General features: G+C 51.5%; 51 protein-coding genes (1 of these 51 running past the window's edge). 20 read left to right on the top strand and 31 right to left on the bottom strand.

The genetic code is table 11. The features are described from left to right. The 3 genes from IPI86_RS07580 to abc-f form a co-directional block, all read right to left on the bottom strand. Positions 1–36 carry the start of a GNAT family N-acetyltransferase gene (locus tag IPI86_RS07580; RefSeq protein WP_345297392.1) on the bottom strand. The gene continues 408 nt to the left of window position 1, outside the view, so only the first 36 of its 444 coding nucleotides appear in the window; its start codon is at positions 34–36; the stop codon falls past the left edge of the window. Between the two features lie 16 nt (positions 37–52). Beyond that, entirely contained in the window at positions 53–829 is a 777-nt protein-coding gene (locus IPI86_RS07575) for an aminoglycoside adenylyltransferase domain-containing protein (RefSeq protein WP_345297391.1), read from the bottom strand. Positions 830–958: 129 nt separating this feature from the next. Then, the gene (gene abc-f / locus IPI86_RS07570) at positions 959–2,584 is read right to left on the bottom strand and encodes a ribosomal protection-like ABC-F family protein (RefSeq protein ID WP_345297390.1); all 1,626 of its coding nucleotides are present in this window, start codon (positions 2,582–2,584) and stop codon (positions 959–961) included. 204 nt (positions 2,585–2,788) lie between these two features. Here abc-f and IPI86_RS07565 point away from each other — a divergent pair, with 204 nt between their 5' ends. The 9 genes from IPI86_RS07565 (at position 2,789) to IPI86_RS07525 (ending at position 10,146) form a co-directional block, all read left to right on the top strand. Then, positions 2,789–3,634 carry a PIG-L family deacetylase gene (locus IPI86_RS07565; protein ID WP_345297389.1) on the top strand — a complete coding sequence of 282 codons (846 nt, stop codon included), beginning with the start codon at positions 2,789–2,791 and terminating at the stop codon, positions 3,632–3,634. 78 nt (positions 3,635–3,712) lie between these two features. Then, a complete protein-coding gene (locus IPI86_RS07560; RefSeq protein ID WP_345297388.1) occupies positions 3,713–4,123 on the top strand; it encodes a hypothetical protein in 411 nt (136 codons plus the stop codon). 128 nt (positions 4,124–4,251) lie between these two features. Continuing rightward, a complete protein-coding gene (locus IPI86_RS07555; protein WP_345297387.1) occupies positions 4,252–4,998 on the top strand; it encodes a Yip1 family protein in 747 nt (248 codons plus the stop codon). Between the two features lie 15 nt (positions 4,999–5,013). Further along, positions 5,014–5,724 carry an ABC transporter ATP-binding protein gene (locus IPI86_RS07550; RefSeq protein ID WP_345297386.1) on the top strand — a complete coding sequence of 237 codons (711 nt, stop codon included), beginning with the start codon at positions 5,014–5,016 and terminating at the stop codon, positions 5,722–5,724. 52 nt (positions 5,725–5,776) lie between these two features. Beyond that, entirely contained in the window at positions 5,777–7,495 is a 1,719-nt protein-coding gene (locus tag IPI86_RS07545; protein ID WP_345297385.1) for an IPT/TIG domain-containing protein, read from the top strand. A gap of 15 nt (positions 7,496–7,510) precedes the next feature. Further along, entirely contained in the window at positions 7,511–8,842 is a 1,332-nt protein-coding gene (locus tag IPI86_RS07540; protein ID WP_345297384.1) for an FtsX-like permease family protein, read from the top strand. A gap of 170 nt (positions 8,843–9,012) precedes the next feature. After that, complete coding sequence (locus IPI86_RS07535) at positions 9,013–9,354, top strand: PilZ domain-containing protein (RefSeq protein WP_345297383.1); 342 nt, start codon at positions 9,013–9,015, stop codon at positions 9,352–9,354. 118 nt (positions 9,355–9,472) lie between these two features. Next, entirely contained in the window at positions 9,473–9,838 is a 366-nt protein-coding gene (locus IPI86_RS07530; RefSeq protein ID WP_345297382.1) for a VOC family protein, read from the top strand. Between the two features lie 11 nt (positions 9,839–9,849). Further along, positions 9,850–10,146 (top strand): hypothetical protein, encoded by a 297-nt coding sequence (locus IPI86_RS07525; RefSeq protein ID WP_345297381.1) that lies wholly within the window; start codon positions 9,850–9,852, stop codon positions 10,144–10,146. A gap of 88 nt (positions 10,147–10,234) precedes the next feature. Here the strand turns inward: IPI86_RS07525 and IPI86_RS07520 are convergent, their stop codons facing one another. Genes IPI86_RS07520 through IPI86_RS07510 form a run of 3 tightly spaced genes read right to left on the bottom strand, consistent with a single transcriptional unit; the run spans position 10,235 to position 13,539 of the window. After that, complete coding sequence (locus tag IPI86_RS07520; RefSeq protein WP_345297380.1) at positions 10,235–11,545, bottom strand: mannosyltransferase family protein; 1,311 nt, start codon at positions 11,543–11,545, stop codon at positions 10,235–10,237. Positions 11,546–11,550: 5 nt separating this feature from the next. Continuing rightward, positions 11,551–12,630 carry a carbohydrate ABC transporter permease gene (locus IPI86_RS07515; protein WP_345297379.1) on the bottom strand — a complete coding sequence of 360 codons (1,080 nt, stop codon included), beginning with the start codon at positions 12,628–12,630 and terminating at the stop codon, positions 11,551–11,553. 3 nt (positions 12,631–12,633) lie between these two features. Further along, positions 12,634–13,539, bottom strand: a complete 906-nt coding sequence (locus IPI86_RS07510; protein WP_345297378.1) for a sugar ABC transporter permease — start codon at positions 13,537–13,539, stop codon at positions 12,634–12,636. A gap of 72 nt (positions 13,540–13,611) precedes the next feature. Here IPI86_RS07510 and IPI86_RS07505 point away from each other — a divergent pair, with 72 nt between their 5' ends. Beyond that, on the top strand, positions 13,612–14,790 hold the full coding sequence (locus IPI86_RS07505; protein ID WP_345297377.1) for an MFS transporter: 1,179 nt from the start codon (positions 13,612–13,614) through the stop codon (positions 14,788–14,790). Positions 14,791–14,858: 68 nt separating this feature from the next. On the opposite strand, the gene IPI86_RS07500 is transcribed toward IPI86_RS07505, so the two are convergent. From IPI86_RS07500 to IPI86_RS07385, 24 genes are all read right to left on the bottom strand, one after another. Continuing rightward, positions 14,859–16,220, bottom strand: coding sequence for a GH1 family beta-glucosidase (locus IPI86_RS07500; protein ID WP_345297376.1), 1,362 nt, complete (start codon positions 16,218–16,220; stop codon positions 14,859–14,861). 15 nt (positions 16,221–16,235) lie between these two features. Then, positions 16,236–17,096 (bottom strand): hypothetical protein, encoded by an 861-nt coding sequence (locus IPI86_RS07495; protein WP_345297375.1) that lies wholly within the window; start codon positions 17,094–17,096, stop codon positions 16,236–16,238. Between the two features lie 2 nt (positions 17,097–17,098). Next, the gene (locus tag IPI86_RS07490; protein ID WP_345297374.1) at positions 17,099–19,573 is read right to left on the bottom strand and encodes a glycosyl transferase; all 2,475 of its coding nucleotides are present in this window, start codon (positions 19,571–19,573) and stop codon (positions 17,099–17,101) included. Between the two features lie 51 nt (positions 19,574–19,624). Continuing rightward, positions 19,625–22,267: a glycoside hydrolase family 3 C-terminal domain-containing protein gene (locus IPI86_RS07485; RefSeq protein WP_345297373.1), complete on the bottom strand. Its 2,643-nt coding sequence runs from the start codon at positions 22,265–22,267 to the stop codon at positions 19,625–19,627. A gap of 41 nt (positions 22,268–22,308) precedes the next feature. After that, on the bottom strand, positions 22,309–23,130 hold the full coding sequence (locus IPI86_RS07480; RefSeq protein WP_345297372.1) for a ChbG/HpnK family deacetylase: 822 nt from the start codon (positions 23,128–23,130) through the stop codon (positions 22,309–22,311). Between the two features lie 2 nt (positions 23,131–23,132). Then, positions 23,133–24,365 carry a cellulase family glycosylhydrolase gene (locus tag IPI86_RS07475; protein WP_345297371.1) on the bottom strand — a complete coding sequence of 411 codons (1,233 nt, stop codon included), beginning with the start codon at positions 24,363–24,365 and terminating at the stop codon, positions 23,133–23,135. Between the two features lie 84 nt (positions 24,366–24,449). Further along, a complete protein-coding gene (locus tag IPI86_RS07470) occupies positions 24,450–25,304 on the bottom strand; it encodes a glycoside hydrolase family 18 protein (protein ID WP_345297370.1) in 855 nt (284 codons plus the stop codon). A gap of 80 nt (positions 25,305–25,384) precedes the next feature. Then, positions 25,385–26,350 (bottom strand): BadF/BadG/BcrA/BcrD ATPase family protein, encoded by a 966-nt coding sequence (locus tag IPI86_RS07465; RefSeq protein WP_345297369.1) that lies wholly within the window; start codon positions 26,348–26,350, stop codon positions 25,385–25,387. Between the two features lie 60 nt (positions 26,351–26,410). Next, positions 26,411–27,709 carry a 6-phospho-beta-glucosidase gene (locus IPI86_RS07460; RefSeq protein WP_345297368.1) on the bottom strand — a complete coding sequence of 433 codons (1,299 nt, stop codon included), beginning with the start codon at positions 27,707–27,709 and terminating at the stop codon, positions 26,411–26,413. Positions 27,710–27,851: 142 nt separating this feature from the next. Then, positions 27,852–28,898, bottom strand: coding sequence for a carbohydrate ABC transporter permease (locus IPI86_RS07455; RefSeq protein ID WP_345297367.1), 1,047 nt, complete (start codon positions 28,896–28,898; stop codon positions 27,852–27,854). A gap of 12 nt (positions 28,899–28,910) precedes the next feature. Further along, complete coding sequence (locus tag IPI86_RS07450; RefSeq protein WP_345297366.1) at positions 28,911–29,936, bottom strand: sugar ABC transporter permease; 1,026 nt, start codon at positions 29,934–29,936, stop codon at positions 28,911–28,913. Positions 29,937–30,020: 84 nt separating this feature from the next. Beyond that, positions 30,021–31,412 (bottom strand): extracellular solute-binding protein, encoded by a 1,392-nt coding sequence (locus tag IPI86_RS07445; protein WP_345297365.1) that lies wholly within the window; start codon positions 31,410–31,412, stop codon positions 30,021–30,023. A gap of 53 nt (positions 31,413–31,465) precedes the next feature. After that, entirely contained in the window at positions 31,466–32,530 is a 1,065-nt protein-coding gene (locus IPI86_RS07440; protein WP_345297364.1) for a LacI family DNA-binding transcriptional regulator, read from the bottom strand. Between the two features lie 228 nt (positions 32,531–32,758). Further along, positions 32,759–33,976 (bottom strand): hypothetical protein, encoded by a 1,218-nt coding sequence (locus IPI86_RS07435; RefSeq protein WP_345297363.1) that lies wholly within the window; start codon positions 33,974–33,976, stop codon positions 32,759–32,761. 9 nt (positions 33,977–33,985) lie between these two features. Next, on the bottom strand, positions 33,986–35,326 hold the full coding sequence (locus IPI86_RS07430) for a hypothetical protein (protein ID WP_345297362.1): 1,341 nt from the start codon (positions 35,324–35,326) through the stop codon (positions 33,986–33,988). Positions 35,327–35,362: 36 nt separating this feature from the next. After that, positions 35,363–35,908 (bottom strand): hypothetical protein, encoded by a 546-nt coding sequence (locus IPI86_RS07425; RefSeq protein ID WP_345297361.1) that lies wholly within the window; start codon positions 35,906–35,908, stop codon positions 35,363–35,365. A gap of 116 nt (positions 35,909–36,024) precedes the next feature. Next, complete coding sequence (locus tag IPI86_RS07420; protein WP_345297360.1) at positions 36,025–37,116, bottom strand: M20 family metallopeptidase; 1,092 nt, start codon at positions 37,114–37,116, stop codon at positions 36,025–36,027. Next, positions 37,113–37,949 carry an undecaprenyl-diphosphatase UppP gene (uppP, locus tag IPI86_RS07415; protein WP_345297359.1) on the bottom strand — a complete coding sequence of 279 codons (837 nt, stop codon included), beginning with the start codon at positions 37,947–37,949 and terminating at the stop codon, positions 37,113–37,115. The genes IPI86_RS07420 and uppP overlap by 4 nt, the downstream gene beginning before the upstream one ends. A gap of 106 nt (positions 37,950–38,055) precedes the next feature. Then, positions 38,056–38,268 carry a hypothetical protein gene (locus IPI86_RS07410; protein WP_345297358.1) on the bottom strand — a complete coding sequence of 71 codons (213 nt, stop codon included), beginning with the start codon at positions 38,266–38,268 and terminating at the stop codon, positions 38,056–38,058. 628 nt (positions 38,269–38,896) lie between these two features. Beyond that, positions 38,897–40,123 carry an adenylate/guanylate cyclase domain-containing protein gene (locus tag IPI86_RS07405; protein ID WP_345297357.1) on the bottom strand — a complete coding sequence of 409 codons (1,227 nt, stop codon included), beginning with the start codon at positions 40,121–40,123 and terminating at the stop codon, positions 38,897–38,899. A gap of 57 nt (positions 40,124–40,180) precedes the next feature. Continuing rightward, positions 40,181–41,302 carry a tRNA guanosine(34) transglycosylase Tgt gene (tgt, locus tag IPI86_RS07400; RefSeq protein WP_345297356.1) on the bottom strand — a complete coding sequence of 374 codons (1,122 nt, stop codon included), beginning with the start codon at positions 41,300–41,302 and terminating at the stop codon, positions 40,181–40,183. A gap of 44 nt (positions 41,303–41,346) precedes the next feature. Next, positions 41,347–42,648 carry a class I SAM-dependent rRNA methyltransferase gene (locus IPI86_RS07395; RefSeq protein WP_345297355.1) on the bottom strand — a complete coding sequence of 434 codons (1,302 nt, stop codon included), beginning with the start codon at positions 42,646–42,648 and terminating at the stop codon, positions 41,347–41,349. Beyond that, the gene (locus IPI86_RS07390; RefSeq protein WP_345297354.1) at positions 42,641–43,045 is read right to left on the bottom strand and encodes a DUF2721 domain-containing protein; all 405 of its coding nucleotides are present in this window, start codon (positions 43,043–43,045) and stop codon (positions 42,641–42,643) included. The genes IPI86_RS07395 and IPI86_RS07390 overlap by 8 nt, the downstream gene beginning before the upstream one ends. 48 nt (positions 43,046–43,093) lie before the next feature. Further along, a complete protein-coding gene (locus IPI86_RS07385) occupies positions 43,094–44,749 on the bottom strand; it encodes an HD domain-containing phosphohydrolase (protein WP_345297353.1) in 1,656 nt (551 codons plus the stop codon). Between the two features lie 146 nt (positions 44,750–44,895). On the opposite strand from IPI86_RS07385, the gene IPI86_RS07380 reads away from it, so the two are divergent. The 10 genes from IPI86_RS07380 (at position 44,896) to metG (ending at position 55,321) form a co-directional block, all read left to right on the top strand. Continuing rightward, complete coding sequence (locus tag IPI86_RS07380) at positions 44,896–45,123, top strand: transposase (RefSeq protein WP_345297352.1); 228 nt, start codon at positions 44,896–44,898, stop codon at positions 45,121–45,123. A gap of 217 nt (positions 45,124–45,340) precedes the next feature. Next, the gene (locus IPI86_RS07375; protein ID WP_345297351.1) at positions 45,341–45,763 is read left to right on the top strand and encodes a nitroreductase/quinone reductase family protein; all 423 of its coding nucleotides are present in this window, start codon (positions 45,341–45,343) and stop codon (positions 45,761–45,763) included. A gap of 142 nt (positions 45,764–45,905) precedes the next feature. Then, on the top strand, positions 45,906–47,597 hold the full coding sequence (locus IPI86_RS07370) for a SulP family inorganic anion transporter (protein ID WP_345297350.1): 1,692 nt from the start codon (positions 45,906–45,908) through the stop codon (positions 47,595–47,597). A gap of 55 nt (positions 47,598–47,652) precedes the next feature. After that, positions 47,653–49,332 (top strand): SulP family inorganic anion transporter, encoded by a 1,680-nt coding sequence (locus IPI86_RS07365; RefSeq protein ID WP_345297349.1) that lies wholly within the window; start codon positions 47,653–47,655, stop codon positions 49,330–49,332. Between the two features lie 94 nt (positions 49,333–49,426). Then, positions 49,427–50,302: a TatD family hydrolase gene (locus tag IPI86_RS07360; protein ID WP_345297348.1), complete on the top strand. Its 876-nt coding sequence runs from the start codon at positions 49,427–49,429 to the stop codon at positions 50,300–50,302. A gap of 1 nt (position 50,303) precedes the next feature. Next, a complete protein-coding gene (locus IPI86_RS07355) occupies positions 50,304–51,269 on the top strand; it encodes a polyprenyl synthetase family protein (protein ID WP_345297347.1) in 966 nt (321 codons plus the stop codon). Between the two features lie 38 nt (positions 51,270–51,307). Further along, a complete protein-coding gene (locus tag IPI86_RS07350) occupies positions 51,308–51,883 on the top strand; it encodes a DUF177 domain-containing protein (protein ID WP_345297346.1) in 576 nt (191 codons plus the stop codon). Between the two features lie 194 nt (positions 51,884–52,077). After that, on the top strand, positions 52,078–52,755 hold the full coding sequence (locus IPI86_RS07345) for a glycosyltransferase family 87 protein (RefSeq protein ID WP_345297345.1): 678 nt from the start codon (positions 52,078–52,080) through the stop codon (positions 52,753–52,755). Next, positions 52,716–53,282 (top strand): hypothetical protein, encoded by a 567-nt coding sequence (locus tag IPI86_RS07340; protein ID WP_345297344.1) that lies wholly within the window; start codon positions 52,716–52,718, stop codon positions 53,280–53,282. The genes IPI86_RS07345 and IPI86_RS07340 overlap by 40 nt, the downstream gene beginning before the upstream one ends. Positions 53,283–53,524: 242 nt before the next feature. Beyond that, positions 53,525–55,321, top strand: a complete 1,797-nt coding sequence (metG, locus tag IPI86_RS07335) for a methionine--tRNA ligase (RefSeq protein WP_345297343.1) — start codon at positions 53,525–53,527, stop codon at positions 55,319–55,321. A 211-nt stretch (positions 55,322–55,532) separates the two neighbouring features. Here the strand turns inward: metG and IPI86_RS07330 are convergent, their stop codons facing one another. Then, positions 55,533–57,371, bottom strand: coding sequence for a LysM domain-containing protein (locus IPI86_RS07330; protein WP_345297342.1), 1,839 nt, complete (start codon positions 57,369–57,371; stop codon positions 55,533–55,535). Between the last annotated feature and the right edge of the window lie 300 nt (positions 57,372–57,671).

The following is a 57,671-nucleotide window of genomic DNA, read 5'->3' as shown; positions in this document are numbered from 1 at the left end:
CCAATCTTTCTCTTCATAACTTCGATACGTGATCATTTTCTCCTCGCGATTTTTATGAAGCCAATTCTTTTGTGATTTTGATCAATTCCATTGCATCATCAAATAACTCAAAATGCCCCGCATCGATTCTTTGATCGAGCGCATCCTGAATCACCTGAATCCACTTACCGCCGAGTTTTTCCTGTGCCCATTTTGCCGCGATGGGTTTTGATACGATCGTCCCATATTCGAGTGCGTGCAGTGCGCGGCACATGGTGAGGATGGCGTAGGAATGATAGTGACTGTCGTGATCACGCAGCCAGGACGGATCTTCCAGCATCGGAAACCACCATTCATTGAGAATGCCTGTCACAGCTTTTCGAATTTCATCTGGCAGAACAGGATCGATCAAGGTTTTTGGATCTGGCCCTTCCAGCGCTTTCCCGTATTCGCGGATGATGTGCCGCTGGATGATCCAGTCGCTGCCATGCGGGGCAACGTAGAATCTGGCTTCGTTGATGGTTGGGTAGGCTTCTCCGTTTGCTTCGTAACGCCGCAGGGGGATTTGCGGAATGTACGAACCTTCAAGTTTGGATGCCCAATCCATTTCGCTTTTCCAGAGTTCGTTGTGCATGGTTTCCAGTTTTGAAATCGTTGCTGCGGGAAGCGCCACGCGGGTGACGAAGAGAAAGTCAATGTCGCTGGCATCGGGGTGGAAGTCACCGCTGGAGAGCGAGCCGTATAAATACATGCCGACGAATTGATCAGTCAGAATGGTTTTTGCTTTTTCAAGCAGAGCAGACAGGATTTGATTGACGCCATCATATGGCGTGAAATTTTGTGTTGACATGATTTTCCTTTATTTGATCAGACCCTAAAGGTTTTTCCGAAAAACTGGATTCAAGATTTGCAAGAGACTCTTGCTTGAGTTTCACTTTTGTTGGCGAAGAAAACCTTTAGGGTCTCAGTAAGATAATTATTATTTCAATATCTTCCCATCCTTCGCCACCCAAACATCGGAGGCAAAGCGTTCGATGAAACTGCGGTCATGGACGACGGCGAGGATGGTTCCCTTGAAATTTTCGAGGGCTTCCTCGAAGCGTTCGCGCGAGGGAATATCGAGATGGTTGATGGGTTCATCGAGGATGAGGAATGTACACCCTTGTGCCACGAGAGTGGCAAGTTGCAAGCGTGCGCGTTCGCCATAGGAAAGTTCCTCCGAGGCGCGCAGGGCGGCATCGCCTTTGAAAAGGAAGTAATGCAGGAAGTTGCGCGCATCCGTTTCATTGAAAGCGGATACGGATTGAATGGTTTGCAACGCGCTGAATTTCGGGTTGAGCAATTCCTGCTCCTGTGCCATGTAGCCGAGCTTTGTCGCGCCGCCCAAACGGAAGGAACCCGCCAGCGGGGGAATCCTGCCGACGATGGTGCGGATGAAGGAAGTTTTTCCTGCGCCGTTCGGTCCCGTCAACACAATGCGCTGACCTGCACGGATGAACAGGTTGATGTTTTCAAGTAGTGGATTTTCTGGCGTGTAGCCAATAGATAACGATTCGGTTTCCAATACAAATTTTGATTGGTGATCGGGCTCGCCGAAATCCAATTTCAAGGCCCAGTTGCCGCGCGGCTTTTCGATTTTTTCGTCGGTGAGGATATGTTCGATGCGGGCTTCGATGTGTTTTGCGCGGCCTGCCACATTTTTGGTGGCGCGGTTGCCAAAGAAGCCTTTTGCGAATTTATCTCCGCTATCAGCTTTGCCGCCTTTTTTCATAATGGTCAAACTGCGGACGTGGCCTGCGGCGCGGCGCAGTTGGGCAAGTTCATCCTGCTGGTCTTGATACTCCTGCAACTGCTTGTCCTGCTCCATCAATTTCTGATGCAAATAATCTGAGTAGTTGCCCGCATAGGCGCGGATGCCGTGCGTGATCGGATTCAACTCAAGGATGGATGTGACCGTGTTGTCGAGAAAGACACGGTCATGTGAGACGATCAACACTGCGCCTTGAAATTGATTCAACCATTCTTCAAGCCATTCGAGCATTTCGATGTCGAGGTGATTGGTGGGTTCATCGAGCAGCAATAAATGCGGATCTTCGAGCAACACGCGCGCAAGCATGAGGCGGGTCTTTTGTCCGCCGCTGAGGTGGGCGATGGGTGTATCGGCGGGGAGGTGGTCAAGGCCGAGCGGGGCGAGAATGGTTTCGGGTTGAATCTGAAATGTGGAAAGTTTTTTCAGGACTTCGTCATATTGACTTTGGAGTGCGGCATCATTTGGGGTTTGCGATAATGCCAGGGCGAGCGACTCTATTTCAGCGGCGGGATCTGTTTGGGTTTCTGGGTCAAGCCCGAGCGCGGCGTGAAGCGTCTGCCTGGGGTCGAGGTCCATTCCCTGGGCGAGATATCCAATTCGTAGATTTGGGCGCGTCGAAGAGACATCCCCGGAATCGGGATGCTCGAACTTTGCGAGGATGCGCATGAGGGTGGTCTTGCCTGAGCCGTTCGGGCCGATAAGGCCGATGCGTTCGCCTGCGCTGATATTGAAATTGATGTTTTGTAAAACCGGCTGAATGCCAAAATTTTTAGAGAGGTTATGGATACTAAGCATAATGTTCGTTCCTGTAGTTGTTAAAAAGAAAACCGAGGGCATGCCTCGGCTGATGAATCAATACAGCGGGTTGGTGCCCTGAAAAAAATGGTTGTCTACAGAATATCCGTCATTCGCTGGGTGCTCCTTTAATACGGCGACATTTTATCATAATAAGGTAAACTTTGGCGTTCGGTAAACGTCTATGCACGAGAGGAAAATGAAATGACAAAAACTTTACTTGCGGTTCTGGCTCACCCTGATGATGAGTCTTTTGGTTTGGGTGGCACGCTGGCTTTGTATGCAAGCCGCGGCTATGATGTGTATTATGTATGTGCCACGCGCGGCGAAGCAGGCACAGTGGATGCGGAACATTTGATGGGTTTCAAGGATACTGCCGAGATGCGCACAAATGAATTGATGCGCGCGGGCAAAGAACTCGGATTGAAGGAAATTTTCTTTCTTGGCTATCGTGATTCGGGCATGCCGGGCATGGAAGATAACAAGCATCCTGACGCGCAGATCAATGCGCCGATTGATGAAGTAGCTGGGCGCGTAGTGAAGTACATCCGTGATCTCAAGCCAGAGGTTGTTTTGACTTTCGACCCGATCGGTGGATATAAACATCCTGACCACATTCATATTCACAAGGCGACGGTGCTTGCCTTCGAAAAAGCGGGTGACGCATCTTTCCACCCCGAGGCTGGATCAGCTTTCAAGCCGCAGGCCTTGTACTTTCAGGTTTTTCCAAAAGGCTTGTTGCGGGCGGCAGTGCGTTTGATGCCGCTGTTCGGAAAAGACCCGACCAAGTTTGGCCGCAATGGCGATATCAATATCAAGGAACTGGCTGAGGTGACCTTTCCCATCCATGTCCGCTTGAATGTGGCTTCTGCGGCAGAGGCCAAGCGAAAGGCTAGCGAATGTCACGCCTCGCAGGGTGGGATGCAGATGCGGCGCGGATTGATGGGCTTCGTGACGCGCCTGTTCGGCGAAAATGAAGATTACATGCAGGCGTACCCGCCTGTGACTGAGGGTATCAGGCGCAAAACGGATTTGTTTGAAGGGATTTAGTATCGTTACATTTTCAAAAATGTAGGTTGTTTGAGCTGGGCGATGGGTTTATACTCATCGTAACAACAGGAGGTTGTTATGAAGCACCTACGTTTGTTCTTTGTGTCTTTGGCTGTTGTGGCTCTTTTAGCGGGCACGCTGACCACCCCGTCATATGCATACCCGGATAGTACAACTACGATTGTGAAGGTCCCAGTCAAGCCTAATCGATCACTGCCTAATGCGGATACGTATGATTGCACCAAGGCAACTTTATACAACAAGAACGGCAGTTACACAGCGACGTTTACCAATCCGCCTCTCAGCAATGGCTGCACTTTTATTTTCAATAATGTGCCTGTCAATCAGTGGTATACCGTTGAGTTTCTTGTGAAATACAAACTGGGTTCCCCTCCTTATATTGTTATTAGAACCACACAATCGGTTTATATTGCAAAACCTACGCTTACCACCATCACAACAGCTACATTGCTTTATCGGCCGAAATGATCTTGTAAACGTCTGAAAAATAAAACGGTTGGGAACATTTCCCAGCCGTTTTTCGTTAATGGGCAGGGAATCTCTTTTTTGAAAGCATGATAGAATTTTCTCAACTCCTCAACTATTGAAAAAAAACTATGACTGAATCAAATCCCTCTGTTCCAGCGCGCCGATTGAATTTTGCGCGAATACTCGAAGTTTTGCGACATCCCAAACTCGCCTTTGCAGAGATTGCAGGTGAGACTGTTTCTTCGTGGTTGACCCCGATGCTGGCATTGAGCATCTCGTCTTCACTGGCCGTCATTGTTGGCGGATTTGTGAAAGCGCGCGCAGCGGCGATGGGGGAGATCCAACTGCCTCCGGATTGGCAATATTGGACGCCCGATATGCAAAATAATTTCATGCAGGCACAACAGGCCACACAGGGAGCAACATTTGTTTACATCATTCCGCTGCTTTCAGCTTTGGCTGGGTTATGGTTGGGTTGGCTGATCTTAAGCGGACTTTTGCATCTCGGTTCCACTTTGCTGGGCGGACGCGGCACGATGGGCAGTGCCTTGAATGTGGTTGGCTGGGCCAGCCTGCCTTTTATGCTGCGTGATGTGCTGCGGGTTGTCTTCATTCTCATTGCGGGGCATGCCATTGTCAGCCCGGGGTTATCGGGTTTTGCGGGTGGGGCCATCTTTTTAGGGAAGATGCTTTCACGAGTGGATATTTTTTTCATTTGGAATGCCATCCTGTTGGTCATTGGTTTTGGCGCTGCGGATGGACTTCCGCGCAACAAGGCGGTGATTGGGGTGGGGATCATTTTGCTCGTCATTCTACTTGTACTCGCAGGGTCAGGGGCGTTGGTTTCGAGCTTTAGCAGTGGAACGGCCTTCTAAACCAGGCGGGTGTGAATGACTTCCCCTTTGATCCACATCACTGACCTGAAAAAGCACTACCAAATGGGTGGGACAACCGTCCGCGCATTGGATGGGGTCAGCTTGGATATTGAGCCGCATACCTTTACGGTCGTGATGGGGCCGTCGGGATCAGGTAAGAGTAGCCTGCTCTATTTGCTTGGCGGGCTGGACCGTTCCACATCCGGTGAGATCTCGATCAGTGATGAGCGGTTGGATCAGATGGACGAAAACGCGCTTGCGCTTTTCCGCCGCCGCACCATGGGGTTTATCTTTCAATCCTATAACTTGATCACAAGCATGAACGCCCTGGAGAATGTGGCCTTTCCCATGCAATTCACCGGCATACCGGTTTCTGAGCGCAGCACCCGCGCCCGCCAATTATTGGAACAGGTTGGCCTGGCAGACCGAAGCCATCATCGCCCTGCCGAGCTTTCAGGCGGACAGCAGCAGCGCGTCGCTGTGGCGCGTGCGTTGGTCAATAATCCTAGTTTGATTTTGGCCGATGAGCCTACAGGAAACCTCGATACGGCCAGCGGCATTACGGTGATGCAGTTGCTTTCGGACTTGCATCGTTCCGGGCGGACCGTGCTCGTTGTGACGCACGATCCGCGTATGACGCGTTTTGCCACACACAAGATATTCCTGCTGGATGGACATGTAGTCAGTGAAGATGAGTATCAATCTGCCGCATTGGAAGTGCCGTAAATCCATTGTGGGCTGACCTCATGACGTGCAGTTTCAAGCAACGGGAGACTAAATGAAGTTTCAAAATAAATATTTTGTTTCAATCCTTCTCACGATAACCCTATTGGCGGGTTGGACAACACCCGCCTATGCCGACCCCGTGATCAGTTCGGTGGATCCCAATCTCGTTTTTAACGACATCGCCACGACCATTACGGTCACAGGCTCGGGCTTTGAATCTGGCGCTGTCGTTTCTTTGAAAAACTATGGCACACTTACCACTTCCTATGACGGTCCCAACCAATTAAGAGCCGTTGTGCGCCCCGGCGTTGCCGCGGGTTCATATACAGTGGTGGTCACAAATCCTGATTCGACTGCGTTTGAATACCCCAACGGGCTGACCGTTGCCGATTCATCTCCGCTTCCCACCCCGACCTCGATGCCGTTTGACCGTCCGCAGATGGTGATCGGTTCCTATGAGATCAATGTCGAGCGTGTGCGTTCGGGCGATGATTTCAAACTCAACATTGACTTTGGCAATGCCGGCACTGTGGCTGCCTACAATGTGCAGGCAGTTTTTACATCGACGGACCTTATCCCAACTAAAACGGGCGGTGCGATCTTTTTGGGGACCATTCGCGCCGGTGATCATAATGATGCAACCCAGCCATTTATTGCGCTCGATACTATTTATGGGAAATCGGTCGTCACCACCGATGTCACGCTGACCTATTACGACAGCGCAGGCACGGAATACATCGACAAATTTACGCTCAGTATCCCCGTGGGAGGCTCAACCGTGCCCTATCCCACTGCCACTCCAACAGGGGTGAACAATGCCCAATTGGTTATCACCAGCTATGCGTCGACGGTGGAACCGCTTCAACCGGGTGAACAATTCCAGCTTGGGTTGACGGTCCAGAATATGGGAAATACGAGTGCCAAGCGTGTCACCATGATCGTGGGCGGTGGTTCCTCAGGTGATAGCAGCGGCACGCCCCAGCCTGGTGGCGTTTCCGGGAGCGGCGGCGAATTCACCAATTTTGCGCCGGTCAACTCATCCAATATTCAATCGCTTGGCGATATTCCCGCTGGCGGTCAATTGCAGGTCTTCCAAAGCCTGATCGTCAATGTATCCACCAATCCGGGCGCATACCCGATGAAGATCTCGTTTTCTTATGTCAACAACAAAGGGGAAGTGGTCAACGATGATCAGGTCATTACACTGTTGGTCTACAGTCTCCCGAATGTGGACGTGAGTTTCTACCGCCCGCCCGACCCGTTCTTTGCGGGTGAGCCGGGTGCGCTGCCGATCCAGATCGTCAGCCTCGGAAAACGCACCACTGTTTTGGGAAATATGAAGATCGAAACGACAGGAGGAACGGTCGATCCTGCCACGACTTTGGTTGGGTCGCTGGACCCAGGCGGTTACTTCACCTTTGACTCGACCCTGTTCCCGGATGCCCCCGGCCCGATGGATTTAACCGTCACCATCGAATACACCGACGATTTCAACCAGCCGCGCACGCTCACTCGCAAATTGCAGGTGACGGTGGAGGAAGCCTTTGTTGACCCTTCCCTCGATCCTTCTCTTGACCCCTCGCTTGGCGGCGGTGGCGGTGAATTTGCACCTGTTATGGAAGAGGAAACTTTCCTGCAAAAAATATGGCGTGCCATTCTTGGCCTGCTCGGTTTGGATTCATCGATGTCGCAGAACAGCAGCCCATCCGAAGCGCCGATATTTGAAGGAGAGCAAGTCCCCATGCCAGCCGGTGGCGGCAAAGGTGGCTAGGAGCATTGCTTCCACATGAAATTCCTTGATTTGATTCGCCTGATCTTCGGAAACCTCGGACGTCGCAAGGCGCGTGTAGCCCTGACCGCCATCGGTGTGGTCATTGGCACAGCGGCGGTGGTCATCCTTGTTTCGCTTGCGGTCGGTCTTCAAAAAAGCGCCACCGATCAACTTTACGGCATCGGTGACCTGACCTTGATCGATGTGATGCCTGCTTATGGCATGTTCTATGGCGGCGGTGGGGGATATGGCATGGCCCCTGCGGTATCCTCCGATCAGCTGCAGGAACCAGCCCTGATCACAAATCCTGTCCTCGAACAGTTCAGGGCCATCCCCGGAGTTCAGTCGGTTATCCCGCGTGATTATTTGAATGCGGCTGCTGTCATCTCCTATCGAAAATTGGAAGGCGGTGTGGGCATCATCGGCATCGATACAGACGACCTCGCGAATATCGGCCTGGAAGCCAGTGAAGGGACGACTGTGCTTTCACGAGGTTCGGTGATTATTGGTGTCATGACCCCCAATAATTTTTACGATCCGCGTCTGCGCCCCGGGCAGGAACCGCCCCCACCGCCCGACTTGTATAACGAGCAAATTCAATTGGTCGTGATGAAATGGGATCAGCAGGGGAATGTAACCCAGAAAAACATCAGTCTGCGTGTAGCAGGAGTCTTGAGCGAAACAGGCGGCGAGGCAGATTATTCCATCTACATGCCGCTGGAATTGGTGCGTAGCTTGAACGAGTGGTCAAATGGGATTCGCATTAACTACAACAAGACCGGCTACAACCAGGTCATCGTCAAAGTTGAAGATCCCAATCTGGCTTTGGATATCGCTGACCAGATCACTGAAATGGGCTTTCAAGCCATCACCCCGCAGGCGTATCTCGAAAGCATCAACGGTTATTTTCTCGTTTTGCAGATCATCTTCGGCGGTGTGGGAACCATTGCCTTGCTGGTCGCAGCTATCGGCATCGCCAACACGATGGCCATGTCCATTTTGGAGCGTACGCGTGAGATCGGCCTGATGAAAGCAGTTGGCGCAACCAACCGCGATGTGCTGTCCATTTTCCTTGGGGAAGCAGCAGGCATCGGCTTCATCGGAGGCGCGGGCGGCGTCATCATCGGCTGGCTGGCGGCACAAGGCATCAACGTGCTGGCCATCATCTATCTGGCGGGGCAGGCTAGCGAGCAGGGCGGTCCGCCTCCCAGCGTAGCTGTCTACACCCCTGTTTGGCTGCCTGTCTTCGCGTTGATATTTGCCACCATTATCGGAATGCTTTCTGGACTGTACCCCGCCTTGCGCGCTGCCACAATGATTCCCGTACAGGCCCTGAAATACGAATAAAATTCGCCGCTCGCATCAAATTCTGACGTTTTACCTGCTTCTGATTCCGAGAAAAATTCGATCCTGCGGGGATTTCAGCCGAAAAATTTTAATATAGAACGTATATTTTTGAGAATTATCCGTGATGGTAGGATTAAGCGATAATAACGATCTTGTGAAGGAGAATTCTCATGCCTGAACGTCGAACCACCCCCCGAAAAAAGTTTGATTATTATCTGCGCGTTGTGGATGATGATACGCAGGGGATCATTGGTCACATGGTGGAGGTAAGCCCCTACGGTTTACAGTTGGAAACAACGGCCCCATATCCTGTTGAAAAAGATTATTACCTGCGCGTAGAGCTTACCCCCGAACTGGCAGACCGCCCATTCATTATTTTTATCGCCCGCTCAAAATGGTGTCGAATAGACGAGATCGAACCCAATCTGTACCATGTGGGCTTTGCGATGGTCGAGATCATGCCTGATGACCGTGAAATCTTTCTCCGTATCCTTGCCCGATTCGGACGATAACCTTCAAGGTATATATAGGGGGCATGTGTGAAAAATTCCCATATCTGGCGCTTGACGTTTTAGAACGTGTGTTCTAAAATATTCATACTGTTGTCCACTTTATTAAAAGGAGAATGCTATGTCCAAGCGAAATGTTGTTCATGTTGAGATCCCTGCGGCGAACGTTGGAAGCGCGGCAAAGTTCTATCAGGACTTGTTCGGCTGGAAGCTTCAACACGTTCCCGATATGAATTACACCATGTGGGAGGCAGCCGATGGTTCCGGCGGCGGTTTCCCCGAGGTATCGGCTGAAAACCCTGTCGGGCAGGTGCTGGTCTACATTGACAGCGACGACATTGATGCAGACTTGAAGAAGGTCGAACAACTCGGCGGCAAAGTGCTTGAGCCTAAACATGAGATCCCGAACATGGGCTGGTTTGGCATTTTCAAGGACCCGACTGGGAACGTGCTTGCGCTTTACACAAGCATGAATCCTGAAAACTAGCGGGTTGGGCCATGGCTACCAGCGAGTTTAGGTTTACCACGAAGCCCGAACCTTTAAAAAAAGGTGTCCGCCTCAACCGGGCGAAATACGAGGTTGTGCGCATGGCCGTTCTTGAAAATCTGCGTACACATGGTGCGCTGACCTTCACGCAATTGGGTAATCTTGTGGAAGAGCAATTGCACGATAATTCTGACAATTCAGTGATGTGGTATTTCACCATCGTGAAACTGGATATGGAAGCCTGTGGCGAAATTCACCGTGTGCCGAACTCAAAACCCCAGTTGATCGCTCTGCACGAAAATGCCTGATCTATAAATTACAAATATTTATTAAACGGTCCGCAGGTTTCGAGAAGAAGTCTGCGGACCGTTTTGATTCACAAATGAGGAGGGAGGATCAACCTGACCACATATTGAACATGTACATTGCGCACATGATGCTCATGATCAACATGCTGGCGATCGTCCATACACGGTCAAAGATGGGATTTTTGCCGAGCCTGCTGAGAAAAAGAAAAACAGGCGGTGCTGCCAAAACGTAGCGATACATTCCCTGGGCGGGTCCACTGGTGAATGAGAGGAAGACCACGAGGAAACCGAAAATGGCGAGGTCAGGATGTTTCTTGAAACCTGCGATACAGGCGGTGAAGCCAATCACAATGCCGAGCCATTCCACAAAATAATAAGCTGCAGCTTGCGGATTATTTTCGAACATGGCGCGGAAACCGTCAGACCAGGTGATGAATGTGACGCCAAATGAGAGCAATCCACGCCCAAAGAATTCAGCTTCCACGAGGCTGAACGCCAACCCATAATAGGAAATGCGCCAAAGGAAAAATGCCAATATGGGAGAGGCTGCGACCAACCCATTGGCGACAATGCGCCAGGGAATGCCGCGATAATAGATTTGACTCCATTCCATGTCGAGCTCCAGCCACTCGGCTTCCCTGACCCACGAAATAATGAGCGGGATGGCGATCACCACCCCAGCCGCGCGGGTGAAGGTAGCCATGACCGCGACCACCGCCGCCCAGCCGCGATGTCCGCGGCGGAGCAGTAGCAGGCTGCTGAAAGCCAGCCCGACGAACAGGCCCTCCGTATATATTTCAGCCAGAAAAAACCCGCTTGGAAAAATGAGCAGGTAAAAGGCCGCGCGGACGCCGCTGGCTTCATCCATTTCAACACTTGCAAATTCATACAGGGCGATCATCGCGGCCAAAGTACCAAGCAGGGAGACGATCACTCCTGCCAGGCTGGCCGTGGCGATGGCATTTAATCCGAACAATGAAAGCGGGATTGCAAACAGGCGCATCATCATCGGGTAGAACGGAAAGAATGCATAGCTGAGGGAAATGCCCGGAATTTCCGTGGATTGTGCTGGAATGACAAAAGGCCAGAAACCCGTGCTGGGGGTGTCATCCCCAACTTGTCCGCGGATGCGTGCCGGGCCGGGAGCTTCATATCCGCCTACGGCGATCGCGAGATAGTATTCAGAATCCCATGAAACGTGGCGGTTGAGAAAAGGTTCATTGAGATAGATCTTTCCGTCCTGACTGCCCGGCGTGGTTTCAGTGGCTGTCCATTCAAGCGCGCGGTCTGGCGGCTGGATCGTGTAACGCGCCGGTAAAAAGACATGATACGCCAACATGATCAATGCCCATCCAAGCCAGATACCAAAGATTGTACGGTGATTGGGGTTACGAAACATGGTATTTATTTTTCCATTCCGGTTACTACGATGTCACGCATAAAATAGCGCTGCGAGATAAGCAACACGATGACCGGCACGATCATTAAAATAAGCGCGCCAGCCTGAAGTTGATTTTGAATCGGTGTGAGGCTCTGGAAGCTTTGCACCCCAAATGAGATCGGAGCCAAATCGCGGCTGATGCTGAGATAAAGCGCCGCCTGACGCGTTTCGTTCCACATGTAGAAGAAATGCAGAAGTGACACTGTGATCACCGTAGGCCAAGATTGCGGCAGGATCACCTGAAGTAAAACCCGCAGCGGACCAGCGCCATCGAGCATGGCCGCTTCATCCAGATCCTTGGGGATGCTTTTGAAGTTCTGGCGCAGGAGGAAAATGTAAACGGCATTCCCGAAAAAGAAAGGAACCAAGATCGGAAGCCAGGTGCCTTCCCAGTGCAGGATGCGTACGAAAAAGAAATAAGTGGGAATGAGAGTCACTTTTTCAGGGATCAAAATGGTCGCGATCAGGATGTAGAAAAGAATGTCACCGCCTGGCAGGGGGAAACGCGAAAACCCATACGCCACGATAATGGAGGAAATCAGGACACCGATCTCTCCAATGATGGTCATGATCAGGGTGTTTTTTAGCATTTGAGAAATGGGTAACGCACTAAACAAGTTGGTGAAATTATCAAGGGTGATATAAAAATGGTAGACCCCTTTTAGTTGACGCCAGCTTCCCTCCCATGGAATAAGCCCGCCATCAGGGTTTTGCGGGTCGATGAATTGACTTGACATCCGTCCCGGCTCCACCAACACAAGCTGGCGAATCTCCCCATTAGGGAATGGAACATTGTAGATCGCATAACTTCTACCTTGATATTCATAGCGTGTGTGCCGGGCAGGGTAGGCGGGTGAATTGCGATCAGACAGCTGTGGTCCTTCCATGAGAGATGTGGCGACCATGAAAAGCATGGGGAATAGATACACAAACAGGATCAGGAAAATAAACAAATTAAACAGTCCGCTGCCCAGTGTTTCCCATAGTTTTAGCGAAAGATAATTGTGCGGCACAAGCCAATTGCGTTTTGTTTTCGTTGTCATAAATTATGCATCCCGATCCGGGTAATATACCCAGCGGCGCGCGCTCGTAAACAGGGCGTACACCACGATCATAACGATAATGAAGAAGAACCAGGCCAGGCTCGCTGCATAACCCAGGTCATATCTTTCAAAGAGAATAAAAGTGACATAGCCGTCATAGGGTGAGAAACTCCCGCTGAATACATTTCCGCGGTCGAGCAGGATCACACCGCCAAATATGGCGATCATGTTAATGACGATGGCAAAGAAGATGGCCGGGGAAATAAGCGGCAGTGTGATGTAGAAAAAACGCACCAGCGGACCTGCTCCATCCACCCGCGCAGCTTCCTGAATTTCAGGCGGCAATCCCTGCAGTGCGCCAAGCATGATCAGCATGCCCGGGCCGACAGACCAGAGCGAGCTAATGCTAAATAGCAATGCAATTGCCCCGTCGGAATACAAGTTATTGAATCCGTTCAGGCCAAGCGGTCCGAGGATCAATTTGTTCAGCCAGCCTGTGGCAGGGTCGACAAAACCGATCCACATAAAGAAAATGGCCACGCCAGGGATGATACTCGGCAGAAAGAACAACGTCCGCATCATGTTACCCGCTTTCAAGCGCGGATTGCTGAGCAAAGACGCGAGAAAAATGGAGGCGGCCAATTGCAGGGGGATCGTGGAGATTCCCAGCGCGATGGTCTCGAACAATACATATCCCACCGCATCGTCGTGAAACAGGCGGATGTAATTCTCAAGGCCTGTGAATCTCGTTTGCTCGGGGGTGAGCAATTGAAAATTTGTGAATGAGATTCCCAACGATGCCAGGATGGGCAGCAATTTAAACAACAACAAGCCGATGATCCAGGGCGAGATCAGCAATATGCCTAACCGCCTGTTAAATCTTAATTGTGATGTTTTTCTATTAGTCATAATTTCCTTTTGCATGGTCTGCCAATAAATGGCGCTGCGGGCTTTGGGTGTTATACTCTGCCCGATTAAATTATGAAGCTCGAACTCAAAAGCCGTTTCAACGATCTGCTCTTTGCACGTTTGTATTATTTCACTTTCATGGGAGGCTGGGGCTTCGTTCTCCCGTTCATCAATCTCTTTTATGTCAGCATCGGTTTCAACGGAAAACAGATCGGCTTTATTTCATCCACCAGCGCCATTGTTGGCATGCTGGTTTCGCCGCTGTGGGTGAGTGAGGTCAAAAAGCGCCCGCAGGCCCGCAATATTTTGCAGGCGGCGTTGATCCTCGGGGGCATCGGGTATTACGCAATTGGCCTGCAGAACTTGTTCCCATTAATTATCATCATTGTATTTTTGCATGCGCTTGCAGCTTCGGGCATTGCGCCGCTTTCGGATTCGATGGCAGTGACCGTCTCTCAGGAATCAGACAGCGGATACGGCAGCGTACGTGTTTGGGGCTCGCTGGGATGGATCGTCACGGTTCTTTCTTCGGGATGGCTGACAGCCCGCTTCGGCTTTATCGCCGCTTTTATCGGGGTGGCCGTCATGTGGCTGATTGCCGCGAGCCTGATCTTTTTTATTCAGCCGCGCTTTTTCAGCTCACGGCAAATATCCACTCAACCGAAACCAAACCTGCGTGTCGCGCTTCAATACATCTGGCAGGATAAAGTCCTGCGTGGATTTGCATTTGCGCTCATCGTCATTGGTTTCTTCAACAACGGCGTTTTGCAATTTGAAAATGTTTTTCTCTCCGAACTCGGCGCCACCAAACAGATCATCTCCGTGGCTGGGATCTTGAGCGCAGTGGTTGAAATTCCATTCATGATCTATTCGGACAAGATCGTGCAGCGGGTGGGCGCACATCGTCTGCTGTTGGTGGCACTGAGTATGACGATTTTCATGCGCCTCTCGGTGTTGACCCTGCCATCCATCATCACGATCATGGTGGTGCGTTTTATCGGCGGGGTGGCGTTCAGCTTTTACACCATTTCGTTCATCAAACTCATCAGCAGCCGCACCCAGCCCACAGAGACTGGTACCGTGCTGGCGATCTTCAGTGTAACCCTTGCCGGGTTGGTGAATATCGTCGCTTCGCCCGTCTCTGGCGCGATCTTTGATGTCATCGGTGCCCGTTGGCTGTATGCCCTGTCTTCGGTGGGATACGTGATCGGCATCGCCTGCCTGTGGCTGACACGACCAACGGATTCATAAATAACCGCGTAGTCGAAGGACCGTTTTCGAGAATTCCGCTTCGACTACGCTCAGTGTAAAGAACGTGTTTAGAATCCGTTCTTACGAATGACGGTCTTATACCATTTCGCACTGTCCTTCAGGATGCGCTCCTGTGTTTCGTAATTAACCCAGACGATGCCAAAACGCTGGGAATACCCGAACGACCACTCAAAATTATCCATCAATGACCAGACGAAGTAACCAGCCAGCGGCACGCCTGCCTGAATGGCGCGCTGCGCTGCGGCGAAGTGCGTGCGCAGGTAGTTGGTGCGATGTACATCTGCGACATTTCCATTCTCATCTGGCGGCGTGGAATAGCTGGCACCGTTCTCGGTGATATAGATCTTCAGCGGGTTGTAATTGAAATAAACACGTCCCAAAACGCCGGTCAGCCCATCGGGGTAGTTTTCCCAATCCATTTCCGTCCAATGCTCGGGAGTCTTCGGGTGTGGGAAGAAGATCTGCGGGTCGTTGTTCGGGTCTTCGACGCGGTGTAAATTGCGGCCGTAATAATTGAGACCAATGAAATCCGTCGGAACGGCGATGGTATCCATATCGCCTGATTGCACGAAGTCTAAACCGTTTGGAGCGCCGCCCAATTTCGTGAAGTGCTTGACCATATCTGATGGATAGCCGCGCCCGTAGACCGGGTCTGCGAACCAGCGGAACCATTTGCCATCATCGAGGCGGGCCGAGTCCATATCCATTTTACTGTTGGAGGCAGGGACCTTCCAGCCGATATTCAGGGTGATACCCACTTCGGCATCCTTGCTGTTATTGCGGATGACAGGCACTGCCATGCCATGCGAAAGTAGCAGGTGATGGGCGGCACGCAGTGAAGCAGGGAGGTCTTTGACACCCGGTGCATGCACGCCTGTCTCATACCCCAGCCAGGCGACCACGGCGGGTTCGTTGTGGGTGATCCAGCTATGGACACGGTCACCGAGCGCGCGCGAAATAACATCGGCATATTCAACGAATGCCTCGGTTGTGGAACGCGCCGTCCAGCCGCCCTTGTCTTCCAGAGCCTGCGGCAGGTCCCAGTGTTCAAGCGTCACAAAAGGATCGATGCCAGCACTGAGCAAACCATCGACCAGCTTGCTGTAGAAATCGAGTCCTTTTTGGTTTACCTTGCCGCGCCCAGTGGGCAAGACACGTGGCCATGAGATCGAAAAGCGATAGGCTTGCAGGCCGAGTTTTTTCATCAGGCCGATATCTTTTTTCCACAGGCGGTAATGGTCGTTTGCCATATCGCCGTTGTCATTATTTCGAATCTTGCCCGGGGTGTGTGTGAAACGATCCCAGGTGGATTCACCCTTGCCGTGTTTATTCCATGCGCCTTCGATCTGATAAGATGCCGTTGCCGCACCCCAGATGAAATTGTCAGGAAAGATGATCTTGTTTGCCATTGCATGCTCCATTCATTATTTTGTAGAAGATAATTGTGCGCTGATCGTTCGTGCGCCTTCCAACGTTGCGGGGTAATCACCTGTCAGCACCTGCCATGTTTCAGCGTGTGTGACAGAGTCGCCCTGCTTCAAAGTCCGTAACGGACCAAGCGTTTCCAATTCGATACATACATCTTTTACATAGGCTTCCACGTTACAACCCAGATCGGGGTGGACCTCATCTGCATTGACCTCGAAATGCTTGATGAACAATGCGTCACCGAAAGCGCAGGCGATCCATCCGTGGGAATTGTTGCCGCCGACCTTGCATGCCTCGGCGCTGGCTTTTCCGTGAAGCAGAATTAACTCATCGTTAAGTTCGAGGCGTTCGTCGTCGATCCGCGTATAAGGCCAGAGCACGATATTGCGATTTGGTAGTAATCCATCCACATTTGATTGCGGCAGGATTGCCATGCCGCCCAATCGCAATTGGGTGATCGCCCAGGGCGCAAGCCGAATTTCATTTTCGCCATGCCATGTGACTCGATGAAAAAGATGGACGCGATTGTCATCCAATTGAATCGAGATTTCTTTTTCGATCCCGGATGCATCCGCCGCACTTCGTAGAATCACCTTGCTGCCATTTTGTTCGACCTGCATACCATCTTCGGGGCAGACGTAAAAAGGATTCTCCGGCGCAACCCACAAGCGATGCCCGCCGCGTAAATAAAATTCACCATGCGGTGTGGGCCAGTGAACCTCGGGTGTTTCAACCAGAAGGTTTCCACTCGCTCCCTTTGCATACAGCCCAATGATCCGCGGACCCGTCGTCGTTAAATAATCGAGCCGCAAAAAATCATTTTCGATGGATGCGAATGGAAGCGCGGACTCAGCCATAACTATCCCATTACGACTTTGACGTTAACTTCCTTTTCGCCATCCTGCGTGCGGATCACACTACCCGACACCTGCCTGCCGTTCACTGTGACAGATGCCACGCCTTTGCAGACGTGCATGGGATTCTCCACGGTGATGTTATAGGTCACGCCGCGATATTTTCGAATCGCGGAGAACCCATCCCAACTGGCGGGGATGACGGGTGAAATTTCCAGCCCATCCAATGTGGGGCGAATTCCGAGGATGGATTGTGTGATGGCGGCATAATTCCATGCGGCGGTGCCGGTGAGCCATGAATTCTTGGCTTCGCCGTGAGTCGCGGCATCTTTGCCTGCGATCATCTGGGCATAAACGTACGGCTCGCATTTATGTAATTCGCTGATCTCTTCGCGGGCCGATGGATTGATGCGTTTGTAGTAATCGAAGGCGTTGTCGCCGCGCCCAACGATGGCTTCGGCGATCATGATCCACGGGTTGGTGTGACAGAAAATCCCCGCGTTTTCCTTGTACCCAGGCGGGTAGGACGAGATCTCGCCGAGGTGCAGATAATATTCGCTGAAGGCGGGCTGTTGTAAAACAATGCCGTGCGGTGTGGCGAGATGCTCCGCCACTGCATCGAGCGCCTTGACCGCGTTACCGCTATCCACACCAAGACCTGCCATAATGCAGATGCCCTGCGGTTCGATGAATATCTTGCCTTCGCTATTTTCCTTTGAACCAAGTGCATGACCAAAATCGTCATACGCGCGGCGGAACCAATCGCCATCCCAGCCAGCGGCCCAGACGGTCTTTTCCATTTCTGTGGCAGCCTCACTGTAAAAAGTTGAAGGTTGAAGGTTGAAGGTTGTTGAACCTTGAATCTTCAACTTGTAACCTTCAAACAATCCCATCATCTCCTTGCAAGCCAGCACAAACAACCCCGCAATGAATACACTCTCGGCCACTGTGCCATCTTTATTGGTTGTTGTCTGGAAGGATTGCCCCGGGGTGTCGGAGAAACAATTCAGGTTCAGGCAGTCATTCCAATCGGCGCGCCCGATCAATGGAAGTTTGTTTGGCCCCAGACGATCCAGCGTGTATTGAACGGAGCGCTGCAAATGCTCATACAGTGGAGATTCGCTCCCCGTTTCATTTTCATATTGCACAAGTTCATCCAGGATCGACCAATCGCCGCTTTCTTTGATATAAGCCGAAACGCCCAGCACCAGCCACAACGGGTCATCGTTGAAGCCAGAGCCCACGTCGTTGTTGCCGCGTTTGGTGAGCGGTTGATATTGATGAAATGCGCCGCCGTTCTTGAGTTGTGTTGCCGATAGATCCAAAATGCGTTCACGCGCGCGTTCGGGGATCATATGCACAAAACCGAGCAGATCCTGATTCGAATCGCGGAAGCCCATGCCGCGCCCGATTCCACTTTCGAAATAGGAAGCCGAGCGGCTCATGTTGAACGTCACCATGCATTGATAGGCGTTCCAAATGTTGACCATGCGGTTGGTATGTTCGTCGGGCGTGGTGACTTGCAGTTTGCCCAACAGCATTGTCCAATGATCGCGCAGGTCGTTGAAGGCTTTGTCTGCGTTTTCCTGTTTGAGATATTTTTCAAGCGCCGCCTTCGCCCGTTTCTTGTTGATGATTTGCGAGCCGGGCGGATCGAACTTGTCATCTTTCGGATTTTCCTGATAGCCGAGGACGAAGATGACCTGTTTGGATTCACCAGCCTTCAACTGGACTTTGACATGATGCGAGCCGATGGGCTGCCAGCCATGCGCTTCGGTATTGACCGATGTGCCTGATTCAACAACCTCGGGCTCATTCCAGCTGCGATATTTTCCGAGAAAATCCTCGCGAACGGTGTCGTAGCCTGCCAGTTTTTCAGAACAGGCAAAGTAGGCGAAGTGATCGCGGCGTTCGCGATATTCGGTCTTGTGATAGATGACCTCGTCAACGATCTCCATTTGACCGATCGAGTAATTGCGCTGGAAATTGGTTGCATCGTCGTTTGCGTCCCAAAGGCAAAACTCAATGGCTGAGAACAGGCTCAAGTCCACGGAGGATGCGCTTTCGTTGGTCAGAGTCGTTTGCCAGATCTCGAGCGATTCCCCAAGCGGAACAAAATAACGGGTCGAGGATTTGATCCCATTAAATTTGGAGGTGATTACGGTATAGCCCTGTCCGTGGCGGCATTCGTATGCATCGAGCTTGGTGCGTGTGGGCATCCAGGACGGCGACCAATATTTGCCCGTGCCGTTATCACGGAGATAGAGGTAACGTCCGCCCATATCGAGCGGGGAGTTGTTGTAGCGATACCGTGTGAGGCGGCGCAGGCGCGCATCTTTGTAAAATGAATAGCCGCCTGCGGTGTTGGAGATGAGCCCAAAATAGGCCTCACTGCCGAGGTAGTTGATCCAGGGCAGGGGAGTATCGGGTTGGGTGATTACATATTCACGTGCTGAGTCGTCAAAGTGACCGAATTTCATATATGCTTCCATTCTGTAGGGGCGCGGTGGTGCTGTGGTCCATACAATAAATTATTTTATTTTTGCCAATTCTTCTTCTATTTTTTTTACCAGTTCCTGCGGTACATAGGTCGGGTGATTGTGTGCAACCTGTTCGAGGGTCAACTCGCCAGCCATTCTCATATCGGCCATAAGCAGGAAGCCGCCGATGTGTTTTGAGATCACGGCGCGGCCATCGGGGTCATCGAGGATGGTGTTGATGAGAAGGCCTGCATGCAAACGGGCGGCGCGTTTCACCGGTTCGATGGTGACCATCTGACTCGCTCGTATGTCGCGGCTGGATGCGCCGACGAGAATTTCAAACTCGCCTGCCTCCACCGACCATGCATTCAGAGTCGTTTCAAAATACCAGAATGCCTCACGATCGAGGGTGAAGGTAATGGTCTTGGTTTGTTGCGGCGCAAGCTCAACTTTCTCGAAAGCCTTCAGTTCCTTTTCAGGCCGCGCAAACGTGGATTTAACATCACGCACGTACAGTTGAACGACTTCCTTGCCCGTTACTTTGCCTGTATTGGTCACATCCACTTTCACTTCCATGGTTTCGTTCGGTGTGATGGATTTTTTATTGATCTGCAGGTTGCTGTACTCAAAGGTTGTATAAGAAAGTCCGTGGCCGAATGGGAAGAGCGGCTCCACTTTCTTTTTGTCGTAATAGCGGTAGCCAACGAATATCCCCTCACCATAGCGGACTTTGCCATTTTCACCGGGATAGTTGATGTAAGCGGGGTTATCTTCCAATCGCACAGGGAAGGTGGTGGGTAATTTTCCGCTTGGGTTCGCATCACCAAAGAGCACATCGGCGAGGGCATTGCCCTGTTCCTGGCTGTTGTACCAAAGTTGAAGAATGGCAGGGACGTCATCTGCCCAGGGCATTTCAACAGGCGAGCCGACGTTCAACACGACGATCGTGTTGGGGTTGGCGGCCACAACCTGGCGGATCAACTCATCCTGCTGGCCCGGCAATTTCATATCCACACGGTCGAAGCCTTCTGATTCCCAATCGCCGTTCAAGCCAGCAACGATCACGGCCACATCAGAACGTTTGGCGAGTTCCACAGCTTCGGCGATCATATCGGCGGAATGCGGCGGCTGGTGACCCAAAGCAACTGCACGCCAGCGCGGATCGCCCTTCCAGTAATATTCCACTTTGATGTTGTAAGCTTTGCCGCCTTCCAATTCGATCTCGGCGGTCTTTTGTTTGCCCATATCGGAATCTGACCCATGATCAACGACCAATTTTTCATCCAGATAAAGGCGGCACCAGCCTACTGCAGAAAGGGCTAAGGTATGTAATCCGCTTTCCTGCGGGGTGAATAGACCTTCCATTCGAAGCGAGAAGTTGTCCTGCGGAACATTTGGGACGCTGTTATCGAACCAGCCATGTTGAACACGGGTGCTGGTTTCAACATACAAGGGTTCACCGTCAAATTCAGTACCAGCAAACAGGCTCAGGCGGAGTCCGCTTTCGCCATTGGGAGTAGATAAAGTTTCAGGGGCAGGAGCAGGCAGATTTTTGTAGATAAAGGCTCCAGTGGCGGCTTCCACCAAAACATCTTTGCCTTCCGGGGCGTTGACTCCATCGAATGGCGAGACGGTGTAATGCGGGGTGACGCTGGAACTGCCGCCGCCTAAAATTTGCGCTGTGCGGGCATATGGGCCGATCATCGCAATCGTCTTTACATTGGCGAGCGGCAGAATGCCGTTATTTTTGAGCAGCACAATTGCTTCCTGCGCGGCTTCGCGGATGATGGCGCGGTGCTCTGGTTTGTCCTCACCTTTTTCAGGCTGTAGAACTGGATTTTCAAACAGACCGGCTTTTTCCAACACCCCAAGCAGACGACGAACTTTATCGTTCAATCTTTCCTCGGTCAGGGTTCCGCTTTCGAGAGATTTTTTCACCACTTCAGCAGACATCCAGCGCGCAGGCCCGGGCATCTCGAGGTCGAGTCCGCCTGCGGGAACACCGTCGTCATACGTGCCGAACCAATCGGACATGACAATGCCGTCGTAGTTCCATTCACCTTTGAGAATTTCAAGCAGCGAATGATCGTACTCACAGGCATACACTCCGTTGACGCGGTTGTAGGATGACATCACCGCCCACGGATTGGAGTTACGGATCGCGATGCGGAACGGCTCGAGATAAATTTCGCGCAGGGTGCGCTCATCCACTTCGGAACTGATCGAGAAGCGTTCATATTCCTGATCGTTGGCGATGAAGTGTTTGATGCACGCACCCACGCCGTTATCTTGAATGCCCTTGATATACGCGGAAGCGATCATACCGCTGAGAAATGGATCCTCGGAATAACATTCAAAGTTGCGGCCTGCGATGGGCGTGCGGTGAATGTTGACCGTGGGTGCAAGCAGGATATGCGCGCCTTTGGCTTTCAACTCATCCGCCAATACATTGCCGACCTTTTCGATCAGCCTGGGATTCCAGGTTGCGCCGAGGGCAATGCCGACAGGGGTGGCAACCGATGGCGTTGACATGCTGCCTTTCGCGCCGCGCGCGCCGTTCGGGCCATCGGTCATTTTGAATTGCGGAATTCCAAGTCGCGAAACAGAGACGCTATGCCACAAATCTGCACCTGCGAGCATTGAAATTTTTTCATCGAGGGTCATTTGGTTAATAAGATCATTGATTCGAGACATGAAAACTCCTGAAAGGTGAAGGATGAATTTGATGGATAAAACTAAAGGCTCGCAAAAGTTACTAATTCAATTTCGTTCGATCGGATCGCTTCTTTGATGGACGGGTCTGTCAGAATTTTGAGTTCGGTCTCGCGCTGCCTGGCATAAGAGGATGCTTTCAGAAGTTCATCGTCCACATATCCGGGGTGGGTCATGATCTCGTAGGTACCATCCCCGACCTCGCTGATGATTCTTTGCAACTCATCGTGCGTGGCGAGGTCGTCATAAAAACTTGCGAAAAAAGCTTTCGGCCTGCGCGGATTAAATTCAGCGAACAGCTTTGGCGCATATTCCCTGATCGGCCCGATCAATTCGGGCGGAAGCCCTGCCATGTCATCGCTGTCATTCACCACGGGCAGTCGGATGGCACAATCGTATTCCTGGGCAAGCTCGAGCATCGCGCGAAAAAGCGACGGACTGAAGTATGAGGAATGATGATGCGAATCCAGATGGGTTGGCTTTTTGTTGGCGGCTTGGATGAAGGCTTCGATTTGTCTGCGCCATTCGGCTTTCACTTCGTTGACATCGATGTCGTTGATGCGCTGGATCAATGCGGCCAGCTTGAGAAAATTTCCGTTCTCATCCGTAATGGATTTGACCGATTCATACGGACCGATGGGTTTGTCTGCTGTGAGCACAAGGTGGACTCCCAGCCCAAGCTGGGGAGTTTCCCAAAGGCCGATCTTGATATCCGCCGCAGTGGTGGGAATATTCATCATGCAAGTGGTGGATGTGACCACTCCAAGCAAATGTGCCGCACGAATTCCGCGCGAGACCTCGGGCGTGCGCCCGTAATCGTCAGAGTTGATGATGAGACGTTTCATATTTATTTGCTCATGTCGGCGAGATATTTTTGATACAGGTCAACGAGATGGGGAAGAGGTTCCTTGTAAAATTCCTCTGCGTCCACGGTCAACTTTGCATATTCGGGAATCGGCAATACCTGCGGATTCGTTTTCGAAAATTCCTGAATGACCTTTGCGTGTGGCTTGAGCGAGCCATCAGGACGCACCAGGCCGAAGAATCGTTCATGCTGTGAATTCTGGCAGGGAGGTACGTCCCACAACTCGGGGATGTAATCTGCATAGCACCAGAGCATTGCGCCAGTGGCACCGCTGTGCTGAAGTTTCGGAATCGTCAGTCGCAGGAATTCGGCAAAGTCTTCCTCACTGGCCATGAATTGCTCGCGTTCGCGTCCATTGGTCTCGGTCCATTTCATGGTGTAGGTGGCTTCACCGGGCAGAGCGGTACAGCCGCCAAATTCTTCCATCAAAACGGGTTTGCCTGCCAATGCCGCTGTCAACGCGCAGGTGAATGGGACAAAGTCTGGGTCGAGCGGTTGGCGCGCCCACGGTGTGTACATCGGGTACGAGTGCATCACGGCGACATCGGTGTTCGCGTACACCTTGTCGATGCGCAGGCCGTTATCACGGTGCAGCCCATCGCCATGCAGGCCGATGGTGACAGGGTGTTTCGGGTCGATGGATTTGATCAAGCCGACCATTTCCTTCACCCAGGCTGCGCCTTCATCGGATGAATTCGGCCAGGCGAAAAGATCGGGTTCGTTGCCGAGATTCCACATCCATACGGCGGGATGGTCTTTGAGCGTGGTCACAACCGTTTTCAACAGCAGGCGTGTGGCATTCAATGCCATCTCATCATGAAACATGTTGCGATAGCCTTTATCGGTCTTTTTGCCTTCGCTGACAATATCGCGGATCCAGTCGTGCGCTTTGGGAGGCAGGTCTCCACCCAGCAGCCAGCGCGGACTCCAGTTAGGTCCGCTCATGTGACCGGTGAAGAACGTGATATCGAGGCCAAGTCCATTTTCGGCGGCAATATCAGCCACCTTCACGAGGTTGTCGATCTTATCTTTCGCCACGCTGTTCGGTTCGGGCTGAAAATCATCCCACAATAAAAACAAGCGAACGACGTTCATTCCGATTTCTTTGATGACGCTGAATTCCTCGCGCACTTCACCCGCATCGAAATCGCTCCACCAATACATGGCTTTGCGGCGCGGCCAGTAATTTACACCGAGTGTGAATGGTTGTGACATGGGACTCCTATGCAATTTCTCCGTCCTTCGACTACGCCACACAAAGAGCGTTTGGCTCCGCTCAGGACGAAAATTTAGTGGAAATTATTTATGCACTACTTCAAAAATGGCTTTGACCAGCGAGTATTCGCCCTGCGCATCGTGATCCAAGGCCCAAAACATGATGCCGCCTGCGTTTTGCATGGCGAGTTTTGTCTTGGCTTGCACCGCGGGAATGCCGTTATATTTTTCTGGAGAGCCGTTGTATTCAAATGAATCCACCTGGGCGGCGGCGGGATCGAACTGGACGAGTTTCGCAAAGGAAATCTCACTGGGCCGCGTATAAAACGGCACACCGATATTGATCTTTTCCTTCGGCACGCCGCGCCCGCTCCAGTATTCCAATCCCTTTTCGAATTCAACGAGGCTGCCGTGAATATCACCATCGTAAGTCATCACGTTGACGTAATCGACAAGCTCAAATACTTCGCTGGGAATTCCCAGCCCGGTGTCGTCTCCAAACGAGATGACGGCGGTGCTGATCTCTTTTTCGGGCAGGGCCCGGCGCAATTCCTTCATCAGTGCGAGAAAGTTCTGCGAAGATTGCCCCTGATCTGGATATTCCCAATCGATGTCGACTCCATCGAGATGGTACTGATCAACGACTGCGACGAGATTTTGAACGAACGCGCTTCTGGCCTCAGGGACGGCTGCCATGGCCTCGAATTCATTGTCCCAGCCCCAGCCACCGACCGCAATGCTCACACGGACATTTTTTTCGTGCGCGGCTGTGACAATCTCTTCAAGCTTCCATGAATTGTTGAGCGTTTTAAACGTCCCATCTGGGTTGGGGATGAGGAATGAGTAATTAATGTGGGTCAACTGATCGTAGGGGATCAACGAGGTAATGATTGCATCAGTTGCGTAGGCGACGATTCGAAAGGAAGGTTTCTCAGGCATGGCGGGGGAATTTTGAGGCGTGCAAAATGTCAATGAAAGGGCAAACAGGCATAACGTTAAGAAAGAAGCGCGGCATTTCATCAGGCAAGGACGGCCTTTACTTTTGTCCGCTCTTCGTTGGATAGTTTTAATCCGCTGGCTTCCATTCCAAGCAGGACGGCTCCGATGACGGGTTTTACTTCTGCTGGAATGAGTTTGGCTTTTGGCGCAAGGGCGTGGACGGTTTCGCGCATGGGGCCGATAAGCATTTCTCCGCTTTTGAACATGGAGCCGATCAGGGCAATTTCGATCTCAAGGGTTTCGAAATTCAACTGGCGAATGACTGCGTTTGCAAGCTCGCCGAGTTCCGTGCCAGCCCATTGAACAAGACCGCATGCCGTGGAATCTCCCTGCTCGGCAGTTTGAAAGATTAGCGGCGCGGATTCTGCACCGATCTGATAATAGCCGTTGGTGTAGCCTTCGATGAGGTCTTCGAGATTCCTCGCGTTGAAGTGTTTGACGAATACATCGCCAAGAGCGGTGGGTGGGATGCGTTTGGACCATGAATAGCCGATGACCTGCATGGCGCGATAGATGAGTTCGCTTGCGCCTGCACCTTCGCCCATGAGTGTGCCGTAGCCTGTCACACGGCCTTCGCGTATGTGCTCGCGATCCCAGCCGCGGCAATTGCAGCCTGTGCCTGAAACGACGGCCACCCCCCAGCCTTCACTTGTGCCCGCAAGCAAGCCGAGAGTCACATCGTTGACCATTTTGAACGGAGCCTTCAAGCCGATGTTGTTGATACTGGCGCGCATGATGGTCTCTTCGGCAGGCCAGTCATAGCCGCCAATGCCGAAGCCTGCCCCTTCGATATCTTCGATTCGAATGTTGGCGTTTGAAATGGCGCCACTCAAGGCTTCGCCCATGGCTTTTTCCATGCCTTCAAACCCGACGGTTTCGTGATTGCCAGGGCCGCCTTGACCCGTGCCAAGCGGATTGCCGTTTTCGTCGGTGATGAGTGCGGCGGTTTTTGTTGCGCCGATGTCTATTCCAAGATAATATTTCATGCAGGTCTTGTGTTTAAAGAAAAAGTTGTATAAAGAAACGCCTGATGAGGCGTTTCTTTATTATTTGAAGAATTGCGGCAGATGCTCGCGGTGAGTTTCGAGCATGTCATCGAGTACAGCCTGTACCTTATCGGCCTTGGGTCCAATGGGGTGGACGAGCAATGCCTGATACGCTGCGTTGCGGTCGCCATGTACGGCGGCTTCAACGGTCAGCAGTTCATAGGCTTTGACAGCCGAAATCAACCCGAAGCAGGAGGTGGGCAGTGGTTCGGCGGCGATCGGCGTGATGCCGCTCTTTTTTACAGTGGAAGGCATTTCGAGCACCCATTCCGCAGGCCATTCCTTCACTGCGCCGTTGTTCTTGATATTGACCACATGCGTTTCGCCGAGGTCGTTGTAATGTGCGTTGAGCAGCTGCGTGGCAACGGTCGAGTAATAGGCGCCGCCGCGTTTCATCAGATCGGCGGGCGGTTCGTTGAGCGCGGGGTCGGCGTACTGGCGCAGCAGATCCTTCTCCACTTCGATCACTTCCTCAGCACGTGAGGGCGGCCAAGCTTCCTGTGCCTTGAGTTTCTTATCGGTGTGATAGAAATATTGCAAATAATAATTGGGGATCATGCGCAACACTTCCACAGTGCGCGGCTCCCATTCGGGATGTTCTTCCTTCTTGAGTTCCTCGATATATCCCTGAATGACCTGCGGCCAGACATCTTCACCATCGATTGTGAACCCGCGATGCCAGGAAAGATGATTCAACCCGAGCGTTTTCAATTCCGCGCGCTCAGGCTCGATCTTTCTACCCGTGGCCTGCTCGAGCCCTTCGAGGATGCTCATCTTCGCCGTGATAGGGACGTTGCAAACGCCGACCGAAGGCGTATCCTTGGCATACATGCTCAATGCCTGTGTAACCAGACCCGCTGGGTTGGTGAAATTCACCAGCATCGCGCCTGGCTTGGAAAGTTCCTGCATGTCTTTTGCGATCTTAAGGATGATGGGGATGGTGCGTAAGGCCTTGCCCATACCGCCCACACCCGTGGTCTCCTGGCCGATCAAGCCATGACGCAGGCCAAGGTATTCATCGCGTTTACGTGCCTCCATATGCCCAACGCGCAGTTGGGTGGTCACATAATCCGCGTCTTTAACTGCGGCGCGCTGGTCGGTGGTGAGGACGACCTTGAACGGAGATCCCTTGGCTTCGACCATGCGCTGGGCAAACCCGCCGACAATGTCGAGGCGTTCCTTGTCGATATCCATCAGCCAGAGTTCATTGACTGGGAATTTATCGAGGCGTGCGAGAAATCCGTTGATGAGTTCGGGGGTGTATGTGGACCCTCCGCCGATCACTGCAACTTTTAACATAGATATATCCTTGATCGTTTGATGGTTGGGCAATTAAATACGAAGGACACCGGGATACACAAAAGGGAGCTTTTCTTACTCTTATTCCCTTTTCAGCACCCATTGTGTCCTTCGCGTTTATTTTCCTGTTTTGAAAAGGTTCTTATTTCTCAACACCTGTTACAACAATACCCTGAACGAAGAAGCGTTGGGCAACCACAAACAACAGGAGAGGTAAAAGCATTGCCATTAACGCGCCTGCCTGGATCAGTTGTGGGCGCTGTCCATAAATGCCGTTGAAGGTGGAAAGCGCAACGGAGATGGGCCAGTTATCACGATTGGTGGAGAGATAGATCAACGGGCCAAAATAATCATTCCATGCGAAAACGATATGGAACACGGTGACTGCCATCAACGCAGGGTAGGATTGCGGGATGATGACAGACCACAAAACACGCAATGGGCTGGCGCCATCGATCATCGCGGCTTCATCCAGTTCACGCGGCAAGGTCATGAAGTATTGTCTGAGCAGGAATACATCGTACGCATTCGCAAAGAACGAGGGTACGATCAGTGGCAGCCAGGTACCCACCCAGCCGATCTTGGTGAAGAATGTATAGGTTGGGATGACGGTCACAAAGGCGGGCAGGAAAATCGTCGATATCAGAATCACGAAGAGGAAATCGCGGCCGGGGAAACGGAAACGCGCAAAACCGAAGGCAACCAATGTGCAGGAAATTAATACGCCGATCTCGGTCCAGATTGCGTATTGAAGAGTGTTCCATAAAAGCCGCGGATAATTAATTGCTTCCCATGCTTCTTGATAATTCGAATATGTTGGCGAGAATTTCCATGGACGGTCCAGGTTACGCCATGAGCCTGTCCAAATGATTTCGCCTGCAGCAGTATTTTCAGGGTCGATAAAAATGCTTTCCTTCTGACCCTTTTTCAACATGGCAAGTTCTTTGGTGGTGCCGTCTGGGAGAGGCACAATGAAAACTTCCAAATCCTGGCCGTTATATTCGATCTTGGGAGGTGCTGCTGGATAAATCGGAGCGCCTACAATTGAGATCTGATCCTGCGTTTTCAGTGAAGTGAATATCATGAACGCAAAGGGTGAGAGAAAAATGATGAGGATCGCCAGAGTAAAGATCGTAACAGTTACTCCGTCCAGCCTTTTCTTTGCAGTAGGGGATAATACATTTTTCATATGATTTTCTCCTTAAGAGCGGCTGTCACCGGCATAGTAGACCCAATATTTGGAAGTGCCAAAAAGCACGAAGGTAATCAGCAAAATAATGAGGAACAGGAACCATGCCAGAGTGGCTCCATAGGACATATCTTGATACGTGAAGAAATTCTTGAATAAATACAGGCTGTAGAACATGGTTGCGCCACCCGGGCGGCCTGTTCCATTATTGACAACCAGTGGAACAAGGAAATATTGAAATAGTCCGACCATGCTTAGAGTAAGGTTGAAGAAAATGACCGGTGAAATCATGGGGAAGGTGATCTTCCAGAAAGTATGCCAGCCATTTGCGCCATCCACTTTTGCCGCATCGTACAATTCTGTGGGAACCCCTTGCAGGCCAGCCAGCATGATCAGCATGGCATTACCCACTCCCCAGATACCCATGATCGTATAGGTAGGATACACCCAGAAAGTGCTGTTGGCCCAGTCAGGAGTGGCTTCCCTGGCCATTCCCATTGCAATCAATATGCGATTGATCCAGCCGGTTTCAGAATTTAACATGCCGCCCCATAAAAATACAGCGGCCACAAAAGGAACGATAAAAGGCATATAGAACAGACTGCGGAAAATCATCGCGCCTTTTAGGTTTGGGTTATTCATTAAAACCGCCAAACCCAAGGGGACTAGAATACCAATCGGCAGTGAGATCAAGCCGAAAGTGATGGTAACGCCCATGGAAGTTGGCGTACCGCCTGAAAGCCAGGTGATCCAAGTTCTTGGGTCAACACCTGCCTGTCGATCCTTGAGCAGGTATATATAGTTATCAAACCCGACAAATTTGGGCGTGCTCAAAATACCGTCTGTAATCGATAGATTCATGAAACTAAAGATCAGGGACGCAATGATCGGTAATAATGTAAAAGCCAAAAAGCCAAAGATCCAGGGAGATAAAAACGCCATTCCCTGTTTGAATTCTCTCCGTGCAATCGGAGACATATTGCGGAATGATTTTCTGGATGGAAGATATTTTCGAAAGTTTGACAGCTCTTCAAACATGGGCGTACTCCCTTCGTAAATCGATCAGAAATTAGTTTGGCGGGCCGATTTTCACCGGCCCGCCAAAAGTATATCATTGCAGGTTTACTTGTTATAAATGGTGTTTAGATCTTCCACAAGCTTCGCGTATTCGGCTTCAAAATCAAGACCTTCAGTGTTGTTCATCAAGTCAAAGAAGGTGGCGAAGCGAGCTGTTGCTTCGATGGAGTTCGGCTGGTACTGTTCGGAACTTGGGGTATCCGGATAAGCCAAACCTTGATTGAAGACATCCCAGCTTTCCTGGGTCACGAACGGATAGTCCGTAGCTTTCTTGTCGAAGAAGGCCTGGGTCTTGGAAGGAATGGCGGGCATGGCACCGTAAGCGGGCAGGAGTTTGTCGCCGCCGGTGGTGATCAGGTAAGCCAAAACTGTGAAAGCTTCGTTGGGATTCTTGGTGCCTTTCCAAATGCGGAAGGTGTCAGCATCGATACGGCCATTTACTTTGCCATCTGCGCCCATCGGTTGAATACCGAGCTGGAATTCATTGCCAGCCTTGGCGAAATCACCAAGACAGCAGGTGTACCAGGTCTGGGTAAGGCCCATGGCAGATTTGCCGGTGTTGAAGGCATTGCCGTTGCCGAATTCAGGAGCGGCATTCAAAGGACCGGAAGGAATGAAGGGTTGATCACCCCACATGCCGTCATAGTACCACTTCCAGGCATCTTTCCAACCATCGGGGATGGTGGACTTGAATTCGCCCTTCTTGTCGCCGCTGTAGATCTTCTCAGCGCCGTCATAGAATGTAGCGACTGAAAGAACAGATTGCCATTGGGCACTGTAACCAACTTGTACGATCTGGGCGCGGTCAAAACCTTCTTCGGTGGAATTCAAACCATTAATATCAATGGTTAATCGCTTGGCAACTTCGGTGACTGTTTCCCAATTCCAATCAACTTCTTTGCCGTCGAGGACATATTTCTCGCCATATTTTTGTGGAGGATAGGCAAGACCGGCCTCGTCAAACATGGAAGGCACAAAGTACATTGCACCAGGGAACACAGCGAAGGGCAAACCGACTTGCTCGCCCTCAACCTGGTAGAACTTAATCAGCGCCGGATCAAAAATCCCGGTGTCAAATTTGGTTGCTGCGATAGCATCAGTGAGGTCAAGCCACTGACCGTAAAAATCGTTCGAACCACCCCAGCCTACTGGGCCGACAATGTCGGGGCCAGCGCCGGAAGCGATCTGGGTTGAGAGTGTGTCGCGGGCGCTGTCGTAAGGAACGATCTCAAGCACTAATTCGATTTTGTCCTGGGAGGCATTGAAATCCTTTACAACTTCTTCCTGTACTGTAACCTGGGCAGGATCGGTACCAGTACCAAGACCTACGAACCAACGAATCTTTACCTTCTCAGCGGGGGCACCGCCGCCGCAAGCTGACAAAATCATTGATGCAACGATCATCAGAGCGGCCAGGATGTATAGTCTTTTCTTCATGGTGTTATTTTCTCCTCTAATAGAATTTGAATGTACGACTTTACTGGAGACCATTATTTAATAGTAAGTGCTTCCACCTCCTTTATGCTTTGCTCATCTCGTGTAGTGCAGCCACATGAGCGTCGAATGATCAGTTCCGTTGGCAATAATGTAACGCCTTCGGGGGACTGTTTATCGAAGAGAGAAAATAGTTGTTCGGTTGCGATCCGGCCAACGGCCTCCGTAGGAGCGGAAACAGTGGTAAGCGGGGGAGTTAAAAATGCTGAAAATCCCAGATCATCGAAACCAACGACAGAGACATCTTCTGGTACTCGATAGCCATTTTCGTGCAAGGCCTTGAGAACCCCTATTGCAGCATCGTCATCGCCTGCGAAAACTGCATCAAATGGAACCTGCTTTTCGGTGGCTATGAATTCATTCATTACCTTATATGCAGTATTACGTTCGAAATCCCCATTAAGCATCAATCTTTCATCAAAAGGAATGCCATTTGCCTCCAGCGCAGACCTATAGCCGGTTTCACGCCAATAGGAATCCTCCTGAAAGATGGGACCGCGAAGAAGCATGATATGTTTTCTTCCATGAACTTTAATAAGATGGTTAATTAGTTCGAATGAAACTTTTTTGTTTTCAACTGTAACGCTTGGGATTTTTACCGATTCAGGCGCGGTGCGGTGAACCAGAACCATTGGGAAATTTCTATGATGCAAAGCAACTAGATCATCATCTGACAGACCGTCTGAGAAGACCAGTATTCCATCTGTATTATGGGGGCCAATGGGAGGGGGATTATCACGACTACCCAGGAGATAGGTGGCTATTACGAGATTGTATTCGTGCTTACGAACAACTGCCTCAATTCCATTTAATAACGGCACAAAAAAATCGTTATGCAGGGTATTTAATAGAAGACCCACCACACGCGTCTTTTGAGACGCCAATTGCCGCGCTGCTGCGTGGGGAACATACCGTAATTCCGCCATAACCTTCTTCAGACGCTCCGAAACGTCCCTCGAAATAGGGGCGTTATGGTTGATATAGCGACTGACGGTGGCAACAGAAACGCCAGCCTTTTCAGCCACTTGCCTGATAGTAACGGAGTGTGATTTTCTAGTCATAGCTTCGTATAACCACGTGTAACTGGTTACAGTAACCGGTTACATTATTGCATATTTAAATGGTTAGGTCAAGACGCAATTTCTTAAAATATCCAAACATAAGCTATTTCAGGTTTAATTTGCAATTTCCCCTAAATAATTCGTTTAAAACTCAAATATACAAAAGCCGATAACTTGCTTTGTTAACAGCAAGTTATCGGCTTTGTTAGGACACGGCTATTATCTTTTTTAGCCCACCCACATATCATAACTGAACAACAATACAGACATTCCCAGCAACAAAATGCTTGCAATGGTCCATGCTTTATCGAAGAGTTTGTTTTTTCCCCAATATCCCAACGCAATGAACATGGCTGGCGCGATCAGCATATAGCGTGCCATGCTTTGAGCCGAACCACTCAGTGCAGAGAGCAAAACAACTGCCAGACTAAATAACGCCACAATGGGGTCGCGGCGGAGCAACCATATGCTGCTGACCAATGCAGTGAGTGTTGCAGCCACTTCAATGCTGAAATAGATCAGCCCTTCTTGACTCATATACCGTGCATAGAAATAGGCGTTCTTCCAACTTTCGATCGAACTTTCGATAGTCATCAATCCGCGCCCAAAATAGAACTCTTGCAATTCAGCCCAACCTTCGCCCAGTGGGGAAGTGCGCCAGATACAATATGCACCCAAAGGAAGTAAGGCAAATATACCTTGCAGTGCCCACTTCCAGGTCAATTGTGAACGGATTTCGGATTTCCAGTTAATGCTCATGACCCAGGCGAGCAGCAAAGGCAGTGACATTGCCGCGCCGTGAGCGCGCGTCCAGGCGGCGAGCATGCCCAACAGCGATGCCCAGATCCATTGCTTGCGCTTCGTGAACATCAGGGATGAGAAAGCCAGACCAATAAACAAGCCTTCTGTATAAATTTGCGCGAGGAAAAAAGCGGATGGAAAAACAAGCATGTAAAACACGGTTCGCCATGCACTCTCTTCGTCGAGTAAGTCGCGGGTCATTTCCCATAATGCGAACATCCCCGCCAGTGTTCCGAGCAGCGCAATGATGGACCCCGCAAGTGTCGCTGTACCGATCGGTGAAAGGCCGAAAACTTTCAAAGGAAGCGCCAGCACACGCATCAGGTAGGGATATAACGGAAAGAATGAATAATTTTTGATCACTAACAGACCCGTTGCGGGGTTGCGCACACTGCCGGCCTCGGGGTCATCGTATCCGCCGACCGCAATACCGACATAATATTCGGAATCCCAGGCAACTTGCCGATTCATAAAAGGCTCAAGTAAATAGATTTTGCCGTCGTTGCTGCTTGGCAGAGTTTCATTGGCACTCCATGATACTGCTTCATCCGGCTGCTTTACTTGCAGGCGTGTGGTTACAAGCCATTGAAACCCATATAACAAACTGAACCATGCGAGCCACAACAAAATCAAATGACGTTTCATAACACTCCTCTATTTCACAATGAACAAAGTGATGGATTGCGCTGGGAATGCGGGCGCCTTGGACAAGTCGACGATTCCCATGTTTTCAGCTTGATGTGTCGGATCGAATAGCCACGCTTCGCCCTTAACGGATGTCTGCCCGTCAATTCGAAGGGCTTTTATTTGCTCTTCAAGCGACAGGTTAACGACCATGATCGTTAAAGTCCCATCTTCACGCCGCGCGGCATAAATAGACAGGTCAGGGTTATCAGACGAAGAGTAGACCAGCTCACTGCCGAATTTTTTATATAGTTGATAGGTGTAATAGCTGGGGTATACATCGCTTCGGCCAACCAACCCCCAGCCGCCATAACCGCCTTTGGAAGTGAGCATCCAGTGATTTGCCATAAACACGCCGTTTTTGACCATGCGTCCAAGCACATCCCCAAGCCAGATGGCATTGTAGTGAGAATCAGGCGTGGAATCTCCACCAACAGATTTGCTATAGTCTGAATTGAATTCGGTGATCGCAATGGGAAGATCGCGCCCAGTTTCCTTTTGGATCATATCCCGCAGGTAGATAATGATTTTGTCCCATTCCTGCGCATTGATCCGCAAGTCTTCAATGGAGGCAGGACCCGAAACCCTTGAGCGTGGAAACGGATAACGATGGAAAGAGACAACGTCCACAAGATCACCGTTGGCTTTCAGGAAATCTTCCATCCATAAGGCATTTTCCTTCGAAAAATTCGTGCTTGCACCTGAATAGTCATAACTCAATTGGTGCGACTCAGGGCCGACCAGCTTTATGCTCGAATCCACTTTCTTCATCGCTTTTGCAAACGCACGCCATTCCTCATTGAATCGTTTGCTGTCATAACTTTCTCCCAGGTTCTTTAGTTCGCCATCGTATAATGTAGGCTCGTTCCCAATCCCCCAATAAACGACGCCATATTTCATTTCCTTGTTTACATAGCGCACCATCTCTGCGGCTTGTTCGGGAGTGCCTCCAAGCAGGCGCACGTTGATCATGGCCGTTGCCCCCATCTTTTGAATCAGGGTCATGAATTGGTCGATCTGAATGGTGGTTACATTGTTATGATCTCCCCATGAGCCAGCAGGAAAACGCAAAATACTGACCCCAGAATCATATGCAGGTTGCAGCCCATCCACCGAGAGTGCGATCCATGGACCATAATTGGAGCCATAGACCAGGGGGCTGATCTCACCGAGAGAAATATTCGGGTCAACAAATAACGTGTCGGGATATGGAGTGGGGACAATGGTGGCCGTAGGGATCGGCGCGGGGCTTTGCGTGCAGGCTGCAAAAAGGAATATGGCGAACAATGAAAAGATGGCTTTGCGATTCATGATGACACTCCATTGTGGATTTTTGAACCTGTAAAACTATTTCGACACACATACCAGAAGCTCCCGAACAATCCCCGTCGCTTCCACTTTGGTCGTTGCCAGCACTGGAACTTTTCCTGCCGAATACACTTCGCGGATATTCTGCCCCGAGCCCATCGAACTTCGCGGCAGGATACCGACCGCATTGGAATCAGAACCCACCGCTTCTGACATTTTCTGCGGGCTGACGGCCACCTTTGCGAATGAAGAGACGCTTCGACCTTTCATCACAAGCTGCTCAAACAAAACTTGCATATCCGCGTCTGACGAATAGACCCAAACCTGCGCGGACGGATTTCCGCTTCCCGTAAAAAGCGATTGCACTTCTTCCAGTGTGAGATTTTGCAGTTGACTGTCGCGATGGGTGACGACGATCAGTTCATCTTCGCCGACCTGATAGGCTGGAGAGATGATGGTCTCAGGCTCGCCTAAACGCAGGGATATCTCGGGTGAACTGGCCGACATGTCTATCGCCACGTTCATGTCCTCGGCACAGGAATACAACTCCGCAAGCCACGGCATCGCAGCAGATGTGGAATACACAGTGACGACTTGTAGTGGGGGATGTCGAATTTGTAACTGGAGTACAGGATGCCAGCAGGAATATCAATACGAAAAGTCTTTTCATCGTTTCGATTTTACTGCTTCCTGTGCTGAACTCACCAGTTTTCGATTAACGCTGCCAGCAATTTCGCCCGTTCTTCCAGGCTGTTTGCAAAAATGTATTCGCGGTCGGAATGATAGCCTTCACCGATTGCGCCCATTCCATCCAGCACGGGGATGCCCAGCGGGGCGACGAAATTGCCATCGGAGGCGCCGCCTGTGCCGCCAGCTTTTAGCTCGATACCAAGGACATCCTTTGCGATCTGGGATGCCTTTTTGAAGGCCGCCTGACTGACTTCACCGAACGGCATCGGCGGGCGATTTAACCCGCCCGATACTTCGATGGAGGTGCCATCAAGTGCAGGCTTGAGTTTCTTCATTTCCCCTTCGAGCCTTTCCCATTCGCCAGGTTGCATGACGCGCACATCCACTTCGATGGTGGATTCTTCAGGGACGACATTTGATGCCGTGCCGCCGTTGATGATGCCCACGTTGAGCGTGGTCTGTTTTTCGTAATCGGTCAATTTTTGGATGGCGATGACCTGATGCGCCATTTCTTCGATGGCGTTGCGGCCTTCCTTGTGGTCACCACCCGCATGTGCGGCGCGCCCCTTGACCTTGACGTTGAATTCGCCTACGCCTTTGCGCCATGTTTTCAGTGATCCATCCAACAAAGCGCCTTCCATGACGAATACGATGGACGCCTCCCGCGCGAGGGATTCAATGTGCTTGCGTGAGGTGAGGCTTCCGATCTCTTCGTCGGAAGTGAACAAGGCCGTGACGGGGCGTGGAGCAGCTGTCCCTTTGGAAAGAAGCGAGGAGATGGCGCTCAAAGTGATGACAATGCCCGCTTTCATATCCAATGTGCCGGGGCCGTGAATCTTCCCATCCGCCTCTTTGTAGGGAAAGGTTTTGAGGGTGCCAAGCGGGAAAACGGTATCCATATGGCAGAGGATCAATACGCCGTTCTTGCTGTCGTTTCCCCATTTGGCGAGAACATGGTCGCCTGTTTTTTTATTGGGGATGATCTCGACTTGTGCATTGAGCTTGCGGCATTCACCGGCAACGATGCTGCCGACGCGGTCGACTGCTGCTTTTTCGTGAGAAGGAGATTCGGTTTCGACGAGTTGTTTGAGAAGGTTTTTCATAATGAGAATTGTTGGATGATCAATACGATTACACCGGCTACTGCGCAGTAGGCGGAAAATACATACAGGGAATGTTTATTGTTGTGCAGGTAATTCATGAGCCATTTGATGGCAAGCCACCCGACAATCGCGGCGGTGATAAAGCCAGTGATCAGATAAGGCAGAAAGGCGCGTGTGCCGCTTCGTTCAATGACGCTGAGCATTTCGTAGGAACCTGCGGCCAGCATGACCGGTATTGACATGAGGAATGCAAACCGTGCGGCATCTTCACGGGCAAAGCCGCGGAACATGCTGCCCGAGATGGTTGTCCCGGAGCGGGATGCGCCGGGGAAAACTGCAATGATCTGGAATAGACCGACGATGAGCGCATCAAGCCAGGTCATGGATTCAAGGCGGCGCATTTTTTTATCGAAGTATTCGGCGAGTGCAAGCAAAAGCGATGCCGTGAAAAAACGGATGGCGGCTTCGATCAGCGGCGTTTTGAATAAGGCCTCGACTGCGTCCTTGAAAAAATACCCCGCCAATAATGCGGGGATGGTTGCTATGATAATGTACCAGCCAAGTTTTGCATTTTGCGGCAGTTGATCGAACTTGCGCAGACCGCCGAGGTTTTTAAGGGTGTCAAAGGCGATGCCCAGCAGATCCTTCCAGAAAAAAAGGAATAGCGAGACCACTGTCCCCATTTGAACGAGGACGCTGAATGAAAATGTTGCGTCGGTTGCAGGAATATTGAGAATCTTTTGTGCCACAAGCAAATGTGCCGTGGAGGAGACAGGAATAAATTCAGTCAGTCCCTGTACGATACCAAGGACGACCACGTGGAAGAAAGTCATTAAGTTTCCTTTATCTTATTGATTGGCGAGTTTTCCGTGCGAAGTACGGAAAACAGGGTTTCGTTCGTTGCAGGGAGAGAGGCTCGGCCTCCCATTGGAGTCGATGTTAATTTTGCTTTGCAGGCGCGGCGGCTTTGTCTTCGATCAGCCGATGCAGATCCCACAGGACGGCCAGGGAAAGGAAGATGAACAGAACTTCATAGTTACTTTCCTTGACTTCCTGAACCGCCTGGGTGAAGGTGATGGTTTTGTATGAATAAAAGGAATGAAAAATGGGTTTGGCAAGCTGGGCTGCCAGATAGTTGAAAATGAACAACAAGCCGATATCCCAATGGACAATTGGGGTTAGCTTTTCGATGAATTCTCGGAAACCTTTTCGAAGCGAGACTCAAGGCTGGGAGCAGCACAGCGAAGCCAACCCAAAATACAGTGAAGATGTTATCGGCTTTTAGCAGGTCGCTATCTTCGAATACTGCCAGGTTGTGAATGTTCAACTCCTCCTGAACGTTTTCGTCAGCCAATACTTCCGGTTGCGGAATATTGAAGATCCTTTGCCCCCAACTGATCTCCTCTCCGGCACCAAAGAAATACAGGAACGCCAGTCCAAGATAAACCAGCAGTTTGAACCAATGGAAGTTGGTAGTCTTGCGGTTTTTAAGAGCCAGCACGAATATATAGAAGGAGATAACCGCTGCAATGCCCAGCGAAAGCGCCCCAACATTTTCGAAGTATGTATCCTCGAGGAAGAACAGGTTACCCCATTTTTCCCCAAAAAGAAGGGTGCTGAAGCCCAAAATAAAATAAAGGATTATTACGATATAGAAGGCGGGGTGGAGATACCATTTGTTTTTTTTCATTATGTAATTCCTATTATTGAATTTGAACACCAATTTGCATCATCATGCTCTGGTTATATTGATCAAATGCGTGATCTGTTGCTGCCTGGTTCAACCATGGTCAATGGAGTGTATGGTGATGGGCTGGTCTTTGCCTTTTGCGATGATATCCTTTTGTGTACCTGCCATTCTATCAGGAAGGCTCAGACGTGTGTCCTCTGAAATCCAGATCTCGCCTGCCCCCGCGGACTTTTCAATGCGTGCGGCGGTGTTGACTGTATCCCCGATCACATCGTAAAAGCGGACATTTTTTCCGCCGAGCAGCCCTTCTACGAGCCAGCCTGTGTGAATACCGACGCCCACGCCGAGTTCACGTTTCAGCAGGGTACGGGTGATGGTCTCTTGCAGATCACGGGCGGCGCGCACGGCTTCTTCGGCTTCAATGAAGACCGCCATGACCTCATCTGCAGTGAATTTATATTTGATGACCTGATAATTGTTGAACAGGTTTTCCACGCTCATGTAATAACGATTGAGCAGGGAAGCGACTTCTTCCGGGGAACGTTTTTCGCTCCAACTGGTGAAGCCGCGAATGTCCATGAAGAGGACGGTTCTTTTTTGCCGTGAGAGGCGCATGGAATTCGGGTCATTGATGGCACGTCCAAGCAGGTTGCGTCCGAGCAGCCATTCGGAATAGATCTTCAATTGGGCAGCGGTTTGGTGAAGCAGGTTGAGGTGACGTTGAGCGTTCGTGTTGGCGAACCCGACTGAAAGTCCAAGCAGGAACGTGGCGAGCCCGATAAAGCGGTGGGAGGTATCTGTAAAAAATTCGGCGATGGAAATTGTCTGCTGCGGATTGGCCAGCGTTTCAAAGATCACGTAAAGGATAAAAAGAATTTCAGCGCGGATAATGTTTTCGATGACAAGCAGGGTATCCGCGAACCATCCGTGCAGATTTTCCTGCGCCGCCTGCAGAAAAGCAATTAACAAGGCGACAATCAGATAGGCGATATGCTGGGGTGCGGAGAAAAAATCCATGCCTTCGAACAACGTCTCGACCATGGTGTAGAGTGCGGGCGCGATGAGGTTGCCAAAAAATTTTTGCCATGGGGGCAGGTTGGCCCGGCGTGACAAAAAATAGGCTTGCAGCATGGAAGACGGCACAAGGATGTAAAAATCGGGACGGGAGAGGTAGACGATGCCTTCGTTCAAAAATTCGAGCAGGATGATGGCGATGGGAAACTGCCCCGTATTGCGGAAAAGCTCCGTCAGAAAGCGGTTAATTGTCGACCCGGAGAGTCGCTGCTCAATACTTTGTTCAGGGAAGGATCGGTTCATATCCTTATCATACCTTGACTTTGTGCCTGCACAATTGCCTTACCGTTTCAGGGAGGCTTATCCATTCCCTGCCCGCTTCGCATTATTTGACCATTGATTAAGCAATTCAGGCGCATATGATTCAAATGAACCTTCTGCAATGTAGATCCTGATTTTTTCCATCAATCGGATCAAGGCGCGCAGATTGTGAATGGAGATCAATGTGCCAGCGAGTAGTTCTTTTGCCGCGATGAGGTGGCGGATATAAGCGCGGGTGAAGGTCTTGCAGGTGTAGCAATCACAGGTCTCATCAATGGGACGTTCGTCTCTTGCGAATGTGGCGTTCATCATATTAAGACGTCCTTCAGGCGCAAACGCGGAATGATGCCGCGCCAGGCGGGTCGGTAGGACGCAATCGAAAATGTCTATGCCGCGCAGGACGCCGTTGATGAGGTCTTCGGGGGTGCCGACGCCCATCAGGTAGCGCGGTTTGTTTTCAGGCAGCAATGGCGTGACCACATCGAGCGTGTCGTGCATTTCCTGTTTGGTCTCGCCCACGGAGAGTCCGCCGATGGCGATGCCGGGCGTATCGAGAGAAGCGATAAATTGCGCTGACTCAGCCCGCAGGTCCGCGTTGACGCCGCCTTGCACGATGCCGAATAAAGCCTGGTCGGGGCGCGTCTTCGCTTTAATGGAACGCTCCGCCCAACGATGGGTCCGATCCATGGCGATCTTGCTGTAGGCAATATCGTTGGGGTCGGAGCATTCGTCGAAGGCCATGATGATGTCTGCGCCGAGGTTTTCCTGAATGGCGATGGATTTTTCTGGCGTGAAGCGATGCGTGGAACCATCGATGTGGCTTTTGAAGGTTACGCCGTCATCGTCTATTTTGCGGGTGTTCGATAGCGAGAAAACCTGAAAGCCGCCCGAGTCGGTCAGCATGGGGTTGGGCCACTGCATGAATTTGTGCAGCCCGCCCATGTCGCGCACGAGTTCGTCGCCGGGGCGCAGATATAAATGATAGGTGTTGCTCAAAACCAGCGAGGCTTGAATTTCTTTGAGGTGTTCGGGTGTGAGGGTCTTAACCGTGGCCTGCGTTCCAACAGGTGCGAAGACAGGCGTGATCAGGTCGCCGTGTGGTGTTGTGAAAATCCCTGTGCGGGCGCGGTTGTTTTTGGATGTAATTTGAAAAGAGAACATGCGGTGATTATAAGCGATGGATTCGTCCGTCTCGCAATGACGAATCACGCAGCAGTGGCAAACAGGCACTTGAGATACGCGCCTTCTGTAAAGCGGATCGGGTGATCGATGGCGTGACCTGTGCGTTCGATTTCGATTAAGCTGCGCCCCGCTTCTTGTGCCGACCTGTGAATGGATTCGAAAAACGAATCAGAATCCACGCGGCTGGAGCAGGATGCCTGTACCAGTGTGCCGCCCCGCCGCAAAACGCCCAGACCAAGCTGGGTCAGTTTGCGATAGGCCGATAATGCTCCAGCAGTTTGCTTTTCACTTTGGGCAAACATGGGCGGGTCAATGATGACGACATCGAAGAGTCGCTTTTGCGATTGCATCCGCGCGAGGACTTCGAAGGCATCTTCAGCGAAGGTCTCGTGTTTGACAGATGCCACAGTGGGAAAGTGTTGATTGTGTTTCATGTTACGGATGGCGGCTTCGATGGCGGGCGGGCTTACATCCACACTGGTCACTTCCTTTGCGCCGCCGCGCGCGGCATAGACGGAAAATCCGCCTGTGTAGGCGAATACATTTAACACAGTTTTATTTTTGGAAAGTTTTTCTACCCGCGCGCGGTTGTCACGCTGATCGAGAAAGAAGCCCGTCTTCTGCCCGTGAATGGGATCAGACTCAAAGGTGATGCCATTTTCTTGAAACAGGATCAGGCTTGGGGGAGTCAGATTCGTGATCGTCATCCCATCGCTCAGGTTGTGCAGAAATTCCGTCTGCTTTTGAAGTAAACGGTTGAGACGCAAAATCAAATGACTGGCTGGGCTGATTTGTGCCAACGCGTCGCAAAAACTTTTGAGATGCGGAATCCATGCGGGCGTATAAAGTTTTAGGACGAGCGTATCGGCGTAACGATCAATGATCAAACCTGGCAATCCATCGTTCTCACCGTGGACGAGCCGATAGCCTGTGGTTTTTGTTTCTTCCAAATGCGCGCGCACAAGAGCCGCGGCGGCAAGTTTGTTTTGAAACCATTCCGTATTGATGGTTGCAGGATCGCGCGATTGCAAAATGCGCACGCGGATTGGTGATGTGGGGTCGTATAACCCGATGGCGAGAAATCGGCGTTTATCATCGAAGATCACGGCTAAATCACCGGGCGCGCCTTTGTGGCTTTGTTCGGTGATCGATTGATCGAAGATCCACGGATGCCCCTGACGCAAAGCACGTTCTGCGGGCGGGCTGATGCGCAGCGCGATCCGCTTTGCAGACGGGCTGGGAAGTTGCGACAGAGAATTGTTGAAATCCATGATGCTGGCATTATACAGGTCAATCCCCCTGCCTGTATAAAATACGTTATCCAAATTTTTCGTGCTCTTCCATATCCATCAACAACAAATCCAGTGCGCCCACTGAAACCTGCAACTCGCGCAGGGAGATCAACATGGATAAGATCATCAGAATCAGGGCGATGCCGAAACTCCAATTGCCGCCGAGGGTCCAGCCTGCGAAGAGGGCGAACATGCTGATCACGCAAAAAAGCAGGCTGAGCACGCCAACGATCTGCATGTTGCGGATCAGATAAACGCGATAACGCAGGTTTGTGATCTGACCGAGCAGGTTTTCATCCTGATCCGTTTTGTATTTTTCGTGCAGATTGCGGATGATGCTGGCGAGTGTCAGAAATCGATTGGTGTAAGCAAGCATTAACAAGGAAACGGTTGGGAATAGCAGGGCAGGGGTTGTAAGGGTAACGTCCATATCAGGGATTATATCCCTGTGTAATATCGTTACATAAATCTCTTGTTTTCAAAAAACACGCTTTTGCAGACTGCGTCTGTGCGCGATCTCTTCCATCACCTTTGCACGGATCTGCATCCACTCATATGACGGGATGGCGAGAAATGCCTCGACGGCGCGCGGGTCGAACTGCCTGCCAGATTCTTCAACAATGATATCGCGTGCGGTTTCGTAGGAACATCCCTGTCGGTAGGGACGATCCGAGGTGAGCGCATCGAAGGTGTCGGCAATTGCAAACAAACGCGCTCCGATGGGGATCTCCTCTCCGCGCAAACCGTTTGGATAGCCCGTGCCGTCCCATTTTTCCTGATGACAGATCACGATCTGGATCTCCTCGCGCAGGTAGGGAATCCCAGCCAGCATGTTATATCCCGCCAATGGATGCAGATTGATGATGTTGCGTTCCGCTTCATCGAGTGAACCAGGTTTGTGCAGCACGGCATCGGGCACGCCGATCTTTCCGATATCGTGGATGAGCGCCCCGCGGCGGATACTTTTGATGCTTTCTTTATCCAGCCCGATCTGCTGCGCAAGGCAGGCGGTGTATTCGACCACGCGGCGCGAATGTCCTTCGGTTTCTCGGTCACGCAGGTCAAGCGCGGCGGAAAGTGCATCGAGGGTCAGGTCGTAACTGGTTTGCAGGTCTGCGACGAGTTGGGCATTGTTGACCGCCAGCGCCGCGCTATCTGCAATGGAGCGGAACAGGTCGAGGTCGTCGCGGGTGAAAAGCTGTCCATCCCTTTTGTTCACCGCCTGGATCGCGCCAATGGATTTATCCTCCAGCACCAGCGGCACGGTCATCAGCGAGCGGGTGACAAAGCCCGTTTTTTCGTCCACAGACCGGGCGTGGCGCGGATCGTTCTTTGCATCCTTAATGATGATGGATTCTTGTTTGGAGACGCTTGTCCCCACGATGCTGGGAGCGTTGAGCGGTACGGCCAGTCCCATAAGTGACTCGGCGCCCGCCCCTCTGGCGAAGCGGCATCGAATGACCCCCGCTTCATCGTCCACGAGCCAGATGGATTGAGCTTCGGCGTTGATGGCCTTGTTCACTTCTATAAAAATGCGGGGGATGAGTTCGTCGATATCCAGTGTCTGGTGCAGGTGACGGCTGATCTGGTTGAGCAGTTTCTGGCGCCCGGTGGTGCGGTTATTCCGCTCGTAGAGTTGGGTGTTTTGAACGGCAAGGGCAATATGCCTGGCTGTTTCGTGGACGAAGTCATAGTCGGAGTGGGTGAAGACTGGTGCGCCAACCTTGTTGAGGACATTGATCTCACCCAGTAATTTACCGCGCGCCACGAGCGGGACACCGATCATGTTACGGACGTCAATATTGAAGGAAGCGCGATATGCTTTGGGGTCCATCCATTTGGATTGGAGCGGGTCCTCGATCTGCGTCAGCCTGCCCGTTGCGGTGCGATACGCAGCGACGAATTTTCGGGCGCGCATCACGCTCCCCGCCATTTTTGCAGATTGCGGCCCGATGGCGTGGACGCAGGTGATATCCACCTCGGCTTCGTTGAGCAGCCAGATCGCGCTGTCTTCGCTGGCGACAGTATTTTGAATTTGGGTAAGGATGGAAAGTAGTATGGGGTCTAGTTCGGGCATGGAGGAAAATTCCTGCCCTAATTCCAAGAGGATCGACGATGGGATGAACGCAGCCATAAAATTCTCCACAACCAATAAGAAGGACGACGTCAGTGTGTTTCCAGTATACTGCGGTTTGAATCAAATAAAAAGTAGGTCGTAAATTTAGAGCCTGTCAAACTGGCTTGTAGTTCAGACTTTTTACACAATCCCGAAGAGATGGCATGATTCTCGTTTCGGGAATGGAGGAAACCATGGCAGGGACATATACCCAGATTTACATTCAAGTCATTTTTGCAGTGCAGGGGAGGCAAGACCTGCTAAGCAAGGATTGGCGGGACGAAGTGTTCAATTACATGGCGGGTATCATCAAAAACAAGGGACAAAAGCCCATCATCGTCAACGAGGTGGACGACCATGTCCACGCATTGTGGGACTTAAACCCGCAATAGCATTATCCGACCTCGTAAGAGATATCAAGAACAACATCACACCAAATATATATTTCAGGACGAATATATGGGCTTCCTCAAATTCGAGATCGAACATAATAGACTTTATCGGAAATAACCGACGGGACTATAAAATGCCCTTGAAAATCGGCTTTTTTATGCCAAAATCCTTAATACCGATAACGTCTAATGTATAATATTTATTTGGATGGACACAATGAAAAACGCTTTTATCAAATGGTTCATGAAGATCAATGCCTTCTTCATTCGCATCTCACGCGGACGGGTTGGCACACAACTCGGCTCGCAAAACATCCTGGTCTTGAATACGGTCGGGCGAAAATCAGGACAGATGCGTAGCATCCCAATTGCATACTTCTTCCACGAAGGCAAGTATCTCATTGTCGAATCCAACTGGGGCAAGGATAACCATGCCGATTGGTATTTCAACCTGCAAAGTCAACCGCAAGCTACCCTCGAAGTAAAAGGTAAAACGATCAGCACCAACGCGAGGTTCGCCGAAAGAGAGGAATACGCCCGTCTGTGGGATTACCTTACCAAAAAGCATCCTCCCTATTTGGAGTATCAGAAGATGACGAAGAGAAAAATCCCGATTGCAATCTTTGAAGAAATCAGTTAATAAAGGGTTCATAGGTCTTACTGACCTACGAGCCCTTATTTTTAATTAAGACACCCTATGATAGAATCCAACAACTAAAACAAAGGACGCCTTGGGGGAGCACGAGCCTTTGCAGATAACTATTTATTTTGGAGAATAATTTATGCCTCGAAGGAGTCTCGCTCGTCTATATAAAGACGAGTTTTCAGGGTATTCGTTTGCCAGTTTTCAAAAAGACCTGATCGCGGGTCTATCCGTTGCGGCGGTGGCGTTGCCATTGGCATTGGCTTTTGGCGCAGGGTCAGGCGCGGGCGCAGCAGCGGGACTCATCACCTCCATCATCGGCGGACTTGTCATCGGTGCATTGGGCGGCGCACCATATCAGATCAGCGGAGCGAAAGCCGTCACCAGCGTAGTGCTGATCGTACTCGTCAATCGCTACGGACTCGAAGGCATGTGGTTCGCCACCCTCTTCTCAGGGTTGCTCATGCTCACCATCGGTCTCCTCAAACTTGGCCGCTTCATCGCCTTCATCCCCGCGCCCGTCATTCGCGGTTTCACCCTCGGCATCGCCCTCATCATTATCATCCGCCAAATGGACAATCTGCTCGGCATCCACACCCCCACTACCGAAACCGCCGCGCAAAAACTTATTGGATATTTCAACGAAAGCTTTGTCATAAATCCGCAAGCCATTATCCTGGGACTCGTCGTCATTGCGACCATGCTGCTCTGGCCGAAAAAATGGAATCGATATTTCCCATCCTCCCTCGCTGGACTCATCCTCGCCACGCTTCTTAATTTAACTGTAGGCTGGTCAGTCACGACCATCACTTCCATCCCCCGGACATTGATCCTCGAACAGCACCTCGACCTCACCAAAATTCCGTGGGCGAATCTCTCCGACTTCATCGCCCCCGCATTGACCCTCACCGCACTTGGCTCGATTGAAGCCTTCCTCTGCGGCGCACTTGGCTCGAACATGACAGGCGTTCGACTGCAAGTGAATCAACAACTCATCGGGCAGGGACTCGGCAACATTACCCTGCCTTTCTTCGGCGCAATTCCCACAACCTCTGCGATGATCCGCACCAGGGTCGCTATTCAATCAGGCGCGCAGACGCGTTTGGTCAGCATCTTTCAAGCCATCTTTTTATTGATCGCCATGTTCCTCTTCGCCCCATTCCTTGAGCGGATTCCTTTGGCTGCATTGGCAGGGCTTCTCATGGTGGTCGCCATCCGCTCCAATGAATGGAGCGCGATCAAGCGCATCTTTGCCAAGCGCTTCAAGACCGATATGATCGCCTTCAGCATCGCCATGCTTGCCACCGTCGTTCTCAGTCTCACAGATGCAATTCTGCTTGGCACATTCCTTGCAGGAGCCGTCTTCCTCAACAAGATCGCCAGCATTGATATCAATCTTCAGGATGTAGATGTTGACCGCCTCAAAAAACGCGGCATTGAAACGGCTGGCAAATGTAAACATATCCGCGTGGCATTTCTCACGGGACCATTGTTCTTCGCGGCCACAGGTCAATTTGATGAGGCCTTCGCCAATTTGAAAGACACGCACGCATTGATATTGTCCATGCGCGGCGTGCCGTTAATTGACACGGAAGGTCTGGAGGAAATTCAACGCCTGTATGAAAGACTCCACAAACAGGGCGGCACGCTCATGTTCGCAGGAGTCCACGACAACGCACGCGCCATGATGGAGCGTGACGGACTCGTACAAATTATCGGCGAGGAAAATTTCTTTTGGTCCAGCGACCAGGCCATCGTCGAGGCAGAGAGGCGCGATTGCGCATTTTGTGCGTCGGAAGTCATCGAGTCGCCTGAAAATGCAGCGACGTAAAATTCCATTAACAAACAACAGCAATTGGAGATAAGATTACAGTGGAGAAATAAACATGCCGCGAAGAAGCCTTGTGCGATTGTATCAAGATGAATTCACAAATTATTCACCCGCAAAATTTCAACAGGATCTGCTTGCAGGTTTGACCGTTGCCGCAGTTGCGCTTCCATTGGCACTGGCATTTGGTGTTGCATCAGGAGCCAGCGCGGCGGCGGGAATGGTCACTGCCATTCTTGCAGGCTTTATTATGGGGTTGCTCGGCGGCGCGCCATATCAGATCAGCGGACCAACGGGGGCGATGTCTGCGGTGTTGATCGTGCTCGTCACGCGTTACGGGCTGGAAGGTATTTGGGTGGCGGGGTTATTTTCTGGCTTTTTGCTTTTGATGATCGGCATCATGCGTCTGGGCCGCTTCATTGCATTCATCCCCGCGCCAGTCATCAGCGGATTTACCTCTGGCATCGCGCTCATCATTTTCATCGGCCAGATCGATAACTTTTTCGGTGTCAAAACTGCGGCCACTGAAACCGCCGCACAAAAATTCATTGGATATTTAAACACACCATTTATACCCGACTGGCATGCCGTTGTGCTTGCATTGATCGTGATCGGGTCGATGCTGTTCTGGCCTGCCAAATGGAATGCGCGCTTTCCTGCCTCCCTTCTTGGAATCATCCTTGCCACGCTTCTTAATTGGATTTTGAGTTGGCCAGTCTCGATGATCGGAGTCATCCCTCAAACCTTGTTCCTCGAACAACGCCTGACCCTTGCAAATATTCCCTGGGAGAATCTTTCTGATTTCATCGCCCCTACGTTGACGATCACCGCGCTCGGCGCAGTTGAATCGTTGTTGTGCGGCGCGGTTGGCTCGAATATGACGGGCGTGCGCCTGCAGGCGAATCAGGAACTCATCGCGCAGGGCATCGGTAATATGGTGATTCCATTCTTCGGCGGAGTCCCTGCCACGGCGGCTATTGCACGCTCCAGTGTAGGGATCAAATCAGGCGGGCAGACTCGTTTGGTGAGTGTGATCCATGCCGTTGGGATTTTGCTTTCGATGTTCCTTCTCACCGCTTTCATGGAGCGGATTCCGCTTGCGGCGCTGGCTGGCGTATTGATGGTCACTGCCGTGCGCATGAACGAATGGGACGCGATCAAATTCATTTTTGGCAAGCGTTTCAAGACCGATATGATCGCTTTCACCATCACTATGCTTGCCACCATCGTGCTCGACCTGACGCAGGCCATCCTGATCGGCTCATTTCTTGCGGGCGCGGTATTCCTCAACAAAATTGCCAGCATCGATATCACTGTACAGGATGTGGACATCAAGCGATTACGGGAGAAAGGAATTGAAACCGATGGGCATTGCAGGCACGTGCGCGTGGCCTTTCTCACGGGTCCGCTTTTTTTCGCGGCAACGGGTCAATTCAACGAGGCTTTTTCCAACCTGAAAGAGACTCACGCTCTCATTCTTTCGATGCGCGGCGTGTCACTGATCGATACAGCGGGGATCGAAGCCATTCACCGCCTGCATGAGCGGCTTCACAAGCAGGGCGGCACGCTCATGTTTGCAGGCCTGCACGACAATGCCAAACAAATGATGGAGCGCGGCGGGTTGGTGGAAACCATCGGCGAGCGGAATTTCTTCTGGTCGAGCGATCAGGCCATTGTCGAAGCGGAGCGGCGGGGTTGCAAGTTCTGTCGAACCCGCCATAAATTCCACGCGGTATAATCTTAACAAGCCCACAAAGAACATCGCCGCCAGAAAGTAGGCGGCGTTTTTTGAGGCGCAATTCTGAAAGATTAGCAAATCCCAACACGTCCTCATGAAGGCAAATAACCTTCAACTTGCAACTTTCAAACCTTCAAACCCGCCCTCCATGCAACTCACCGACACGCACTGCCACCTCGATTATCACAAATTCAACCCTGATCGCGCGGAAGTTATCCAGCGCGCGAATGATACGGGGTTGATTCGGCTGCTCGTACCCGGACTCCACCACAGGTCCAGCAAAGATGCGGTGCAGTTGGCAGAGTCAAATCCCAGCGTGTATGCGGCGGTCGGGTTTCATCCCACTGACTTGGATGAATTCACAGAAAAGACCTTCGAAAAAGTGAAGGATTTGGCGCATCATCCGAAAGTGGTCGCCATCGGTGAAATTGGAATCGATTATTACTGGGTGAAGGAAAGCGAAAAACGGGCGATCCAACGCGAGGTGCTCAAGCGGCAGTTGCAGTTCGCTCAGGAAGTGGGGAAGCCCGTGGTCATTCACATGCGCGAAGAAGGTGATGCGTGGACGGGGGATGCCTCGGTTGACCTGCTCGCGATTTTGAGCGAGTGGAAGAGCGGGCTGAGCGGTGCGCTCGCTGAACGGCCGGGCGTACTTCATTCTTTTAATGGCGATCTCGAAACCGCCCAAAAAGCGCTTGCGCTCAACTTTTACCTCGGAATCACAGGTCCGGTGACTTATAAAACTGCGGACAAAAAGCGCGAAATTATTGGACAAATTCCCCTTGACAGAATCCTCATCGAAACCGACTCGCCTTTTCTCTCCCCGGTGCCGCATCGCGGCGAACGCAATGAACCTGCCTATGTTCGTCATATTGCTGATAAAATTGCAGAAATCCATTTAAAAAGCCCTGCGGAGATCGCCAGCATTACAACCGCCAATGCGGCACGGCTCTTTGCATGGGGAGACTGATTTGAACGCAGTAACTTTTCTCTCACCAGTAACACAGGAAATCAAACTCGTTGAAGAACGAATGCGGATGCAGGCGGATGAAAGCCATCCCGATTTGCGCGCCGCATTGGAGCATTTGCTTGCGGCAGGCGGAAAACGAGTCCGACCCACCCTTGGCCTGCTCGTCGGAAATATGCTGAATGCGCCCCTCGATAAACTCGTCACCCTCGGTGCGGCAGTTGAACTTCTCCACACAGCCACCCTCGTCCATGATGACTTGATCGATGGCGCTTTGCTCCGCAGAGGCATGCCCACCTTGAATGCGCGCTGGTCGCCGCCCGCCACTGTATTGACAGGCGACTTCCTGTTTGCGCGCGCCGCCAAACTCGCCGCCGAAGCCGATCATTTGGCATTGATGAAATTATTTTCTGAAACGCTTGCGATCATTGTCAATGGTGAGCTTACGCAAATGTTCACCTCGCGCGGGTTGATCAGCCGCGATAATTATTACAAGCGCATTTACGCCAAGACCGCATCGTTATTTGAAATGACCTCGCGCGCCTCGGCCATGGTCAGCCCCGTGGATGACGGCATGATCGAATCCATGCGCGATTTCGGATATCAAGTCGGCATGGCCTTCCAGATCGTGGATGATATCCTCGACTTCAACGGGGAACAGGCTGCCGTGGGTAAACCCCTCGGCTCTGACCTTCATAACGGGCTGGTCACGCTCCCAGCCATTTTCTACGCTGAAGCCAATCCCGACGACGCCGATGTCCTCTCCCTGCCCAATGGCGGTTGGACCAACACCGAGAACATGACCCGCCTCGTGGAAAATATCCGCGCCAGCAATTCATCGCGCCTCGCCATGCACGAAGCCGAGCGCCACGTGGACCGCGCCCTCGCGATTCTGGCGACGCTGGAAAATTGCGCCGAACGCGAAGCGCTGGAAAACCTCGCGAAATATATTGTGGATAGAAAAGTTTAGGTAGAAATTGAGTAGTGGCAGTAGAATCGGTGAACAGCTTGTCACCCTTGCAACCTGCTAACTTTTCATCCTTCATCATTCATCCTTCTCCATTTCCCACTCCCATGCCTAGTTCCCGAAAACCTTTCCGCATTAACGTTGGCTTTATCATTTACGAGGAAGTCGGTAATAACTACGACTTTCCCTTTGAATTCGACAAGATCGTCCTCGGCGATGACCTTGAATTGCGCAACTTTGATGGTATTGTCAATGTCGGCAAAACCCCGCAGGGACTCGTGGTGCAGGCAGATTTCTCCGCTGAAACCACGCTCGGCTGTGTGCGCTGTCTCAGCGACTTCGACCATGAATTGGATTGGTCGTTCACCGAGTTATACGCCTTCGACAAACGCTCCGAAACAGAATCCGCGCTGATTCTGCCCGAGGATGCCCATATTGACCTCGGCGAATTGCTGCGCGAGTATGCCCTGCTCGAAGTGCCCATCAGCCCGATCTGCAAACCCAATTGCAAAGGCCTGTGCACCGAATGCGGCCAGAACTTGAATGAAAAAGACTGCGGTCATCGTGAAGACCTGTCCGATTCACCGTTTGCGAAGTTAAAGGATTTGCTCAAGTAAAAATGGATTAGACCTCTTGCATAAGTCACAATACAATTGTGTGAAAACCTTTTGAACCACTGCGGCACGAAGACACAGAGGAAACCACTATTTCGCTTGCACCGCCTCAGTGTCTTTGTAAAAACTTTACTTTCGCAAAAGGTCTATTATGAAATGACAGTCACATTCAAGGTGACTGTCATTTATAGAAAATAATGAAACCATCCATTCAAAAAACACTTGGCATTATCGTTACATTGAGTTTGATCGGGGGCATGATCTTCTTACGCGCGCGGCTCAGTTACAACACCTTTGATTTTCAAAACTCGAATTTCACCTTCTTTTGGCTTTCGGGGCGGATGCTGATCGATGGCGAAAACCCATACGACGAAAAACAATATCTGGCAGGCCATGAAACGTACGGAATCAAATGGCAGCCCAATCGAATATTTCCATATCCTTTGCCATTGGCGATCTTCTTCATTCCGCTGGGTTTTCTTTCGCTGCCAGTGGCCTATATCACATGGCAGGTCATCACACTATTGATCGTCGCTGCTACGATATTTTTATTGCTTGCACATTGGGAGGAATCTGCACAGCGTCTGTTGCTGGTTCCCATTTTTGCGGCGATGTTTTTCTTTGGGCCGATGTATCTCACCCTGCACACGGGTTCGGTCGGTGCGATTGCGTTGCTGGCACTCTTGGCGGCGATCCTTTTGCTGGAGAAAGACAAGTCCATGCTGGCGGGTATCGTTCTTTCATTAACGATGCTCAAACCCCCGCAGGGAATCACCATTCTTTTTTTGCAGGCATCTGGTTTCTGGCACGGCGCGATTGGAAAGCCATTTACGGCGTGGCGATCGGCGGAATTGCATTGCTGCTCATTGGGATGATTCAAGACCCGTTGTGGGTGGTCAAATTCCGCGGCGCGAGCGAAGCGGTGATGGATCGGACTCAGGGAGTCCACTCGAATGTGTGGGCTTTTGCGTACCTTGCCTGTAACGGGAATTCGCCATGCTGGCCGCTTCTGGGCGGGACCTTGAGTTTGATCCTGCTTGGGCTGGCTGGATTCTTCCTTTGGCAGAATCAGGCTAAATTGTCCGCGTGGGAGGCGTTTAATGTCATCATCCCGATCAGCTTTGTCAGCACGATCTATCTCTGGGCGTATGACCAGATTCCGTATCTCATTCCCATTGTGTGGATCATCGGCACGCTGGTGCAAAAATCGCGCAGTTTCATTTACGCATTCCTCTTTTTGATCGTGTTGGTGCTGTTCTCGCTGTTCGCGTTGTTGCAGCAGGCTTCGACAGACAAGGATCTGTGGAGCCTGGGGACGACACTCATCGTGCTTGGATCTCTTTGGGCGGTCTCGCGCATGAAACAAAAACCGCCCATTGACAAACCATCTTCCACGGCCTAAAATACGGCTCATGAAATTCAGACCTGAATTCCCAATGGTGACAATGACCATGGCCATGCGAATGCAAATGGAGATGTTTTGCCGCGAGTGGAAAGCACGTTAGGTCTGTATACCTGAACGAAAACGGGCTGTCCATTTTGCGGACGGCCTTTTTTATTGCAAATTACAAATTAGGAAATTGTATGAGACACTTATGTGTCCCAATCCCATTCCTAATCACCTAATTCCTTATGGAGTATCTTATGTCTGAAAACATCCTGATCGCAGTTGCCTGGCCTTATGCCAATGCTGAAATCCATGTAGGGAACCTGACAGGGTCACACCTGCCCGGTGACATTGCCGCGCGTTATCATCGTTTGAAGGGGAACAAGGTGCTGATGATCACCGGCACCGACTCGCACGGCACGCCCGTCACCATGAGCGCGGACAAACTCGGCAAGCCAGTGGAGGAAGTGTACAAGTCCTATCACGAAGGCTTCATTGAGCTGTTCCAGAAGATCGGCATTTCGTATGACCTGTACACGACCACGCACAGCGAGAATCATTTCAAGGTTTCGCAGACCATCTTTTTAGCGTTGCAGAAAAACGGATTCCTGTTCAAAAAGACCGAGCCGCAGTGGTTTTCGCCCGGGTTGAATCGCTTCCTGCCTGACCGCTACATCGAAGGCACTTGCTACATCTGCGGCACGGAAGGCGCGCGCTCTGACCAATGCGATGCCTGCGGCAACGTGCTCGACCCGACCAAACTGGTCAGCCCGAAGTCGAAGGTGGAGGGCGATACCTCGTCGCCTGAGTTGCGCGACACCGAGCATTTTTACATTGACCTTTCGAAGCTCGAGCCCGATGTTGTGAAATATCTCAAAGACCGCGCCGACCACATGCGCGATACCGTGTTGGGTGAGTCCCTGCGCAAGGTGGAAGCCGAAGGGCTCAAGCCGCGTGCCATCACCCGTGACCTCGATTGGGGCATCCCAGTCCCTGTGGATGAAGCGGGTTGGGACACGAAGAAACTCTACGTGTGGTTCGAGGCCGTCATCGGGTATCTCTCTGCGCCCATTGAGTGGAGTCAGGTATCGGGTAATGGCGAAGCGTGGCGCGATTGGTGGACGAATCCAAACGCGAAGCAATTCCATTTCATTGGCAAGGATAATATCTTCTTCCATACATCGCTTTGGCCCGCTGAATTGATGGGCGTCGGCAGTGCATTTATGGAGCTGTTCGCGGGCGAGGAAGTCCCGCTGATTTTGCCGTACGATGTGCCTGCCAATCAATTCATGAATCTCGAAGGCAAGAAGATCAGCGGTTCGCGCAGTTGGGCGGTGTGGGGACGCGATGCGCTCACACGCTTCGACCCTGATGCCATCCGCTATTATCTGACCATCAACATGCCCGAAACCAAAGACAGCGATTGGGATTGGGCTGAGTTTGTGGCGCGTAACAACAACGAATTGGTCGCCACATGGGGCAACCTTGCGAATCGCGTGCTGGCTTTCTGTTATAAGAATTGGGAAGGCCAGGTGCCTGATGTGGATTTGAGCACGCTTCGCCCCGCGGACCTTGAACTGCTCGCCGCCATCGAAAACGGATTCAACACTGTGGGCGCGGAACTCGAAGCCGTGCACCTGCGCTCAGCCGTGGGTGAAGCGATGAAACTCGCCACCGTGGTCAATCAATATCTCGATGTCAATGCGCCGTGGTCTGCCATCAAAGTGGACAAAGCCGAAGCGGGCAAGACCATCTACACCGCGCTCAAAGCCATTGACTCGCTCAAGGTCATCTTCGCCCCGTTCCTGCCGTTTACCAGCGAAAAACTGCATGGCTTCTTCAATTACGAGACTCCGCTGTTCGGCGAGCAATACACCGAAGAGGTGAGTGACTCGTTGGGCACACACACGGTGTTGCGCTATAAACCTGTCGAAGGTTTGCAATGGAAACCCAGCGAGTTACAGCCTGGGAAGAAGTTGAATCAGCCCGGTCCGCTGTTTAAGAAGTTGGAGATTGAAGTGATTGATGTGGAACGGGGAAGGTTGGGCAAATGAACAAAAAATCGGATGTCATCTTGACATCCGATTTTTTGTTAAATTTCTTGGGGCGGGGGGGGGGGGGGGGGGGGGGGGGGCCCCCCCTGGGGGCCAAGGCCCCCCTGCGGCAGAGAGGGTGCGTCGCACCAGACTTAATTGGATTCTGCTTATCCGTAGATTTATTTCATTAATGAGAAAGAATCTACCCGTCTGGTGCGACGCACTGAATTTATTGCTTCGCGATCGTGATGCTTGCAGGCTGCGATGGCGCTGCACCTCCGCCTGAGGCGATGACCATATGCGAGAGCGTGGGGACCGCGAGATCGGCATCGGTGATGGTGTAAGAGGCGCTGCAGGTAAGGGTAGCACCGGGGAGGATGGTGGCGGTGGCGTCACCACAGTTGATCGGGGTTGCACCGTGCAATCCGCCGGTGATGGTGAATTGGGAGGGTCCCAAATTCACGCTGCCGCTGTTCTTGATGGCATATGTAAAAGTAATTATCTGACCAGCCTGCGTGTAGGTGAGTGGATTGGCGGCGATGGTCAGGGTCAGCAGTTTGGTGACTTTATTGATCGTGACGCTTGCAGCTTGTGACGGTCCCGCGCCTCCGCCTGATGCGGTGGCTTGGTGTGAGATCGAATTGAGGGTCAGGTCTCCCTGGGTGATGGTGTACGCGGATGTGCACGTGATTGTTGCGCCGGGGGCAATACTTGCAGCCGCATCGCCACAGTTCAACGGCGTGGCGCCGAGCAGTCCGCCGCTTACTGTGAACTGAGCAGGACCCAGATTCCCTGTTCCGCTGTTCTTGATGATATAGGTAAAGGTGATGACTTGTGCCGCCTGATCATAGGTCAGCGGGTTGGCTGTGATGGTCAACGTCAATGCCTTGGTTTGTGTTGGAGGAATCGTCACGGTGCCTGCGGAATAATTGGGAATCCTGAGTTTGATGACACTTCCCGTTGAGGTCAGGCTGGTGGTTGCGTTCGCCAATTGCAAAACGGTGGGGTCGGCGCTGTATTTTTGGCCGAGGGTGGCCCAGGTATCTCCAGCTTGAAGTGTGTGAGAAACGAATGTGATGCAGGGCGGACCATAGAATTTGGAATAACCACCTGGATTATTCACGGTCAGGACTACCCCGGGCTTGATCTTGCTCGGGTCGGGAATCTTGTCCTTGTTATCTGCGGCCAATTTGTTGGGGTCGACTCCGTAGCAACGGGCGATCTGCCATATCCATTCACCTTCGATGACCGTGTGCGAACTGCTTGAGGCAGATGGGGTGACCGTGGTGGCGCTTTTCGTGACGGTGGCTCCCACAGGGGGCGATGTGGGAGCGCCGCCGCCAGCTGCGGTTGCATTGGTTGAAAGGGATGCCGCACCCATGTCAGCTTGAGTAGTTGTATAAGTGGCCGAACAGGTTACAGTCGCGTTTGAAGCGAGGGTTGCAGTCGCCTCTCCGCAATTGATGGGAGTTGGGATGCCCGTGTCGGTCACTGTGAATTGAGCGGGTCCCAGCGTGGCAGCGCCGACATTTGTGATGACGTAGGTATACGTAATGGTCTGACCCGCGCGGTCATATGTTGTGGGGTTGGCGGTTTTGGTTAATTTCAGGATCACAGGTGGAACGGTGGCGACCGTGGTGGTGGCTTGGTTGGAATTAACGTTGTTCACAGTGGCCATCGCTGTGGTGGTGACGGAGCCTCGATCGAGGTCAGCCTGTGTGATGGTGTAGGAGGATGTGCAAACGACCGTTTCTCCTGGATCGAGCGAGGCATCGAGATTGCCGACAGTGAGAATCTCGGGGCAGGTTGCGCCTGTCACGATGATAGGCCCGGGGGTGGATGCTGTGCCTGAGTTCTTGACGCTAAAAGTATATTTGATCACCTGTCCCACCGTATTGAATGGGACCGAGGTATCTGCCAGCATGCCGAGTTCTATGGTCACAACAGCGGGGAGGGCGGGGGTGGCTTGCGCAACTGCTGCATCTGCGGCGCCGCCGGTGAGCGAACAGGACGCCAGCAGTAATATGGCAGTTACAGAGCTTATGAACGAACGAATCAGTTTTGTCATTTGATTTCCTCTTTTTCCGTTAGTGGGTTGCCTGAATAAAATTCGTAGAGGATATGTTTATGGGATGCTTGATAGGATGAGTATAGCATTAATGATGTGGGGTTGAGTCCGTTTTTGAGGAAATCTGCGGTGTAAAAACGGGGATGACCAAGTGGGTGGCCCCTGTCTGCTGACATTCCTTCCCGAGGAGGGTGCGCAATTTTCAGTTCAATGATAGATTCGAGAAATATTTTTTATCGAGAGACAGTTAATAAATGCGAAGGCGGTCGTGTCCCATGCGAAATTGGTTGAACATCGGTT

It is taken from the genome of Candidatus Villigracilis affinis, from assembly GCF_016705895.1.
Classification (GTDB): Bacteria; Chloroflexota; Anaerolineae; order Anaerolineales; family Villigracilaceae; genus Villigracilis; species Villigracilis affinis.
This window is presented reverse-complemented; position numbering and strand designations above follow the sequence as displayed.

What these genes read in the sequence shown, in the direction of transcription:
- IPI86_RS07575 (WP_345297391.1), bottom strand. Translation starts at nt 829, where the DNA reads ATGTCAACACAAAATTTCACGCCATATGATGGCGTCAATCAAATCCTG.
- abc-f (WP_345297390.1), bottom strand. Translation starts at nt 2,584, where the DNA reads ATGCTTAGTATCCATAACCTCTCTAAAAATTTTGGCATTCAGCCGGTT.
- IPI86_RS07565 (WP_345297389.1), top strand. Translation starts at nt 2,789, where the DNA reads ATGACAAAAACTTTACTTGCGGTTCTGGCTCACCCTGATGATGAGTCT.
- IPI86_RS07560 (WP_345297388.1), top strand. Translation starts at nt 3,713, where the DNA reads ATGAAGCACCTACGTTTGTTCTTTGTGTCTTTGGCTGTTGTGGCTCTT.
- IPI86_RS07555 (WP_345297387.1), top strand. Translation starts at nt 4,252, where the DNA reads ATGACTGAATCAAATCCCTCTGTTCCAGCGCGCCGATTGAATTTTGCG.
- IPI86_RS07550 (WP_345297386.1), top strand. Translation starts at nt 5,014, where the DNA reads ATGACTTCCCCTTTGATCCACATCACTGACCTGAAAAAGCACTACCAA.
- IPI86_RS07545 (WP_345297385.1), top strand. Translation starts at nt 5,777, where the DNA reads ATGAAGTTTCAAAATAAATATTTTGTTTCAATCCTTCTCACGATAACC.
- IPI86_RS07540 (WP_345297384.1), top strand. Translation starts at nt 7,511, where the DNA reads ATGAAATTCCTTGATTTGATTCGCCTGATCTTCGGAAACCTCGGACGT.
- IPI86_RS07535 (WP_345297383.1), top strand. Translation starts at nt 9,013, where the DNA reads ATGCCTGAACGTCGAACCACCCCCCGAAAAAAGTTTGATTATTATCTG.
- IPI86_RS07530 (WP_345297382.1), top strand. Translation starts at nt 9,473, where the DNA reads ATGTCCAAGCGAAATGTTGTTCATGTTGAGATCCCTGCGGCGAACGTT.
- IPI86_RS07525 (WP_345297381.1), top strand. Translation starts at nt 9,850, where the DNA reads ATGGCTACCAGCGAGTTTAGGTTTACCACGAAGCCCGAACCTTTAAAA.
- IPI86_RS07520 (WP_345297380.1), bottom strand. Translation starts at nt 11,545, where the DNA reads ATGTTTCGTAACCCCAATCACCGTACAATCTTTGGTATCTGGCTTGGA.
- IPI86_RS07515 (WP_345297379.1), bottom strand. Translation starts at nt 12,630, where the DNA reads ATGACAACGAAAACAAAACGCAATTGGCTTGTGCCGCACAATTATCTT.
- IPI86_RS07510 (WP_345297378.1), bottom strand. Translation starts at nt 13,539, where the DNA reads ATGACTAATAGAAAAACATCACAATTAAGATTTAACAGGCGGTTAGGC.
- IPI86_RS07505 (WP_345297377.1), top strand. Translation starts at nt 13,612, where the DNA reads ATGAAGCTCGAACTCAAAAGCCGTTTCAACGATCTGCTCTTTGCACGT.
- IPI86_RS07500 (WP_345297376.1), bottom strand. Translation starts at nt 16,220, where the DNA reads ATGGCAAACAAGATCATCTTTCCTGACAATTTCATCTGGGGTGCGGCA.
- IPI86_RS07495 (WP_345297375.1), bottom strand. Translation starts at nt 17,096, where the DNA reads ATGGCTGAGTCCGCGCTTCCATTCGCATCCATCGAAAATGATTTTTTG.
- IPI86_RS07490 (WP_345297374.1), bottom strand. Translation starts at nt 19,573, where the DNA reads ATGAAATTCGGTCACTTTGACGACTCAGCACGTGAATATGTAATCACC.
- IPI86_RS07485 (WP_345297373.1), bottom strand. Translation starts at nt 22,267, where the DNA reads ATGTCTCGAATCAATGATCTTATTAACCAAATGACCCTCGATGAAAAA.
- IPI86_RS07480 (WP_345297372.1), bottom strand. Translation starts at nt 23,130, where the DNA reads ATGAAACGTCTCATCATCAACTCTGACGATTACGGGCGCACGCCCGAG.
- IPI86_RS07475 (WP_345297371.1), bottom strand. Translation starts at nt 24,365, where the DNA reads ATGTCACAACCATTCACACTCGGTGTAAATTACTGGCCGCGCCGCAAA.
- IPI86_RS07470 (WP_345297370.1), bottom strand. Translation starts at nt 25,304, where the DNA reads ATGCCTGAGAAACCTTCCTTTCGAATCGTCGCCTACGCAACTGATGCA.
- IPI86_RS07465 (WP_345297369.1), bottom strand. Translation starts at nt 26,350, where the DNA reads ATGAAATATTATCTTGGAATAGACATCGGCGCAACAAAAACCGCCGCA.
- IPI86_RS07460 (WP_345297368.1), bottom strand. Translation starts at nt 27,709, where the DNA reads ATGTTAAAAGTTGCAGTGATCGGCGGAGGGTCCACATACACCCCCGAA.
- IPI86_RS07455 (WP_345297367.1), bottom strand. Translation starts at nt 28,898, where the DNA reads ATGAAAAATGTATTATCCCCTACTGCAAAGAAAAGGCTGGACGGAGTA.
- IPI86_RS07450 (WP_345297366.1), bottom strand. Translation starts at nt 29,936, where the DNA reads ATGTTTGAAGAGCTGTCAAACTTTCGAAAATATCTTCCATCCAGAAAA.
- IPI86_RS07445 (WP_345297365.1), bottom strand. Translation starts at nt 31,412, where the DNA reads ATGAAGAAAAGACTATACATCCTGGCCGCTCTGATGATCGTTGCATCA.
- IPI86_RS07440 (WP_345297364.1), bottom strand. Translation starts at nt 32,530, where the DNA reads ATGACTAGAAAATCACACTCCGTTACTATCAGGCAAGTGGCTGAAAAG.
- IPI86_RS07435 (WP_345297363.1), bottom strand. Translation starts at nt 33,976, where the DNA reads ATGAAACGTCATTTGATTTTGTTGTGGCTCGCATGGTTCAGTTTGTTA.
- IPI86_RS07430 (WP_345297362.1), bottom strand. Translation starts at nt 35,326, where the DNA reads ATGAATCGCAAAGCCATCTTTTCATTGTTCGCCATATTCCTTTTTGCA.
- IPI86_RS07420 (WP_345297360.1), bottom strand. Translation starts at nt 37,116, where the DNA reads ATGAAAAACCTTCTCAAACAACTCGTCGAAACCGAATCTCCTTCTCAC.
- uppP (WP_345297359.1), bottom strand. Translation starts at nt 37,949, where the DNA reads ATGACTTTCTTCCACGTGGTCGTCCTTGGTATCGTACAGGGACTGACT.
- IPI86_RS07405 (WP_345297357.1), bottom strand. Translation starts at nt 40,123, where the DNA reads ATGAACCGATCCTTCCCTGAACAAAGTATTGAGCAGCGACTCTCCGGG.
- tgt (WP_345297356.1), bottom strand. Translation starts at nt 41,302, where the DNA reads ATGTTCTCTTTTCAAATTACATCCAAAAACAACCGCGCCCGCACAGGG.
- IPI86_RS07390 (WP_345297354.1), bottom strand. Translation starts at nt 43,045, where the DNA reads ATGGACGTTACCCTTACAACCCCTGCCCTGCTATTCCCAACCGTTTCC.
- IPI86_RS07385 (WP_345297353.1), bottom strand. Translation starts at nt 44,749, where the DNA reads ATGGCTGCGTTCATCCCATCGTCGATCCTCTTGGAATTAGGGCAGGAA.
- IPI86_RS07380 (WP_345297352.1), top strand. Translation starts at nt 44,896, where the DNA reads ATGATTCTCGTTTCGGGAATGGAGGAAACCATGGCAGGGACATATACC.
- IPI86_RS07375 (WP_345297351.1), top strand. Translation starts at nt 45,341, where the DNA reads ATGAAAAACGCTTTTATCAAATGGTTCATGAAGATCAATGCCTTCTTC.
- IPI86_RS07370 (WP_345297350.1), top strand. Translation starts at nt 45,906, where the DNA reads ATGCCTCGAAGGAGTCTCGCTCGTCTATATAAAGACGAGTTTTCAGGG.
- IPI86_RS07365 (WP_345297349.1), top strand. Translation starts at nt 47,653, where the DNA reads ATGCCGCGAAGAAGCCTTGTGCGATTGTATCAAGATGAATTCACAAAT.
- IPI86_RS07360 (WP_345297348.1), top strand. Translation starts at nt 49,427, where the DNA reads ATGAAGGCAAATAACCTTCAACTTGCAACTTTCAAACCTTCAAACCCG.
- IPI86_RS07345 (WP_345297345.1), top strand. Translation starts at nt 52,078, where the DNA reads ATGAAACCATCCATTCAAAAAACACTTGGCATTATCGTTACATTGAGT.
- metG (WP_345297343.1), top strand. Translation starts at nt 53,525, where the DNA reads ATGTCTGAAAACATCCTGATCGCAGTTGCCTGGCCTTATGCCAATGCT.
- IPI86_RS07330 (WP_345297342.1), bottom strand. Translation starts at nt 57,371, where the DNA reads ATGACAAAACTGATTCGTTCGTTCATAAGCTCTGTAACTGCCATATTA.